This is a genomic window from Zobellella iuensis (assembly GCF_016746085.1).
GTDB lineage: Bacteria > Pseudomonadota > Gammaproteobacteria > Enterobacterales > Aeromonadaceae > Oceanimonas > Oceanimonas iuensis.
In genome coordinates this window covers 1-56,778 of the sequence record NZ_JAERTZ010000025.1, presented here as the reverse complement: position 1 = coordinate 56,778, position 56,778 = coordinate 1, and the positions used below count along the sequence as shown (strand labels likewise).

48 protein-coding genes and 1 tRNA gene (1 of these 49 only partly in view) are annotated in these 56,778 nt (G+C 65.0%); 24 read left to right on the top strand and 25 right to left on the bottom strand.

The features are described from left to right. The 3 genes in view from JKV55_RS11095 to nagB are tightly spaced (at most 6 nt apart) and all read right to left on the bottom strand, a layout consistent with a single transcriptional unit that may run on beyond the window. A protein-coding gene (locus JKV55_RS11095) for an ROK family transcriptional regulator (protein WP_202085240.1) crosses the window boundary here: on the bottom strand, positions 1 to 78 show its 5' portion. 1,137 nt of this gene lie to the left of the window's left edge; the window shows 78 of its 1,215 coding nt (coding positions 1-78); its start codon is at positions 76 to 78; its stop codon lies beyond the left edge, outside the window. Beyond that, a complete protein-coding gene (nagA, locus tag JKV55_RS11090) occupies positions 75 to 1,220 on the bottom strand; it encodes an N-acetylglucosamine-6-phosphate deacetylase (protein ID WP_202085238.1) in 1,146 nt (381 codons plus the stop codon). The genes JKV55_RS11095 and nagA overlap by 4 nt, the downstream gene beginning before the upstream one ends. 6 nt (positions 1,221 to 1,226) lie before the next feature. Then, positions 1,227 to 2,030 (bottom strand): glucosamine-6-phosphate deaminase, encoded by an 804-nt coding sequence (nagB, locus tag JKV55_RS11085; RefSeq protein WP_202085236.1) that lies wholly within the window; start codon positions 2,028 to 2,030, stop codon positions 1,227 to 1,229. A 224-nt stretch (positions 2,031 to 2,254) separates the two neighbouring features. Between nagB and nagE the strand changes: the two genes are divergently transcribed. Next, positions 2,255 to 3,754: an N-acetylglucosamine-specific PTS transporter subunit IIBC gene (gene nagE, locus JKV55_RS11080; protein ID WP_202085234.1), complete on the top strand. Its 1,500-nt coding sequence runs from the start codon at positions 2,255 to 2,257 to the stop codon at positions 3,752 to 3,754. A gap of 682 nt (positions 3,755 to 4,436) precedes the next feature. Here nagE and JKV55_RS11075 read toward each other — a convergent pair. Next, positions 4,437 to 4,512, bottom strand: a tRNA-Asn gene (locus JKV55_RS11075). 154 nt (positions 4,513 to 4,666) lie between these two features. Here JKV55_RS11075 and uvrB point away from each other — a divergent pair. After that, entirely contained in the window at positions 4,667 to 6,667 is a 2,001-nt protein-coding gene (gene uvrB, locus JKV55_RS11070; protein ID WP_202085231.1) for an excinuclease ABC subunit UvrB, read from the top strand. A gap of 99 nt (positions 6,668 to 6,766) precedes the next feature. Here uvrB and JKV55_RS11065 read toward each other — a convergent pair whose 3' ends face one another. Beyond that, entirely contained in the window at positions 6,767 to 7,228 is a 462-nt protein-coding gene (locus JKV55_RS11065) for a CreA family protein (RefSeq protein ID WP_202085228.1), read from the bottom strand. A gap of 209 nt (positions 7,229 to 7,437) precedes the next feature. On the opposite strand from JKV55_RS11065, the gene nrdG reads away from it, so the two are divergent. Together nrdG and nrdD are read left to right on the top strand one after the other, a co-directional pair. Beyond that, on the top strand, positions 7,438 to 7,893 hold the full coding sequence (nrdG, locus tag JKV55_RS11060) for an anaerobic ribonucleoside-triphosphate reductase activating protein (RefSeq protein ID WP_202085226.1): 456 nt from the start codon (positions 7,438 to 7,440) through the stop codon (positions 7,891 to 7,893). After that, complete coding sequence (nrdD, locus tag JKV55_RS11055; protein WP_202085223.1) at positions 7,890 to 9,728, top strand: anaerobic ribonucleoside-triphosphate reductase; 1,839 nt, start codon at positions 7,890 to 7,892, stop codon at positions 9,726 to 9,728. Before nrdG ends, nrdD begins: the two co-directional genes overlap by 4 nt. Here nrdD and corA read toward each other — a convergent pair. Then, positions 9,698 to 10,645: a magnesium/cobalt transporter CorA gene (gene corA, locus JKV55_RS11050; RefSeq protein ID WP_202085220.1), complete on the bottom strand. Its 948-nt coding sequence runs from the start codon at positions 10,643 to 10,645 to the stop codon at positions 9,698 to 9,700. The genes nrdD and corA overlap by 31 nt on opposite strands. A gap of 194 nt (positions 10,646 to 10,839) precedes the next feature. Between corA and JKV55_RS11045 the strand changes: the two genes are divergently transcribed. After that, positions 10,840 to 11,337, top strand: coding sequence for a DUF922 domain-containing protein (locus tag JKV55_RS11045; RefSeq protein ID WP_369409642.1), 498 nt, complete (start codon positions 10,840 to 10,842; stop codon positions 11,335 to 11,337). Between the two features lie 137 nt (positions 11,338 to 11,474). On the opposite strand, the gene mnmC is transcribed toward JKV55_RS11045, so the two are convergent. Beyond that, the gene (gene mnmC, locus JKV55_RS11040) at positions 11,475 to 13,466 is read right to left on the bottom strand and encodes a bifunctional tRNA (5-methylaminomethyl-2-thiouridine)(34)-methyltransferase MnmC2/FAD-dependent 5-carboxymethylaminomethyl-2-thiouridine(34) oxidoreductase MnmC1 (protein WP_202085218.1); all 1,992 of its coding nucleotides are present in this window, start codon (positions 13,464 to 13,466) and stop codon (positions 11,475 to 11,477) included. A gap of 105 nt (positions 13,467 to 13,571) precedes the next feature. Here mnmC and fabB point away from each other — a divergent pair, with 105 nt between their 5' ends. Continuing rightward, positions 13,572 to 14,786 carry a beta-ketoacyl-ACP synthase I gene (fabB, locus tag JKV55_RS11035; protein WP_202085216.1) on the top strand — a complete coding sequence of 405 codons (1,215 nt, stop codon included), beginning with the start codon at positions 13,572 to 13,574 and terminating at the stop codon, positions 14,784 to 14,786. A gap of 230 nt (positions 14,787 to 15,016) precedes the next feature. On the opposite strand, the gene JKV55_RS11030 is transcribed toward fabB, so the two are convergent. Beyond that, positions 15,017 to 15,751 carry a phosphatase PAP2 family protein gene (locus JKV55_RS11030; RefSeq protein ID WP_202085214.1) on the bottom strand — a complete coding sequence of 245 codons (735 nt, stop codon included), beginning with the start codon at positions 15,749 to 15,751 and terminating at the stop codon, positions 15,017 to 15,019. A gap of 113 nt (positions 15,752 to 15,864) precedes the next feature. On the opposite strand from JKV55_RS11030, the gene JKV55_RS11025 reads away from it, so the two are divergent. The 7 genes from JKV55_RS11025 to solA all read left to right on the top strand — a co-directional run bounded on the left by JKV55_RS11025 (position 15,865) and on the right by solA (position 24,139). Next, positions 15,865 to 16,968 carry a 4-phosphoerythronate dehydrogenase gene (locus JKV55_RS11025; RefSeq protein WP_202085212.1) on the top strand — a complete coding sequence of 368 codons (1,104 nt, stop codon included), beginning with the start codon at positions 15,865 to 15,867 and terminating at the stop codon, positions 16,966 to 16,968. A 143-nt stretch (positions 16,969 to 17,111) separates the two neighbouring features. Continuing rightward, on the top strand, positions 17,112 to 18,914 hold the full coding sequence (locus JKV55_RS11020; protein ID WP_202085211.1) for a FimV/HubP family polar landmark protein: 1,803 nt from the start codon (positions 17,112 to 17,114) through the stop codon (positions 18,912 to 18,914). 92 nt (positions 18,915 to 19,006) lie between these two features. After that, positions 19,007 to 19,804: a tRNA pseudouridine(38-40) synthase TruA gene (gene truA, locus JKV55_RS11015; RefSeq protein ID WP_202085209.1), complete on the top strand. Its 798-nt coding sequence runs from the start codon at positions 19,007 to 19,009 to the stop codon at positions 19,802 to 19,804. A gap of 224 nt (positions 19,805 to 20,028) precedes the next feature. Further along, a complete protein-coding gene (gene accD, locus JKV55_RS11010) occupies positions 20,029 to 20,892 on the top strand; it encodes an acetyl-CoA carboxylase, carboxyltransferase subunit beta (protein WP_202085207.1) in 864 nt (287 codons plus the stop codon). Then, on the top strand, positions 20,892 to 22,151 hold the full coding sequence (gene folC, locus JKV55_RS11005) for a bifunctional tetrahydrofolate synthase/dihydrofolate synthase (protein ID WP_202085205.1): 1,260 nt from the start codon (positions 20,892 to 20,894) through the stop codon (positions 22,149 to 22,151). Before accD ends, folC begins: the two co-directional genes overlap by 1 nt. A 9-nt stretch (positions 22,152 to 22,160) precedes the next feature. After that, complete coding sequence (gene dedD, locus JKV55_RS11000; protein ID WP_202085197.1) at positions 22,161 to 22,913, top strand: cell division protein DedD; 753 nt, start codon at positions 22,161 to 22,163, stop codon at positions 22,911 to 22,913. A 95-nt stretch (positions 22,914 to 23,008) separates the two neighbouring features. Beyond that, positions 23,009 to 24,139 carry an N-methyl-L-tryptophan oxidase gene (gene solA, locus JKV55_RS10995; RefSeq protein WP_202085195.1) on the top strand — a complete coding sequence of 377 codons (1,131 nt, stop codon included), beginning with the start codon at positions 23,009 to 23,011 and terminating at the stop codon, positions 24,137 to 24,139. Between the two features lie 93 nt (positions 24,140 to 24,232). Here solA and JKV55_RS19980 read toward each other — a convergent pair whose 3' ends face one another. Together JKV55_RS19980 and JKV55_RS10985 are read right to left on the bottom strand one after the other, a co-directional pair. After that, positions 24,233 to 26,479, bottom strand: coding sequence for a capsule polysaccharide biogenesis protein (locus tag JKV55_RS19980; protein WP_237332825.1), 2,247 nt, complete (start codon positions 26,477 to 26,479; stop codon positions 24,233 to 24,235). A gap of 271 nt (positions 26,480 to 26,750) precedes the next feature. Further along, entirely contained in the window at positions 26,751 to 27,761 is a 1,011-nt protein-coding gene (locus JKV55_RS10985) for a purine-cytosine permease family protein (RefSeq protein ID WP_202085193.1), read from the bottom strand. A gap of 142 nt (positions 27,762 to 27,903) precedes the next feature. Here JKV55_RS10985 and JKV55_RS10980 point away from each other — a divergent pair, with 142 nt between their 5' ends. Further along, positions 27,904 to 28,221 carry a helix-turn-helix transcriptional regulator gene (locus JKV55_RS10980; protein WP_237332824.1) on the top strand — a complete coding sequence of 106 codons (318 nt, stop codon included), beginning with the start codon at positions 27,904 to 27,906 and terminating at the stop codon, positions 28,219 to 28,221. Here JKV55_RS10980 and JKV55_RS10975 read toward each other — a convergent pair. From JKV55_RS10975 to JKV55_RS10960, 4 genes are all read right to left on the bottom strand, one after another. After that, positions 28,204 to 28,764 (bottom strand): YbhB/YbcL family Raf kinase inhibitor-like protein, encoded by a 561-nt coding sequence (locus JKV55_RS10975; protein ID WP_202085191.1) that lies wholly within the window; start codon positions 28,762 to 28,764, stop codon positions 28,204 to 28,206. The two genes, JKV55_RS10980 and JKV55_RS10975, sit on opposite strands and share 18 nt — an antisense overlap. A gap of 81 nt (positions 28,765 to 28,845) precedes the next feature. After that, positions 28,846 to 29,661: a helix-turn-helix transcriptional regulator gene (locus tag JKV55_RS10970; protein WP_202085189.1), complete on the bottom strand. Its 816-nt coding sequence runs from the start codon at positions 29,659 to 29,661 to the stop codon at positions 28,846 to 28,848. A 1-nt stretch (position 29,662) separates the two neighbouring features. Then, positions 29,663 to 30,688 carry a DUF2157 domain-containing protein gene (locus JKV55_RS10965; RefSeq protein WP_202085187.1) on the bottom strand — a complete coding sequence of 342 codons (1,026 nt, stop codon included), beginning with the start codon at positions 30,686 to 30,688 and terminating at the stop codon, positions 29,663 to 29,665. Positions 30,689 to 30,691: 3 nt separating this feature from the next. Then, positions 30,692 to 31,660: a LysR family transcriptional regulator gene (locus JKV55_RS10960; RefSeq protein WP_202085185.1), complete on the bottom strand. Its 969-nt coding sequence runs from the start codon at positions 31,658 to 31,660 to the stop codon at positions 30,692 to 30,694. A gap of 263 nt (positions 31,661 to 31,923) precedes the next feature. Between JKV55_RS10960 and JKV55_RS10955 the strand changes: the two genes are divergently transcribed. Further along, positions 31,924 to 32,856 (top strand): sodium-dependent bicarbonate transport family permease, encoded by a 933-nt coding sequence (locus JKV55_RS10955; protein ID WP_202085183.1) that lies wholly within the window; start codon positions 31,924 to 31,926, stop codon positions 32,854 to 32,856. A 129-nt stretch (positions 32,857 to 32,985) separates the two neighbouring features. Here the strand turns inward: JKV55_RS10955 and JKV55_RS10950 are convergent, their stop codons facing one another. The 4 genes from JKV55_RS10950 to JKV55_RS10935 all read right to left on the bottom strand — a co-directional run bounded on the left by JKV55_RS10950 (position 32,986) and on the right by JKV55_RS10935 (position 38,305). After that, on the bottom strand, positions 32,986 to 33,627 hold the full coding sequence (locus JKV55_RS10950) for a glutathione S-transferase family protein (RefSeq protein WP_202085181.1): 642 nt from the start codon (positions 33,625 to 33,627) through the stop codon (positions 32,986 to 32,988). 109 nt (positions 33,628 to 33,736) lie between these two features. Beyond that, positions 33,737 to 35,962: a putative bifunctional diguanylate cyclase/phosphodiesterase gene (locus JKV55_RS10945; RefSeq protein ID WP_202085179.1), complete on the bottom strand. Its 2,226-nt coding sequence runs from the start codon at positions 35,960 to 35,962 to the stop codon at positions 33,737 to 33,739. A gap of 15 nt (positions 35,963 to 35,977) precedes the next feature. Continuing rightward, positions 35,978 to 37,489 (bottom strand): sensor histidine kinase, encoded by a 1,512-nt coding sequence (locus JKV55_RS20240; protein WP_202085177.1) that lies wholly within the window; start codon positions 37,487 to 37,489, stop codon positions 35,978 to 35,980. Positions 37,490 to 37,498: 9 nt separating this feature from the next. Then, complete coding sequence (locus JKV55_RS10935) at positions 37,499 to 38,305, bottom strand: substrate-binding periplasmic protein (protein ID WP_202085175.1); 807 nt, start codon at positions 38,303 to 38,305, stop codon at positions 37,499 to 37,501. A 225-nt stretch (positions 38,306 to 38,530) separates the two neighbouring features. Here JKV55_RS10935 and purE point away from each other — a divergent pair, with 225 nt between their 5' ends. The 3 genes from purE (at position 38,531) to JKV55_RS10920 (ending at position 40,856) form a co-directional block, all read left to right on the top strand. After that, positions 38,531 to 39,025: a 5-(carboxyamino)imidazole ribonucleotide mutase gene (gene purE / locus JKV55_RS10930; RefSeq protein WP_202085173.1), complete on the top strand. Its 495-nt coding sequence runs from the start codon at positions 38,531 to 38,533 to the stop codon at positions 39,023 to 39,025. Next, positions 39,022 to 40,089, top strand: a complete 1,068-nt coding sequence (gene purK / locus JKV55_RS10925; RefSeq protein ID WP_202085171.1) for a 5-(carboxyamino)imidazole ribonucleotide synthase — start codon at positions 39,022 to 39,024, stop codon at positions 40,087 to 40,089. The genes purE and purK overlap by 4 nt, the downstream gene beginning before the upstream one ends. A 209-nt stretch (positions 40,090 to 40,298) precedes the next feature. Next, complete coding sequence (locus JKV55_RS10920; RefSeq protein ID WP_202085169.1) at positions 40,299 to 40,856, top strand: NAD(P)H nitroreductase; 558 nt, start codon at positions 40,299 to 40,301, stop codon at positions 40,854 to 40,856. 66 nt (positions 40,857 to 40,922) lie between these two features. On the opposite strand, the gene mobA is transcribed toward JKV55_RS10920, so the two are convergent. After that, positions 40,923 to 41,513, bottom strand: coding sequence for a molybdenum cofactor guanylyltransferase MobA (mobA, locus tag JKV55_RS10915; RefSeq protein ID WP_202085167.1), 591 nt, complete (start codon positions 41,511 to 41,513; stop codon positions 40,923 to 40,925). A gap of 231 nt (positions 41,514 to 41,744) precedes the next feature. On the opposite strand from mobA, the gene JKV55_RS10910 reads away from it, so the two are divergent. The 3 genes from JKV55_RS10910 to JKV55_RS10900 all read left to right on the top strand — a co-directional run bounded on the left by JKV55_RS10910 (position 41,745) and on the right by JKV55_RS10900 (position 44,951). Further along, complete coding sequence (locus JKV55_RS10910; protein WP_202085165.1) at positions 41,745 to 42,953, top strand: CynX/NimT family MFS transporter; 1,209 nt, start codon at positions 41,745 to 41,747, stop codon at positions 42,951 to 42,953. Positions 42,954 to 43,042: 89 nt separating this feature from the next. Next, positions 43,043 to 43,888 (top strand): DNA ligase, encoded by an 846-nt coding sequence (locus JKV55_RS10905; protein ID WP_202085163.1) that lies wholly within the window; start codon positions 43,043 to 43,045, stop codon positions 43,886 to 43,888. 184 nt (positions 43,889 to 44,072) lie between these two features. Further along, positions 44,073 to 44,951: an NRDE family protein gene (locus JKV55_RS10900; protein WP_237332823.1), complete on the top strand. Its 879-nt coding sequence runs from the start codon at positions 44,073 to 44,075 to the stop codon at positions 44,949 to 44,951. An 8-nt stretch (positions 44,952 to 44,959) separates the two neighbouring features. On the opposite strand, the gene JKV55_RS10895 is transcribed toward JKV55_RS10900, so the two are convergent. The 5 genes from JKV55_RS10895 to ppnP form a co-directional block, all read right to left on the bottom strand. After that, positions 44,960 to 48,010 carry an efflux RND transporter permease subunit gene (locus tag JKV55_RS10895; RefSeq protein WP_202085161.1) on the bottom strand — a complete coding sequence of 1,017 codons (3,051 nt, stop codon included), beginning with the start codon at positions 48,008 to 48,010 and terminating at the stop codon, positions 44,960 to 44,962. Then, on the bottom strand, positions 48,007 to 49,104 hold the full coding sequence (locus JKV55_RS10890; RefSeq protein ID WP_202085159.1) for an efflux RND transporter periplasmic adaptor subunit: 1,098 nt from the start codon (positions 49,102 to 49,104) through the stop codon (positions 48,007 to 48,009). Before JKV55_RS10890 ends, JKV55_RS10895 begins: the two co-directional genes overlap by 4 nt. Before the next feature lie 133 nt (positions 49,105 to 49,237). Continuing rightward, positions 49,238 to 49,819, bottom strand: a complete 582-nt coding sequence (locus JKV55_RS10885; protein WP_202085157.1) for a DJ-1/PfpI family protein — start codon at positions 49,817 to 49,819, stop codon at positions 49,238 to 49,240. Between the two features lie 235 nt (positions 49,820 to 50,054). Beyond that, a complete protein-coding gene (locus JKV55_RS10880; RefSeq protein WP_202085156.1) occupies positions 50,055 to 50,276 on the bottom strand; it encodes a hypothetical protein in 222 nt (73 codons plus the stop codon). A 266-nt stretch (positions 50,277 to 50,542) separates the two neighbouring features. Continuing rightward, the gene (gene ppnP, locus JKV55_RS10875; RefSeq protein WP_202085154.1) at positions 50,543 to 50,857 is read right to left on the bottom strand and encodes a pyrimidine/purine nucleoside phosphorylase; all 315 of its coding nucleotides are present in this window, start codon (positions 50,855 to 50,857) and stop codon (positions 50,543 to 50,545) included. A 248-nt stretch (positions 50,858 to 51,105) separates the two neighbouring features. On the opposite strand from ppnP, the gene glk reads away from it, so the two are divergent. Together glk and JKV55_RS10865 are read left to right on the top strand one after the other, a co-directional pair. Beyond that, the gene (gene glk, locus JKV55_RS10870) at positions 51,106 to 52,071 is read left to right on the top strand and encodes a glucokinase (RefSeq protein ID WP_202085152.1); all 966 of its coding nucleotides are present in this window, start codon (positions 51,106 to 51,108) and stop codon (positions 52,069 to 52,071) included. A gap of 115 nt (positions 52,072 to 52,186) precedes the next feature. Continuing rightward, the gene (locus tag JKV55_RS10865) at positions 52,187 to 52,516 is read left to right on the top strand and encodes a PTS transporter subunit EIIB (protein WP_202085150.1); all 330 of its coding nucleotides are present in this window, start codon (positions 52,187 to 52,189) and stop codon (positions 52,514 to 52,516) included. Between the two features lie 35 nt (positions 52,517 to 52,551). Here the strand turns inward: JKV55_RS10865 and JKV55_RS10860 are convergent, their stop codons facing one another. Next, on the bottom strand, positions 52,552 to 53,583 hold the full coding sequence (locus tag JKV55_RS10860) for a LacI family DNA-binding transcriptional regulator (RefSeq protein WP_202085148.1): 1,032 nt from the start codon (positions 53,581 to 53,583) through the stop codon (positions 52,552 to 52,554). Between the two features lie 239 nt (positions 53,584 to 53,822). On the opposite strand from JKV55_RS10860, the gene JKV55_RS10855 reads away from it, so the two are divergent. Beyond that, positions 53,823 to 56,507, top strand: coding sequence for an alpha-amylase family glycosyl hydrolase (locus JKV55_RS10855; protein ID WP_202085146.1), 2,685 nt, complete (start codon positions 53,823 to 53,825; stop codon positions 56,505 to 56,507). Positions 56,508 to 56,778: the final 271 nt, after the last annotated feature.

Here is a 56,778-nt window from a genome sequence, read left to right as displayed (position 1 = left end):
GCTGTCGATCAGCCGGTAGACGGCTGAGCTGTTGACCTGTTTGACCAGGTCAACATTGGCGATTTGTCCGCGGGTCATTGGGTTGTGAAATGTCCGTTTGCCAATGTGGCCCTGACCCGATAATGGGTGTCAAAAGCCACCAGATTAGCCACCTTGCCGACGGCGACGGAGCCCAGCTCCCGGTCCAGGCCCAGTGCCCGGGCCGGATAAAGGCTGGCCATGCGCAGCGCTTCCTCCAGTGGCAGCCCGACCTGTTCAACCAGGTTGCGGACCCCTTCCACCATGGTCAGCGCCGAGCCGCCGAGTGTACCATGCTCATCCACGCATTGCCCATCCCGCACATAGACGGTGGCACCGCAAAAATCGAACCGGGTGAAGTCGGGTCCGGCGCCGGCGGCGGCGGTGGCGTCGGTCACCAGGCACAGCCGCTCGCCCAGCACCTTGTGGGCCAGCCGTACATTGGCATAGTGCACATGATGGCCGTCCACTATGATGCCGGCGCAGACTCCGGGGTGATCGTAGACGGCGCCCACGGCGCCGGGTTCGCGGCCGCTGACGGTGGGGGTCATGGCGTTGTAGAGGTGGGTGGCGAAGCCCACCCCGGCCTCGAAGCCGGCCATGGCTTCGTCGTAGCTGGCGGCGGTATGGCCCATGGACACCAGGATGCCGGCCTCGGCCAGGCGGCGGATGTGCCCGGCGCTGTTGCACTCGGGGGCCAGGGTCAGCTTGGCGATGACGTCAGCGTTTTGGCACAGGAAGGCCAGCATGGGCTCGTCCAGCGCCCGGATCTGCCGTTCGGGATGAATGCCCTTGCGTTTGACGTTGGTGTAGGGGCCTTCCAGGTGCAGACCCGGCACCCGGTGCCGGTAGCGGGCCATGTATTCCCGGGTAACCGCCACCGCCTGCTGCATATCGGCATCGGGGGAAGTGATCAGGGTCGGCAGGAAGCTGGTGGTGCCGGACTTCAGGTTGGCCCTGTGCATGGTATCCAGGGTGTCCAGGCTGATGTCGTCGTTGAACATGACGCCGCCGCAACCGTTGAGTTGCAGGTCGATAAAGCCGGCACTGAGCAGGGCCCCGCCCAGGTCGTGGCGGGGGAGCTCGTCGGCCAGCCCGGCCAGAGGCAGGATGGCGGCAATCTTGTCCTGTTCGATCACGACCGCCTGGTCGTTGTGCAGGCGTTCGCCGTCGAACAGGATGCAGTGGGTCAGGGCAAACATGGGGGCTTACTCCAGGTGTTTGATATTGTCGGCTTCCAACTGCTCGAAGTAGCGTACCGTCTTCACCTTGAGTTCCATGGTGGCGGCGGTGTCGCACACGATCAGGCCGCGCGGATGCAGCTGCAGGGCCGAGACCGTCCACATGTGGTTGACGCCGCCTTCCACCGCCGCCTGCAAGGCCAGGGCCTTATTGTGGCCGGTCACCAGTATCATGATTTCTTCGGCATCCAGCAGCGTGCCCACGCCCACGGTCAGCGCCAGGCGCGGTACCTGCTCGGGGTCGTTGTCGAAGAAGCGGGAGTTGGCCAGCCGGGTATCTTCGGTCAGGGTTTTTATCCGGGTACGAGAGGATAAAGAAGAAGCCGGCTCATTGAAAGCGATATGACCGTCGCTGCCCACCCCGCCCATAAACAGGTGGATCTTGCCGTATTGCCTGATCTTGTCTTCGTAACGGCGGCACTCGGCCTCCAGATCCGGGGCATTGCCATCCAGCAGGTTGATGTTTTCAGGCCGGATGTCCACATGATTGAAGAAATGCTCATGCATGAAATGGTGGTAGCTCTGGGGATGCGTTTGGGGCAGCCCGACATATTCGTCCATATTGAAAGTGACCACATGGCGGAAACTGACATCCCCGGCCTGGTACAGCTTGATCAGCTCCTGGTAGGTGGCCAGGGGAGTACCGCCGGTGGGCAGGCCGAGCACGAAGGGGCGCTCGGCGGTGGGGGCAAAGGCCTTGATCCGGTCGGCGATATGGCAGGCGGCCCAGCGGCTGACCAGGGTAGCGGTGGAGAGGGGGATTAAACGCATGGCGGACACCTTTTAAGTTGAGTATCGAAGGATGATCATATTTTTCATAGTAAAATAAGTTGGGGTTATTGGCCAGCGTGTCGGTCTTTAAATAATCAATTTAAGTGATTCTAATCACAAATAATCAGATCTTAATTTGTTGTGTGAATTATATGCGCATAGACTGGGTGCAAGCCGGTTTGGACAGAACTGGCTCCCTAAAGACATGTATAAGGAGATTGGCCGTGAACGTGCTGGGTTATTTACAGAAATTGGGCAAGGCGCTGATGTTACCCATCGCGACCCTGCCAGTGGCGGCGCTGCTGTTGCGCCTGGGACAACCGGATTTGTTGGGCGTGGCCTTTATCGCCGAGGCGGGCGGGGCCATCTTCAGCCAGCTGCCGCTGCTGTTCGGCCTGGGCATCGCCGTCGGTCTGTCCAAGGATGACGCCGGTGCGGCGGCCCTGGCCGGAGCCGTTGGTTACTTTGTCTTGACCGGCGCGGCCAAGACCATCAACAGCGAAATCGACATGTCGTTTTTCGGCGGCATCATCGCCGGTATCATCGCCGGTCACTGCTATAACCGCTTCCATATGGTCAAGTTGCCCGATTATCTGGCCTTCTTCGGCGGCAAACGGCTGGTGCCGATCATGACCGGCCTGGTGGCCTTGCTGGCCGCTTTTATCGCCGGCTTTGTCTGGCCGGCCATTCAGCACGGCATCGATACCTTCGGCATGGCGGTATCGACCTCCGGCGGTATCGGCCAGTTCTTCTACGGCCTGCTGAACCGGGGCCTGATCCCGGTGGGGCTGCATCATGTGGTGAATTCCATCTTCTGGTTCGGCCTGGGCGAGTGTCTCAAGGTGACTTACGAGGCCGCCGGGGCGATACAAAATATCTGCATGGATCCGGCGCTGGTGCGCACGCTCAGCGTGGGCGGTGCCGTCCCCGGCGTGGATGGGGCCACCATTACCCAGATTGCCGGCGAGGCGACCCGCGGCGACCTGCACCGCTTCTTCGCCGGTGACCCCACCGCCGGGGTGTTCATGGCCGGCTTCTTCCCGGTGATGATGTTCGGCCTGCCGGCGGGCGCTCTGGCCATGGTACTGGCGGCACCCAAGGACAAACGGGCCCAGGTAGGCGGCCTGCTGCTGTCGGTGGCGGTGACCTCCTTCCTGACCGGCATCACAGAGCCGCTGGAGTTTACCTTCATGTTCCTGGCGCCGGTGCTCTATGGTATCCATGCCCTGCTGACCGGCCTGTCGCTGGTGGTGGTCAACCTGTTCGGGGTGCTGCACGGCTTCGGTTTCTCCGCCGGCCTGTTCGACATGGTGCTGAACTGGGGCCTGGCCACCAAGCCCTGGACCCTGGTGGGCATAGGGCTGGTGTTCGGTGCCGTCTACTTCACTACCTTCTACTTCGCCATCAAGGCCTTCAACCTGAAAACACCGGGGCGTGAGGCGGACGAGCCGGTCGCTTCCGGTCGCAGCGTGACCGACAAGTCTGAACTGGCGCGCGAATACCTGGAAGCGCTGGGCGGGCAGGACAACCTGACCAATATCGATGCCTGCATCACCCGCCTGCGCCTCACCATGAAGGATCGCAACCGGGTCGACGAAACCAGGCTGAAGGAGCTGGGGGCCAAGGGGGTGGTCAAGCTGGGTGACCAGAACCTGCAGGTGATACTGGGTCCGCTGGCGGAAATCATGGCGGCGGAGATCAAGGCGTTGACCGACCATCGCTGACCTCGTCACTCGCTTGACATGGCGGTGCCCGAACGCGGTACTCCGACAAGTAGAGGCCGCCAGGCAGCTCTGCCGCAGCTAGATAAGGGGCGGCAGAGCTTGCCAGCAAGAGGATGCAGGGGCGGTCAATAGGGTGGCAACAGGGGCAGTGATGATATCCGTGTTCAAACGGTGCCGACTCGGGTCGGCGCCGTTTTTTATTATTTAAGGGAATAAAGTGCACCAAGGTGGTGAAAGGAGACATTTTAATCCGGTCAAGAGGTCCGGAATGGTGCAGTAAACTGGGCAGGTGGCGGTCATGTTGTTTTTTTCCGTTGGTGATTTTTTCAAGCTGTCAAGCTCACCATCCGGAAGGGGTCAGACTCAAAAGGTTATACACAGCGGGCGCGGCCCTTGTGCCGGCAGGGCTTGGCTCACTTATCCACCATTTCTGTGGATAAGGCTGTGGATTGGATAGACAAAACCGGTGCAAAGCCAGCTGTGGCAGGCCTTTCCAATAAGTCGGCAAAAAATTGACCAAAGTATATTTTTTTAAAAAACAATAAGTTAAAAAAAGATACAAGAAATTTCCGCTCAGTATCTGAACGGCAGTGTCAGGAATAGAGTAAAAACACAAAATGTGGGTTTTTGTGAAAAGTGACAGCTGAAATGGTGGATAAGTCAAGTGGAGCGGAGCAGAATTTGGCTCCCCCTGCTGGACTTGAACCAGCGACATACGGATTAACAGTCCGCCGTTCTACCGACTGAACTAAGGGGGAATCTCGTGAAGAGGCCGCAGATAATACGCAGTGGGGTGGGGAGGGTCAAGGGCTAAATCGGTTTTTTCGGTGGCTCCGCCCCGGGGGCAGTTTTCGCTTAAATTTACCGGCCCGGCAGGGGTAAACTGGATATTGGTGAAAGAGGAGAGCGGCAATGAGTAAAGACTTCCAACTGGTCAGCGACTATCAGGCCAGCGGCGATCAGCCCAACGCGATAGCGCAGCTGCTGGAGGGCATCGATGCCGGCCTGGCACACCAGACCCTGCTGGGGGTGACCGGCTCCGGCAAGACCTTTACCATGGCCAACGTCATCGCCAGGCTGAACCGGCCCACCATGATACTGGCGCCCAACAAGACCCTGGCGGCCCAGCTTTACGGTGAGATGAAGGAGTTCTTTCCCCACAATGCCGTGGAGTACTTCGTCTCCTACTACGACTACTACCAGCCCGAGGCCTATGTGCCGACCACCGACACCTTTATCGAAAAGGACGCCTCCATCAACGATCATATCGAGCAGATGCGGCTGTCGGCCACCAAGGCGCTGATGGAGCGGCGGGACGTGATCATCGTCGCCTCGGTGTCGGCCATCTACGGCCTGGGCGACCCCCAGTCCTACCTGAGCATGATGCTGCACCTGCGCACCGGCGACCGGCTCCACCAGCGCGACATGCTGCGCCGGCTGGCGGAGCTGCAATACAGCCGCAACGACGCCGCCTTTCAGCGCGGCACCTTCCGGGTGCGGGGTGAAGTGATCGACATTTTCCCGGCGGAGTCCGACAGCGAGGCGGTGCGGGTAGAGCTGTTCGACGATGAAATCGAGCGCATCAGCCTGTTCGACCCGCTCACCGGCGCCGTGCAGCAGGGCCTGGCGCGCTTTACCATCTACCCCAAGACCCATTATGTGACCCCGCGCGAGACCCTGCTGGGCGCGATAGAGCAGATCAAGGTGGAGCTGCAGGCACGCAAGGCCCAGTTGCTGGCGGCCAACAAGCTGTTGGAAGAGCAGCGCATCAGCCAGCGCACCCAGTTCGACATCGAGATGATCCAGGAGCTGGGCTACTGTTCGGGTATCGAGAACTACTCCCGTTATCTCTCGGGGCGGGGGGAGGGCGAGCCGCCGCCCACCCTGTTCGATTACCTGCCCGGCGACGGCCTGCTGATTATCGACGAATCCCACGTCACGGTGCCGCAGATCGGCGGCATGTACAAGGGCGACCGCTCGCGCAAGGAAACTCTGGTGGAGTACGGTTTCCGGCTGCCTTCGGCGCTGGACAACAGGCCCCTGCGCTTCGAGGAGTTCGAGGCCCTGATGCCGCAGACGGTGTTCGTGTCCGCCACCCCCGGCCCCTATGAGCTGGATAAGTCCGGCGGCGACGTTGCCGAGCAGGTGGTGCGCCCCACCGGCCTGCTCGATCCCGAGCTGGAGGTACGGCCGGTGGCCACCCAGGTGGACGACGTGCTGTCGGAAGCCCGCGCCCGCGCCGAGCGGGACGAACGGGTGCTGGTCACTACCCTCACCAAGCGTATGGCCGAGGATCTGACCGAATACCTGAACGATCACGGGGTGCGGGTGCGTTACCTGCACTCCGACATCGATACCGTGGAGCGAATGGAGATCATCCGCGATCTGCGCCTGGGCCAGTTCGACGTGCTGGTGGGCATCAACCTGCTGCGCGAGGGGCTGGACATGCCGGAGGTCTCGCTGGTGGCCATTCTGGACGCGGACAAGGAAGGCTTCCTGCGCTCCGAGCGGTCGCTTATCCAGACCATAGGGCGGGCGGCGCGCAACCTGCGCGGCAAGGCCATCCTCTATGCGGATCGCATCACCCGCTCCATGGCCGCCGCCATCGGCGAGACCGAACGCCGCCGGGAATTGCAGCGGCGCTTCAACGAGGAGCACGGCATAGTGCCCAAGGGGCTCAACAAACGCATTACCGATGTGATGGATCTGGACGGTACCAAGCGGGTCGGCTCCAAGCGCGCCAAGGAGAAAACCCCGGTGCCGGCGCACCTGCCCAGCGCCAAGGAGCTGGCGACCCAGATCGCCGAGCTGGAAAAGACCATGCTGGATCACGCCCGCAACCTGGAATTCGAGCAGGCAGCCGCGGCGCGCGATCGCATCCATGCGCTGCGGGAGCAGTTGCTCCGCAGCTGAACCATAGCCGGAAGCTAGAAGCTAGAAGCTAGAAGTGAGAGCCTACCTGGCTTCCGGCTTCCGGCTTCCGGCTTCCGGCTTCCGGCTTCCGGCTTCCGGTCAGGGCTTTGCCTGATACGCCGCGGTATCCCACAGCGGCACCGTCGACAGCGAGTGTTTGAAGCTGCCTTCGGTTTCCTTGGTGCTGTAGGCCACGTACAGCAGGGTCTGGCTGGCCTCGTCGTAGATACGGCGGATCTTCAGGCTCTTCAGGAAGACGCTCTTCGACTTTTTGAACACGATATCCCCACTCCGGGACTTGTCCACCGCCGCTATCATCGCGGGGGTGATCTCGCCGGTCTGGCGGCAGCTGATCGACATGTCGGACGGATCCGCCAAACTCAAATCCGCCACCACATTGGAAATATGGCAGGTAACGCCGGTGACCACCGGATCGGTCAGCACCTCTATCTTGATGTCCTTGGTGGTGAACACCCCGAGCGAGACCTTGCCCACCTCCTTGTTGTCGCAGCCGCTCAGGGTAAGGGCGAGCAGCAGCAGGCCCATGGTCGTTCTCGTCATCTTTTTTCTCCCGGTCTTGGTTCAGGGGCGTTCACTGGGGCCCGAGCAAGCCACAGGCAGCTTGCCATGTAAAGTTGTATCTGTTTTGTCCTTTCGTGCCGTCGGCCTGATCCAGATCAGGGAAAGGCGAGATCGGGAAATCGCCTTGTTCCAATATATGGTGTTTCTATTTAGCATTAAACACAACATGTAGTGTTTGGTGCCGAGTGATGCTTAATGCTTTCGAACCCAGGGTAGTGTTGCAGGAAGTACCCGGCGAGGTCAGCCTGGCCTGGCTGGTCACCGGCTGCCCCCTGGCCTGCCCGGGCTGCCACAGCCGCGACAGCTGGAACCCGCAAGCGGGCAGCCCGCTCACCGGCGAACGGCTGCAGGGCTGGCTGGAGCGTTATCGGGTCCTGCTGACCTGCGTGTTGTTTTTTGGCGGAGAATGGGACCGGGAGGCGCTGCTGGCACTGCTGCGCCAGGTGCGGCGGCAGGGGCTCAAGACCTGCCTCTATACCGGGCGGGAACGGCTGGGCCGGTCGCTGCTGGCCGAGCTCGACTACCTCAAGACGGGCCCCTGGCGGGCCGAGCTCGGCGGTCTCGACTCCAGGGACACTAATCAACGGCTGATTTGCCTGAGCACGGGTGAATCGCTCAATCACATTTTTTGGAGAAGGTCATGATACGTCTGCACCCGGAGCAGTTGAGTGCCAAGGTAGACAGCTTTAATGCTTATATGAAGGCGCCCAACGCGGCGGATGGCTCCAAGATGGATCCCAATGCCAACGTGACCCAGAAGAACATCGCTACCGCCGAGGCGGAGCTGATGAAGGATTTTTTCGTGCAGGTGAACCGGGGCCTGGTGAAGAACAAGATTGCCGAGCTGTTCGGCGCCGAGCTGGCGACGGAATACGAGCGGCAGATAGAACAGCATGAGATCTACGTGCACGATGAAACCAGCCTCAAGCCCTATTGCGTGTCCATCACCATGTACCCTTTCCTGCTCGATGGCTTGACCCGGCTCGGCGGTGAGAGCAAGGCACCCCGTCACCTGGAGTCCTTCTGCGGCGCCTTCGTCAACTTGGTGTTCGCCATCAGCTCCCAGTTTGCCGGCGCCGTGGCCACGGTGGAGTTTTTGACCTACTTCGACTATTTCGCCCGCAAGGACTATGGCGACGACTACCTCACCGAGCATGCCCATGCCATCAACAACCATCTGCAGCATGTGGTCTACGCCATCAACCAGCCGGCGGCGGCCAGGGGCTACCAGAGCGTGTTCTGGAATATCTCCCTGTTCGATCGCGATTACTTCACCACCATGTTCGAGTTTTTCGTCTTCCCCGACGGCAGCCGTCCCCAGGCCGACTCGGTGTTCCGGCTGCAGGCCCACTTCCTCGACTGGTTCAACGAAGAACGACGCAAGGCGGTACTGACCTTCCCGGTGGTGACCGCCGCCATGCTGACCCGGAACGGCGCGCCGGCCGATACCGACTTTGCCGGGCTCTGTGCCGAGCAGATGAGCCGGGGCAACAGCTTCTTTATCTATATGTCGGACAGCGCCGACTCCCTGGCCTCCTGCTGCCGGCTGCGCAACGAGGTGAGCGATCATACTTTTTCCTACACCCTGGGGGCGGGCGGAGTGGCCACCGGATCCATCAACGTCATCACCCTCAACATGAACCGGCTGGAGCAGGATGGGCGCTCCCTGCTGGGCGAAATCCACAAAATCCAGCGCTACCAGGTGGCCTACCGCCAGCTGATGGAAGACTTCCTGGAAAATGGCATCCTCACCGTCTACGATGCCGGCTTTATCAGCCTGGACAAGCAGTTTCTCACCATCGGCATCAACGGCATGGTGGAGGCCGCGGAATACCGGGGCATCAGGGTCGGCAACAATCCCGACTACCAGCGCTTTGTCAGCGAACGGCTGAAGATCATCTACGACGCCAACCGCATGGCGCGGCAGGAATACGGCTACCTGTTCAACACCGAGTTCGTGCCGGCGGAAAACCTGGGGGTGAAAAACGCCAAGTGGGACAGGGCCGACGGCTATGCGGTGTCGCGGGACTGCTACAACTCCTACTTCTATGTGGTGGAAGACGAGGAAGAGACCCAGGTGCTCGACAAGTTCGTGCTGCACGGCAAAGACCTGGTGCAGTACCTGGACGGCGGCTCGGCACTGCACCTCAACCTGGACGAGCACCTGAGCCAGGCCGGTTACCTGCAGCTGTACCGTATCGCCGCCAGCAGCGGCTGCCATTACTTTACCGTGAACGTGCGCGCTACCCTGTGCAATGACTGCGGCCATATCAGCAAGCACACCGACTGGGCGTGCGGGCAGTGCGGCAGCGAAAATATCGACCATGCCACCCGGGTGATCGGCTACCTGAAGCGGGTGTCCGCCTTCAGCGCCGGCCGCCGGGCCGAGCACGGCCGGCGCTTCTACCACCGGTCATATCGGGACTGGGGACTCCCCAGTCCCGGCCCTTACAGCCAGCCCTTGCGTTTGAAGAAGTAGTAGGTGCCGCAGGCGGACATCAGCATCATCACCAGCGACATGATATAGCCGTAGTCGAAGCCCAGCTCCGGCATGATCTCGAAGTTCATGCCGTAAATGCTGGCGATCAGGGTCGGCGGCAGGAACACCACGGCGGCCACCGAGAAGATTTTGATCACCTTGCTCTGCTCCAGGCTGGTAAAGCCCATGGCGGCTTCCAGCTGGAAGTTGATCTTGTCGAACAGGAACTGGGTGTGGGGCAGCAGGGATTCGATGTCGTAGAGCATCTCGTCGATCCATTTACGCTGCTCGTCGCTGGCGCTCTGGCGCAGCGAGCGTTTCAAAAACCGCAGGGCGCGCCGGGTGTCGTACAGCGCCAGCCGGATGTGGCCGTTGCCGTTCTCCTGCAGCATCAGATCCGACAGGGTCCTGTGCAGGTCGTCCACCTGCAGCACTTCCTTGGCGGTGTCTTCCAGGGTCTTGTAACCGTCTTCGATCAGATCGGAAATGTACTCTATCTTGAGCTGGAAAATTTCCAGCAGCAGATCCGGGGCGTCTTCCACCTCCAGCCGGTCCTGGCGCATATAGTGGCGCAGCAGCCGCATCAGCCCCAGATCGTCTTCCCGCAGGCTGATCACCATGTTGTTGCGCAGGGTGAAGAGCACGTTGATGCCGTCGATTTCCTTGCCCAGCCGCTGGGGGAACAGGGAATGGATGTGCAGGCCGTCCTTGTCCCGGTAGAAGCGGGCCGAGGCCTCGATATCGTCCAGTTCGTCCAGCTCCGGTGCTTCCTCGACGAACAGTTGTTTCATCCACTGTTGTTCGAGTTCGTCGGGTTTGAAAATATCCAGCCACAGGGTATCGACGGGCAACGAGTCCTCGGTGGTAAGCGGCTGAATATCGAGGGACTTTCCGTTCAGTGTATAGGCTGTGATCATACAGCTCTCCAACCAATAAACAGTGAGTGGCACTATATAGAGGCCGGCGGCGGATGTCAGGCAATCTGTGACATCGGGGGTGGTTTCGGCGTTAATTTTCGTCCCGGCAGATGTAGACTCAAATGACTTGACACCCCGACGGGCCTATAATGATGCTGATCCTTGTTATAAGGACTGTCCACCGGAGAGCTGTCGTGAAGCGAATATATTGTGCCCTGATGTTGCTGCTGGCGATGCCTGCCGCCGCCGAGATGACGCTGAAAGCCCGGCAGACGGTGGATGTGTACGGCTCCAGCGCACTGGAGCCGAACCTGGCGGACGTGGATTACAGCCTGTCCTGGCAACTGTCGGGACAGGAGGGCGAGCAGGGCTGCCTGCCGGCCCAGGTGCTGGTCTCGCTCACCGCCACCGTGACCGAGCCGCTGGAATGGCCGCAAACGCCGGACTGGCAAAACTACCGGCTGGCCCTCACCGCCTATGAGCGGCTGGTGCGGGAGCGGGCCCTGCTGGCGGCGGAATGGCTGGAGCGCTCCCTGTTCGAGCTAGCTCCCCAGCCGAGCTGCGATCAGCTGCGGCGGGTGGCGGACAACGTGGGCTACCACCAGTTGGAGATCGCCCAGACCCTGCTGCGGGACTTCCAGCAGCAAAACGACTATGGCCGCAACCTGGGGTTGATCCGTCCGGTGCAGTAATCACCTTCGGTGAAGCTGTATGCTTTAAGCTGCCCGGTGTTGAATGCTAAACAAGAGCCGCATTTGCAATAAATGCGGCCTGTGCAGGCACAACACCCAATTCACCGCCCACTCGAAACAACTTACGGCTTACAGCTTCATGTTAGCGGTTTTCCCTTTTGCAGCTTGCGCAGCCAGTGCCGGTTGGGATTGAGCGCGGCCAGCAGTTCCCGCGCCAGCGGATAGGGCTCGTCCAGCAACTGGGCGGCCAAAAGCTCCGCCAGCAACGGCGCCGAGCACATGCCCCTGGAGCCCAGCCCCGACAGCACATAGAGCCCCGGCCAGTCCGCCGCCAGCGGCAGGGCCTGGCAGGGTTTCTGGTGCATGCCGTTGTAGTGCTCCAGCTGGGTTTGCTTGTCCGGCGCGGCCCCGGCCAGGGGCAGGTGATCCCGGCAGGCGGCACGGATGCCCACCCGGCCGGCGCCGGCTGCGGCGGTCAGCCCCTGCAGGCTGGGCAGGGTGCGCACCAGCTTGTCCAGGTTGTCCCGTTCGTCCCCGGCTCTGTAGTCCAGGCCGGTCTGCTGGCGGCCGTAGCTGGCGCCGACGCAGTGCTGCCCCTGCCAGGCCGGGGTGAGGTAGCCTTCGTAGCAGACCACGGTCTTGAGCGGCGCCAGTTGCGGCGTCGTGGGTTGGTGGTTGACCTGGCCCCGCACCGGATACAGTGCCAGCCCTTCGGTCTGGGGCAGGGTGGTCAGCTCGTGGCCGTTGGCCAGCACCACATTGTCGGCATAAAAGTCGCCGCCGCTGGTGTTGAGGTGCCAGTGCCGGCCGTCATGGCTCAGCGCGCTAACCCGGGTATCGAAACGGCAGTCGAGCAGGCCGCTGCGCCCTGCCTCGGCCAGCAAGGCCCGGGTCAGTTCGAAGGGGCAGACCCAGCCGCCCAGCGGGTAGGCGACCCCGGTCTGGTTGGCTTCGATGCCGGTGAGGGTATTGACCTGCTCGGCCGTCAGGGGCTGTACCAGCTCGAGCGGGAAGTGGCTCGCGAGCAGCTTGTCGATTTTAGCGCTGCTTTTTTCATCGTGGGCCAGTTGCACCACGGTGCACCAGTCGTGGGCAAAGGGCTGGCGCCCTGCCAGGGCCGGCAAGGCCCGGCGCCCGTACAGGAAGGCCTGCAGATAAAACCGGCTGAGGCCGTCGTGCTCGCCGTTCAGCAGCGGATAGACGGCGCCCTGGCGGTTGCCCGAGGCGCCGGCGGCGGGTTCGGCGGCCTGTTCCAGCAGGGTCACCCGGTGGCCGCGGCGGGTCAGGGCCTGGGCCAGTGCGGCCCCGGCCACCCCGGCACCGACGATCAGGGTGTGGCCGCCCCGGCCGGGGCGGCGCCAGTACCAGGGCGTGGGGTAGGGCGCGCGGGCCTCCGGGCGGCGGTGCCCGGCCAGCATTTCCCGCTTGCGACCGAAGCCCTTGACCCGGGCCACCTCGAAGCCGGCCTCCCGCAGGCCGCGACGGACGAAGCCGGCGGCGGTAAAGGTGGCCAGGGTGGCGTCGTTCCTGGCCAGGCGGGCCAGTTCCCGGAACAGCTCGGGGGTCCACATCTCGGGGTTCTTGCCGGGAGCGAAGCCGTCCAGGTACCAGGCATCCACCTTGCCCGCCAGCCCGGCCTCCATCTGGGGCAGCAGCTCGGCCACGTCGCCCAGCCACAGATCCAGGCAGACATCCTCCGCCAGCCACAGCCGGTGGCAGCCGCTCACGGCCAGCGGATATTCAGCTAACAAACGTTCGCTTAAAGTGCTAAGCTCTGGCCACTGGCCCAGGGCCTGTTGCAGATCGGCGTGGGAAAGCGGGTATTTTTCCACACTGATAAAGTGCAGGCGCCGGGCGTTACCTTGCGGATATTGCCGACGATAGTCGATAAATGCCTGCCAGGTGGCCAGAAAGTTCAAGCCGGTGCCGAAGCCGGTTTCGGCCACCACGAACAGGGCGCGGTCGTGATCGATAAAGCGTTGCGGCAGGCCGTTCTGGCCCAGGAACACATAGCGGGTCTCGGCCAGGCCGTTGTCGTTGGAAAAATAGACATCGTCGAACGCGGCGGCGACCGGTGTGCCTTGGTCATTCCAGTCCAGGCGCGCGGTTGTAATGAAGTGGGGTGACACTGAACCTCCGGGGCCGTAAAAGCGGCCATTTTATGTGAAAGCAGACCAGTTTGACCATGTTTTGTGGTTAGAATTGGCGCCAAATCAAGACAGTAGGAAAGATAGATGAGAAGAGCAGTCATTACCGGTATCGGTGTGGTGTCCAGCATTGGCAACAATCAGGAAGAGGTTCTTGCCTCCCTCAAGGCGGGCCGCTCCGGTATCAGCTTCTCCCAGCAGTTTGCTGACTATAATCTGCGCAGCCAGGTATGGGGGAACATCAAACTGAACCCGGCCGAGCACATCGACCGCAAGGTCATGCGGTTTATGGGCGATGCCGCCGCCTTTGCCTATCTTTCCATGGAGCAGGCCATCGCCGACGCCGGACTGGACGAGTCCATGGTGTCCAACGAGCGTACCGGCCTGGTGGTGGGCTCCGGCGGCGCTTCTTCCAAGAACCAGATTGAAGCCTGCGACACCCTGCGGGAAAAAGGCGTGCGCCGGGTCGGCCCCTACATGGTGCCGCGCACCATGTCGTCCACCACTTCCGCCTGCCTGGCCACTCCCTTCAAGATCAAGGGTATCAACTACTCCATCAGCTCCGCCTGCGCCACCTCGGCCCACTGCATCGGCCACGCCCTGGAACAGATCCAGATGGGCAAGCAGGACATCGTCTTCGCCGGCGGCGGTGAAGAGGTGGACTGGACCCTGGCACTGCAGTTCGACGCCATGGGCGCCCTGTCCAGCAAGTACAACGAGAGCCCGGAGCTGGCCTCCCGCACCTACGACGCCGGTCGTGACGGCTTCGTCATCTCCGGTGGCGGCGGCATAGTGGTGGTGGAAGAGCTGGAGCACGCCCTCAAGCGCGGCGCCAAGATCTACGCCGAGATCACCGGCTACGGTGCCACCTCCGACGGTTACGACATGGTGGCCCCTTCCGGCGAGGGCGCGGTGCGCTGCATGAAGCAGGCCATGGCCACGGCGCCGGCGCCGGTGCAGTACGTCAACACCCACGGCACCTCCACCCCGGTGGGCGACGTCAAGGAGCTGGAGGCCATCCACAGCCTGTTCGGCACCGAGGCCCCCTACATCTCCGCCACCAAGGCGATGACCGGCCATGCCCTGGGCGCCGCCGGCGTGCACGAGGCGGTGTACTCGCTGCTGATGCTGGAGCACGGCTTTATCGCGCCCAGCATCAACATCACCGAGCTGGACGAGAAGGCCCAGGGCCTGCCCATCGTCACCGAATACCAGGAAGTCGAGCTGGACACCGTGATGTCCAACAGCTTCGGTTTCGGCGGCACCAACGCCAGCCTGGTGTTCAGCAAGTACAAGGGCTGATCGAACCACCCAGGTTGAAATGGACACCCAGGTTGAAATGTAAAAGGGCGCTTCGGCGCCCTTTTTGTTTTCCCTTTGGCACTGTGTTCAATAGTGGCCACCTCCGCGCAGGCGGAGGTCCATGAGAGATTGCACTGGACTCCCGCCTTCGCGGGAGTGACAACAGAGTAATCCGGAGGTTGGTCAGCGGTCTGCAATAGCGACGGCGTTCTTTCCGGCTATCTTCCCGCTCACAACTGCCGTCGATCCCAGCGGATAAAGCCCCAGGCACCGAGGGCGCCGAACAAAAAGCCCAGCAGGCTGCTGGCCAGGATATCGGCGGGCCAGTGCAGGCCCAGTAAAAGGCGGGAATAGCACACCGCCACCGCCCAGCCGGCCAGGGCGCCGACCAGCCAGGGCGAGGCGCGGCGGTAACCCAGCAACAGACAGAAGAACCCGGCGATGGTCATGGCGGCAATGGAATGGCCGGATGGGAAGGAGTAGTTCACTTCTTCCTGCCAGTGCAGCTTGAGCCAGCCGGGGATTTGCTGCTCCGATACCCGGCTCAGGCCTTCGGCCAGCCATTGTTCGCGTACCGACTCCCGTTGGGCATAGAAGCGGTCGCTGTCGATCTTGCCCTGCTCCTCCAGCCAGAGCACATAGGGCCTGGGCTCCTTGAAATACAGCTTGGCCAGGGTCTTGGTGACGAAGGCCCCGCCCAGGGCGGTCATCAGGCAGAGAAAGAACACCAGCAACTGGCCCGGGCGCCGCCGCCAGCGATGCAGGGTAAGGGCGCTCAGCAGCGCGAGCGCGATGGCGATACCGGCCTTGCCGACCGACAGCGTGAGGCCATAGGCCAGCAGTGCCGGCGGCTCGTCCAGATCCAGCAAGGGAAACCAGTGCCAGTGCCAGTGGTAACCCAGGCTGGCGAGCGCCACCGGCACGACCAGTATGGCCAGGACACCGAACAGTAACCGTAATGTCATCAGAGAACGCCGGTAAAGAGAAAGCGGCGAGTCTAGCAAAATGAAGAGGGCGATTACAGCTGAAGCCCGGGGCAACTCGGGGTACAATGTTCCGCCGTTCGAGGAGGTGTCTGATGAAATTGCTGGCCGATGAAAACATGCCGTTTGTGCAGGAATTGTTTGGTGACTGGGCCGAGGTCGAAACCTGCCCCGGCCGGAACATCAGCCCGGAGCAGTTGCAGGATGTGGATGTGCTGCTGGTCCGTTCCATTACCCGGGTGGACGAGACCCTGCTGGCCAAGGCCGGGCGCTTGTCCTTCGTAGGTACCGCCACCATCGGCTGTGACCACATCGATACCGCCCTGCTCGAGCGCAAGGGCATCGGCTTTGCCAGCGCACCGGGCTGCAACAAGGTCGCGGTAGGCGACTACCTGCTGGCGGCCCTGTTGCGGGTGGCGGCACACAAGGGCTGGCAGCTCGAGGGCCGGACCCTGGGCATTATCGGTGCCGGCAATACCGGCAGCGAAGTCGCCGGGCGAGCCCGGTCGCTGGGGATGAGGGTACTGTTGTGCGATCCGCCCAGGGCCGAACGGGATCCGGCGGATTTTGTCAGTTTTGAACAAGCCTTGAGCGCCGATATCGTCAGCTTCCATGTTCCGCTGAGTCGCGACGGTGCCCACCCCAGCTGGCACCTGCTGGATAGTCGAGCGATCGAGGGGCTGTCGTCCGAACAGGTGCTGATCAACGCCTGCCGGGGGGAAGTGTGGGACAACCAGGCCCTGCTGCAGCGGCAGTTGGGGCCGGCGCCGCTGACGCTGGTGATGGATGTGTGGGAGCACGAACCGGAGGTACTGGCCGCCCTGGTGCCCCATGTGCTGCTCGCGACACCCCATATCGCCGGCTACAGCCTGGAGGGCAAGGTGCGGGGCACCTTCGCCCTGTACCGGGCCTTGTGCGAACAGCAGGGCAAGGCGCTGGCCATGAGCCCGGAGCAGTTGTTGCCGGCGGCGCCGGTCAGTAGGGTGACCCTGGCGCAGCGGCCGGATCAGGTGTTGCTCGAGCGCCTGGTCCGCCTGGTTTATGATATCGAACAGGACGACGGCGCCTTTCGCCGGGCGCTGGGGCAACCCGGCTTTTTCGACCGGTTGCGCAAGGACTATCCGCAGCGGCGTGAGCTGGGTTCGCTGCAGCTCAGCGCGGCCGGCACGACGTTCGCGTCATTGGGATTTAAAGCCTGAGCCGCTCCGGCCGATAGAGCAGGTATCGATAAAGCGGATAGATAAGTTCCTATTGGCACTGTTTTTTTCTACACTTGTGCCATGGCGAGCCAAGACTGCCGGATGCTCCGGTGAAGAGTCAGGAAAAGGATACAAGATACGCAATGAGACGACTCAGACCCCACCTTTGTTCCGGTCTGGCCTTGTGGCTGGCCTGCTCCGCACCTTCCTTGGCGCAGGGCGAATTTTATATCGAACTGAGGGGACCCGAATCTTCCGCACCGGCGCAGAGCCCGCCGCCGGCGGCGCCGTCCCCCGTGGCCCAAGCCGTCCCGGCGCAGCCGCCGGCCGGACGTTATGGCCCCATCCGCAGCACCGATACCCTGTGGGCCATCGCCGCCCGCCATACCCAGGCGCCCGTTACCGTCCAGCAGACCATGGTGGCGCTTTATCATCTCAACCCCAATGCCTTTGTACGGGGCAATATCAACTACCTGCAGCGTGGCGCCACTCTGCGCCTGCCCACCCCCTCCCAGGCCCAGCAGCGTTCGCCCCGCGAAGCCGAGGCGGAATTCCGCCGCCTGAGCCAGCAAGGCAACCGCTCCGCGACCCGGGCGGCCACGGCACCGCGGCAAGAAGCGGCGGCCAGGCCAACGGCGGCCTCCGCGCCCCAACCGGCCACGCCCGCAGTGCCCAGGCCGGCCGCCCAGCCGCAGCCTGCCAGGCCCTCGCCGGCGGCGCCGGCCCAGGCCGCCAGCGCAACCGTGTTGAGCGCACCAAAACCGGCGACGGCTCCCGTGGTGGCGGCACCGGTTTCGACCACGGCGACAGCTCCGGGTAAAGCCGAGGCTGTGGCTGCCGCAGCGCCGGCGACCGCCCCGTCGCCGACGCCGGATCAGGCCGAGGAGCTGGCCTTGGCCCGGTTGCAGGCCCGGCTGATGGATGAACTGCGCGAGCAGGTGGCCATGTCCAACGAACAGCTGGCGGCGCTGGCCGACAATAACCAGGTGCTGCGTCAGCGCCTGAGCCAGCTAACGGCGGAAGTGGACGAGCTCAAGGTGGCGCGTGAAGGGGCAAGCCCTGCCACCGCCGCGTCTCCCGGCATCGGCCGCTGGCTCGACGAGCTGCTGAGCAACCCGCTCAACCTGGCCCTGGTGCTGACCCTGCCGGCGCTGCTGCTGCTGGCGCTCTTTACCCTGTGGTGGCGCAACAGGGTCAAGCGGGAGCTGGCCGAGCAGGAGCGGGAGCTGGCCGAGACGGCCATGATCGACGACGAACGCGATGAATTCGAGGAACTGTTCGCAGCGGATCCCGCCCCGGTGGCTGCCCCGTCCGAGCCGGCCACCGACCCCGAACTGTCCGCCGCCGAGCGGGATATTGACGAAGATGCCTTCGCCCGTTTCCTGGAAGAGCAGCAGCTGCAGGAAGAGCAGGAGGCCCTGCGCCAGCAGCCCCCGGCGCCGGAGGTGGTGCCGGAGCCGGAACCGGAACCCGAAGAAGATCTCTCGCAGATGCTGTTTGATGACGAAACCGCAGGGGGAGGGGACGCCAGGAACAAGGTGTCAAACGACGATATCGATGATCTGCTGTTTGATGCCAATCCGGCCGAGGTCGCCGGCGAGCCGGAAGGCGCCGGGCTGCCGGAGCCCGATCTGGCCGATGAGCCTTATGTTTCCGTCGAACAACTGATGGAAGAGGCGGAGCTCAGCGAAGGCCCCGAGCGCGACTACGAGCGCAAGCTGGAGCTGGAGCTGGATGAATATGCCGATGTGCTCGGCCAGGGGCGGGATATCGACATCGATCTGGACGAGGGCGGCATGGGCGCCAAGCTGGATCTGGCCCGGGCTTATATCGAAATCGAAGATATCGACAGCGCCCGGGATCTGCTCAACGAAGCGCTGGAAAAGGGCAACAGCGAGCAGCAGGCCGACGCCCGCAAACTGTTGCAGCGTCTGGCCAAACGATAATCCTGCCCACCCCGGCCTTACTCCGAGGCCGGTTCTTCAATTTGTTGTCGTAACAGGTATAATTGCCGTCCTTTTTGACCTTGGAACTGATTATGCGCATTGCCCTTGGCATCGAGTATGACGGCAGCCGCTATTATGGCTGGCAACGGCAACGGGAAGTTTCCAGCATCCAGGAAGAGGTGGAAAAAGCCCTTTCAAAAATCGCCGATCACCCGGTAGAGGTGCAGTGTGCCGGGCGCACCGATGCGGGCGTACACGGCACCGGCCAGGTGGTGCATTTCGACACCCGGGCCGAGCGCCAGCCCGGGGCCTGGACCCTGGGAATGAATGCCAACCTGCCAGCGGATATCGCGGTGCGCTGGGTCAAGCCGGTGAATGACGACTTCCACGCCCGCTTCAGCGCCACCGCCCGACGCTACCGCTATATTATTTTCAACCATAATATGCGGCCGGCCATTCATGGCCGAGGCGTCAGCCATTATGCCGGCCCGATCGACGCCGAAAAAATGCATGAGGCGGGCCAGTGCCTGCTGGGTGAACGGGATTTCAGCGCCTTTCGGGCGGTACAGTGCCAGTCGCGCAGCCCCTATCGCAACATCATGCACCTGACCGTCAAGCGCTACGGGCATTATGTGGTGCTCGACATCAAGGCCAATGCCTTTCTGCACCATATGGTGCGCAACATCACCGGCTCCCTGCTGGCGGTGGGCATGGGCCAGGCCGAGGCCGGCTGGGTGAAGGAAATACTGGAAGGACGGGATCGCAACCTGGCCGGGGTTACCGCCAAGGCGGGCGGACTCTATCTGGTGGAAGTGGATTACCCCGCCCATTTCGGCTTGCCGAGCCCGGTTCCCGGCCCCTTGTGGTTGCCCGATCACCTGATTGAATAGCGGTAAGACCAGTGTCTGTGGTACCAGTTTTTTATCAACCTGCATGCAGTTATATGGTTTAATGCCAGCCAGCAATGCGGTCGCCTGCCCCGGCAGGCGGCGGTCGGCAATCGGGGCTGTCAGGGGCCGGTCAAGGGTGTCGCCAGGCGGCGCAGGCCGATTGACAGTACCGGTTCAACCTGATCAAACTGCGTGATAACTATGCATTAACGCTAAGGATTTCCATGAGTTGGCTTGAGAAAATTCTCCCCAAGAATAAGAACATCGGTGTTCGTCGTCATAATATTCCGGAAGGGGTCTGGACCAAGTGCTCCAATTGCGAACAGGTGCTGTATCGTGCCGAGCTGGATCGCAATCTGGAAGTCTGCCCCAAGTGCGATCATCATATGCGCATCGGTGCCCGCATGCGTCTGGACAAGTTCCTGGATCAGGACGGCCGGGAAGAGCTGGGCGTCGAGCTGGAGCCCCAGGATGTGCTGAAATTCAAGGACTCCAAAAAATACAAGGACAGGATCAGCGCCGCCCAGAAAGCCAGCAATGAAAAAGATGCCATGGTGGTGATGAAGGGCACCCTGAGAGGACTGCCGGTGGTGGCCTGCGCCTTTGAATTTTCCTTTATGGGCGGCTCCATGGCCTCGGTGGTGGGGGCGCGTTTCGTCAAGGCGGTGGAAGCTTGCCTGGCGGAAAACCGGGCCCTGGTGTGCTTCTCCGCCTCCGGCGGCGCCCGCATGCAGGAAGCCCTGTTCTCCCTGATGCAGATGGCCAAGACCAGTGCCGCCCTCAATCGCCTGTCCCAGGCCGGGTTGCCCTTTATTTCGGTATTGACCGATCCGACCATGGGCGGGGTCTCCGCCAGCCTGGCCATGCTGGGTGACGTCAACGTGGGCGAACCCAAGGCCCTGATCGGCTTTGCCGGCCCCCGGGTCATCGAGCAGACGGTGCGCGAGAAGCTGCCCGAAGGCTTCCAGCGCAGCGAGTTCCTGCTGGAGCACGGCGCCATCGACATGATCATCGATCGTCGCGAAATGCGCGATCGCCTGGCAGGCCTGATCGGCAAGCTGATGAACCAGGAGCCGGCAGAGTTCTGATGAGCGCCGTGCGTGATCCCGTCTCAAACCGGTCCTTTGCGGACTGGCTTGCCTTGCTGGAAGGCCTGAACATCGCCCATATCGAGCTGGGACTCGAGCGGATGACTCTGGTGGCCGGGCGGCTTGGCCTGCTCCGTTTGCCCAGTCATGTCATTACCGTGGGCGGCACCAACGGCAAGGGCACCACCTGTGCGCTGCTGGAGTCCGTGCTGGCGGCCGGCGGCTACAGTGTCGGGGTCTACTCATCCCCGCATCTGCTCGACTACCGCGAGCGGGTAAGGATCCGGGGGACCAGCCCGGAGCCGGCCGATTTCTGTGCCGCCTTCACCGCGGTCGAGGCGGCCCGGGACGGGGTAGCCCTGACCTATTTCGAGTTCACGACCCTGGCCGCCCTCTGGCTGTTCCGGGAGGCGGCCCCCGATGTGGTGTTGCTGGAAGTCGGCCTGGGCGGGCGGCTGGATGCCACCAATGCGGTGGCGTCGGACCAGACCGTGATCACCACCGTTTCCCTGGATCACACCGACTGGCTGGGCTCGGATCGGGAAGCCATCGGCTATGAAAAGGCCGGTATTTTCCGTAGCGGCAAGCCGGCGGTATGCGGCGATCCGGCGCCGCCCGCCCGTTTGCTCGAACATGCACAGCGGCTGGGTACGCCGCTGGCTTGTACCGGGCGGGATTACCACTGGCAGCAACAGGACGGGCTCTGGTCCTTCCAGGGCCTGGGATGGCGGCTCGATGGCCTGCCGGTGCCGAGCCTGCCGTTGATGAACGCGGCCACCGCGCTGGCGACCCTGGCCCTGTCTCCCTTTAAACCGGGGGCCGAGGCGGTGGCATCCGGTTTGCGCCAGGCCCGGCTTGGCGGGCGCATGCAGCAGCTGGAGCCCCGGCTGTGGGTGGACGTGGCTCACAACCCCGAATCGGCGGCCTATCTCGCCAGCCGCCTGGCGGCGCTGCCGGTGTCCGGCCGGCGCCTGGCGGTGGTCGGCATGCTCAAGGACAAGGACATCGCCGCCAGCCTGGCGCCGCTGCGTCCCCTTATCGATGTCTGGTACCTGGCCGGCCTGGGAGGCCCCCGGGGCGCCAGCGCCGATGAACTGGCCCTGCAACAACCGGGCGGACACTGCTTCGCGTCGGTCGAGGCGGCGCTGCAGGCGGCACAAACAGCGTGTGGTGAACAGGATATCGTCATTGCCTTCGGCTCGTTTTACACTGTAGCCGAGGTATTGGCGAGCAAGACACAACAACCGGCAAGCGCATAAGAGGCTTCTTTGGCAACACAATTTCAGCATCGATTGGCAGGCACCGTGATCCTGGTGGCCCTGGGTATCATTTTTCTGCCCGATTTGTTGGATGGCAAACAACAGGGGACACCAGAAGAGGCGGTGAGCATCCCGCTGCGGCCCGAGCTTGAACCGGCCCGGCCCGCGGTGACGGCTCCGCCGACCACCGAGCTGGCCGTGCAGCCGGCGGCACCGGCCGCCAAGCCGGAAGTCTGGACGCTGGAAGAGGTGAAGGAGGCGCCGCCGGTGGCGCCCCAGCCCCAGGTCGCGGCGGCCCGCCCGGAGCCGGCACCGCAACCCGTTGCCCAGCCGGCACCGCAACCCGTTGCCCAGCCGGCGCCGCAGCCCGTTGCCCAGCCGGCGCCGCAACCCGCACCCCAGGTGGCCGCCCAGCCGACACCCAGACCGGCGCCGATCATCAAGCCGGCACCCATTATCCAGCCGGCGCCCATTATCCAGCCGGCACCGGCGCCGCAATCCGCGCCCGTAAGCCAGCAGGCCCAGCCCCAGGGCGGCAATTATATCGTGCAGTTGGGCGCCTTCCGCAGCGCGGACAACGTCAACGCCCTGGTCGCCAAGCTGCGTGCCGCCGGTTACCGGGCCCAGACCACCCCAGCGGTGCCGCGCCAGGGAGAGCTGAACCGGGTCTGGGTAGGCCCCGACAGTAAGGCCAGTCTGGAGCAACAGCTGGCGGCGCTGGAGCGGCTGACCGGTTTGAAAGGCTCGGTGCGACCTCAGTAAGCGCCGGACTCCAGGGCCCCGTTTGTTCGTGCAGGCGGGGCCCTGTTGTTTTGGAATGGAACAATAACGAGAGCATGGCAAGAAAAGGGATCGGTATGCAGGCAGATATCATGGTGATCGGGGCGGGCTCGGTGGGTCTGGCCGCGGGCTACCAGCTGGCCCGGCGCGGGGCGCGGGTGGTGCTGCTCGACGAGGGGGCGCCGCCCCATGCCCTGGGCTCGCACCACGGCAGCACCCGCCTTGTCCGCTACGCCTATGGCGAGGGTGCCCGCTATGTGCCCCTGCTGCTGCGCGCCCGCCGGCTCTGGCAGGAACTGGAAGCCGAAAGCGGCGAGTCGCTGTTGCTGCCCTGCGGCGTGCTGAACCTGGGCCGGGCCGACAGTCTCTTTATCCATCAGGTGGCGGCCAGTGCCCGGGAGTACGGCCTGGCGCTGGAGCAACTGGAGGGGGATGCCATCGGCCGGCGCTGGCCCGCCTGGCACCTGCCGGAGGGGCAGGGCGGGGCTTTCGAGCCAGAGGCGGGTGTGCTTTATTGCGAGCGGGCGTTGCTGGCCTATCGTCGCCTTGCCGAGCGGGCGGGCGCCCGGCTGCTCGAGCACAGCGCCGTGCGGGCGTTGAGCATGGATAGTGCGGGTGGGGTAACGGCCAGTACCGCACAGGGGGAAGTCCGTGCGGGCAAGGCGCTGATCTGCGCCGGCCAGCATAGCGCCCGCCTGCTCGCCGGGCTGGGGCTGAGCCTGCCGCTGACCCGGGTGCGCAAGACCTTCGCCTGGTACCGGGCCGACGAGGCGAGCATGGGCCCCGGGCGCTTTCCAGGCTTTTCCGCCGACGTGGCACAAGGCATCTACTACGGTTTCCCGACCCTGGATGGTGCCGGTTTCAAGCTCGGCCGCCACGACGGCGGCCAGCTTCTGGCACCGGGCGAGCCGCTGGCGCCTTTTGGCACCCTAGCGGAAGATCGGGAGGAGCTGGATAGCTTCGTGCACCGCTACCTGCCGCAGGTGGGCGACTTTATCGAAGGCAAGGCCTGTCACTATATCCGCACCCCGGACGAGGATTTTATTCTGGATCGGCACCCGGAGCACGAGCAGGTCTTTTTCGCCAGCGCCTGCTCGGGCCATGGCTTCAAATTCGCCAGCGTGCTGGGCGAGCTGTTCGCCCACTGGATGCTGGACGGCGAGCCCGGCTTCGAGCTGGCGCCCTTCCGCCTGGCCCGATTCGGGTAGGGTCTATCGCATACTCGCACCACCAGGGCTGGCAATGGTCGCAGGGTAGGACACCATCGGAGCTGTCCATTGACCCGGCCCTTGCCGGACAGCTCAGCCCCGCAACGCCTCCCACAAAAACCGGGCCTTGTACAGCCGGCGATGGATACCGCGCAACAGGGCGTTGTCCGGCTCCCTGAATCGCTCCCGCTCCCGGTCCAGGCGCCAGGCCATGCGCAGCGGGGTGCTGTACAGTCCGGTGGGATAATCCACATAGCTGGGGTACCAGGCATAGGTGGCGTATACCAGCGCGGCCAGGGGCAGGGGCCGGCCCCGGCGGCCGACCGGGTGCTGATCCCGGGTAAGGCCCCAACCGGCATAAAACGGCTGGCCCCACACGGTGACCGGCCTGCCGCGGATCAGCGCCTCCAGCCCGGTGAGGGACGTCAGGGTATGCACGGCGTCGCATTCGTCCAGGCAGGCCACAATGCCGGCCTGGGTTTCCACCAGATCGGCGCAGCAGGCCAGCACCGCTTCCGGCACCCGGCCCCGGCGATTGCCGCTCACCACATCCGGATGCGGCTTGAATACGATAAAGGCCTGGGGGTGGGCCGCGCGCACCGCCTGTAACAGGGCGGCGTTGCCCTGCACAAAGGGGCTGCCCAGCAGGATGGAGGCGTCGTCATCCACCTGGCCGGGCACCAGGATGATGGCCCGCGCGCCCGCCAGCTTCCGCCAGCCCAGTTCAACCTGGGTGCCGACGTTGTACTTGGTGAGCGCCCGGGCCTTGAAGTGGGCCATCAGCTGCTCGCCCTGGGCCAGCTCTTGCGGGCCGAACTCATGGCTGGCCAGATAATGCTCGATGGCGCTGGGCGTGCGCGGATCGTAATAGATGCCCTGGTTATCGATGACCAGGGAGCCCGGGCGGCGCAGATCAGAACCCAGCCCCACCGAGCGCAAAAAGCCGTCTTCCATCCGCCACACCGGCAGCGGGCAAGCGGCCAGCTCCCGCTCGAACTGGCGGCCCCACACCAGCACCGCCCCGGCAGGTCTCACCGCAGGATCCACCGCAGGGTCCACTTCAGTGGACCGTCCCGCCAACGGCGCGGTGGTTCGGTCGAATGAATTCGACCCTACGATGGTTGCACCGGTGTCCGCCGCAGGGTCCACTTCGGTGGACCTGTGTCGGTCGAATAAATCCGACCCGACGATGGTTGCACCGCTGTCCGCCGTAGGGTCCACTTCGGTGGAGCTGTGTCGGTCGAATAAATTCGGCCCTGCGGGCGGGCGGTCAACAAATTTCACCTGGCGCGCATAACGGCTTAAAAACCTCGGCGCAAAACGCCGTCGCCACAGCGAAAAACCCACCGCATACAGGGTATCCACCGGCGGCAGCGGCGGGCGCTGGGCCACAACCAGGTCCAGCAGCGCTTCCAGCTCGCAGCGCTCGCCTGTAATGGGGTCCACATAACGGCAATAACGCAGATAGGCCGCCGCCAGCAGCTGCGGCACAGTGCGCTTTACGCCGCGGCGCGGCACCGCCACCCGGTCGTCCGTGACCCCCCAGCCCGCATAAAAGGGCGCGCCAAAGCACACCACCGGCTTGCCGGCCAGCAGCGCCTCGAACCCCAGCTGGGAGGTAACGGTATACACCTTGTCCACCGCCGCCATCAGCGCAAAGGGATTGACGGTGTCGGCCAGCAGCAACACATCGTCTCCCGCCGCCCCGGTCAGATAGCCCCGTTTCTTGCCCAGCAGCACATCCGGATGAGTGCGGATGATCAACTGGGCGCCGGGGTTCTCGTCACGGGCGGCGGCCAGCATCTCCATAAAGGATTGCTCGCCCGCCAGCCCCAGGCGCACGGCCTGATCGCCCCGGGTCTGGTCCACCAGCAGCACCCGGGGGCGGGCGGCATCCAGCCGGGCCGCCACCGCCGGCGGCAGCCGATTATCGGGATAGCAGTTGTACTTGGTGATCCCCTGGCGGACCAGCCGCTCCCGCAGCTGCTCCGCCCGTTGCTGCCAGCTTTCATCCCACCATTCCAGCGACAGGAGCAGCAGCTCCAGCTGGCTGGGGCGGGTGGCATCGTAATACACGCCCACTTCGTCCACCATCAGTGAAAGCCGGGTGGCGCCGGATGCCGGGTGGCCGATATAGCCGACAAAGCCGTCTTCCAGCTGCCAGAAAGGCAGGCCCCGCCGTGCCGCCAGCCGGCGGGCACGCTCGGTATTGGGCTTCATGCCCCAGCCCACCACGGCCGAGGCCCCTGCCGCCGCCGGCCAGCCAATGGCGTGCGGAGCCAAAAACGCATTCAGCACCCGGCGCTGGCGCCAGATGCCCAAAGAAGTGGTTAACAGCATAAAAATCAAATAAGAACAGAATCGGGCCAATGTAGCAGAAGCCCAAAACCACGCCGACCCTTTTTTACTGCAGGCGGCCAAGATGGCACTGACAGGGCGAATGCAATGAGCAAAATATCACTCCACATAAACAGGGTAATCATGGGGGTATGTTACTGCGCAATGCGGACCGTCCTTGCTATTGGTTGAGCAATAACATGCTCACAGCCTTGCAAGCTAACCCAGCGCGGAGTCCGTGTACTCGGTGTTCAACAAGGCGCCGGGCAGCCATTTAACACAGGGATGTTCTGCGCAGTCTGGTTGCGCCGGCTGCAATTGTCGCTGGGTATCGGGACTGGGCTGGCCTCAGGGCTGTTGTGCGGCAGCCAGGCGGGCCGAGCGCCAGCCCCAGGCCCTTTTCCAGGCCCTTTTCCAGGCAGCTTTGCAGGTTGACCGTGGCCAGGTAGAAGTTGGCGGTATTGATCCGGGTCTGGCTCACCCAGACGAAGGCCAGGCCCCAGAACCCCATCAGCTTGAGCAGCGCCAGCGCCACCGACACCTCGGTCACCGGCCCCTCGGTGGGAATGCTGGCGGCGAGGAAAATGCCGGCCACGCCGTTGAGCACAAAGGTGAACACGTAGAAGGGCAGCCCGAAGTTGATGCGGGCATGGTCGTCGGCATCCTCCTGCCGGCCCAGGCGCGCATAGTCCCAGGTGTACATCATCAGAATCCACACCCCCATGAAGTAGCTGAAACAGCGCCACCAGCCGTCCGCCGGCGCCTCGCCTTGTGGCCCCAGCTCGAGCCAGGCGTGGCTGTAGCCATGGCTGTTGAGGGTCATCAGCACCGCCGCCAGGCCAAGGAGATAGAAGGGCAGCAGCACGCCGTTGAGCTTGTCCAGCCAGCGCTGCACGCTGCCCAGCACCAGGGGCACGCTGTAGAGCACCACCAGCAGGTAGGCCTGGTTCAGGCTGAGGGCGGGAAAGTAGCCCTGGATGGCCACGGCGATCACCGAGCCTTCGAACACCCCGTAATAGAGGGCGGTGGCGAAAAAGATCAGCGTGGCCAGGGCCGCCCCCGAGCGCCCCAGCAGGGTCTGGGAAAAGAGCCCCACCGACAGCCCGGTGCGGATGGCGTGGCGGCTGAGCACGGCGTTGATCAGGGCATAGCACAGGGTCGACAGGCCGAGCCCTATCAGGGTATTGAGGGTGCCGTAGTGGATGGCCAGGGTGGCAGCCACCACCAGCCAGAACATGGCGCTGCACACCGACCACCAGGCCATGGTGAGGCCGAAGCGGGACATGCGGGCCTAACCCCTGTTAAGCCCTTGTTAACCAAGGCAGCGTAAGGCAAGCCGGGGACGGAAAATTGCATCCGGGCGCACTCACCCTTGTCTTTCAGGGAAATGGACAGGACCTGGATGTGCGCCTGCAGACCCGGCGGCGTTGTCAGAACTCGTGCCCCCTGCCCTGGATACCCGCCTTCGCGAGCATGACGGTGTTGAAGTCACTCCCGTGTTCCCTTCCGTCACTCCCGGCATTTCCACCCGCTATTTGCACAAGCTGTTCCAGGGCCAGGAATTCAGCGTCGGCCAGTGGATCCGCGAACTCCGCCTGCAGGGCGCCGAGGCCGACATCCGCCGCGGCGGCCCCGGCCGTACCCTGGCCGATATCGCCTATAAATGGGGCTTCAACGACCAGGCCCACTTCTGCCGCAGCTTCAAGACCCGGTGCGGGCGTGTTGGGTCAGTCGCGCCGGTATAAGGCCTCTATGGTGCTGGAGCCCAGCGAGTGCGCCTTCACCATATAACCCACCAGGGCCCCGGAGGGATTGTCGGGCAAGTCCAGCGTTTGCGACAGGGCATGCAGGGTAAACTGGTAGCGATGGGTGCCATGCCCCTGGGGCGGGCAGGCGCCGCCGAAGCCCGGGCTGCCGTAGTCGTTGGCAGTCTGGAGGCTGCCGGCGGGGGCCAGCTGCTTGCCCGGGTCGCCGGCGCCAGCCGGGAGGGAGCGCACGTCCACGGGGATATTCACCAGTTGCCAGTGCCACCAGCCGCTGCCGGTCGGGGCGTCCGGATCATAGGCCAGGATGGCGAAGGCCCGGGTGCCTGGCGGGGTGCCGGACCAGGAAAGCTGGGGCGACAGGTTGCCGCCCGCGCAGCCGAAGCCCTGGAATTCCTGGGCGCTGGCCATAAACTCACCGGGCGCGATGTCGGTGCTGGTCAGCGTGAATTCCTCGGCCAGGGCCGGGCCGCAAGCCAGTGCGGCCAGCACCGCCAGGGAACATTTTTTTGCGTGAGTGAACATAAGAGCCTCCTGAAAACACCTTGGTGTGAGAGGCCGATCATAGGGGGGCATCCGGGCCCGGGTTAGCACCCAATCCTTCATTCATTCGCCCGTTTCAGTCATTCTGGTTTTTCTGAGCTCGGTCGGCGTAATGCCGAACAGCGACTTGAACTTGTCGGTAAAGCGAGACTGGGAATGATAGCCGCATTGCTCGGCAATCAGCCCGATGGGGCTGGCGGTGGTCTGCACCAAATGCAGCCCGTGGCCCAGTTTCACCCTGTCCTTGATGGCCTGCAGGCTGGTTCCCTCATGGGCCAGCTTCCTGCGCAGGGTGGACTCACTCATCGCCAGTGCAGCAGACACAAACGGCATGCCCACCTCTTCCGCCATCCGGCTGCCGATAAGGCACTGGACCCGGTACCCGAGGCTGGGCGGCGCGGCCAGGGCGGCCACTTCACGGTGGCCCAGGTGGTGAAGGGTGTGCAGGATTTCCCGGCGCCTCAGCCCCCACAGCGCGGGCGGGGCATAGGCCGACCATTCGATCAACTGCCTGAGCGCATCTGTCAGCAATGGCTGGAGGGGGCCCTGGAGATGCGTCCGGGCGCTGGCCCGGCGGCCGGTGAAGCCATCGAAGTCTTCCTGCTCAAATTCCAGCAGCAGGGCGAAATATTCCGCTCCGGCCGGAATGTTGCGCATGTCGATGCCGGGGCGGTTGGATAAAAAGACAAAGCTGCCCGCCGGGCAATGGGTCGTGCCCTGGCTGCCCAGCTGCTTGTGGCCGTTGAGCACACAAACCAGCAAGGGTTTGTTCACCGGCACATTGAGGATGTGCTGCTCCTGGCCGGACGAATACACCGAAAAGGGCAACGTAGAGTGCGCCTTTACGATGCGCTTTGCCGACCTGATCAATGCCTGCATACTACTCCCTCCTCGCCAGCAGTGCGCGCAGCGCAGCGGGCAGCTGCCGTTGCAGGCGTTCGGTCAGTTGCTGCTGGTGGCGCTGCCAGAGGATGCCGAGGCCCATCACGGCCAGGCCGATGGCGGTGAGGGCGAGGGGAAACAGCAGGCTGTCCGCGAACACCTCCCAGGCCAGCCAGCCCAGGTACCAGGCCAGGCCCAGGCCGCCCAGGGCGACGAATACCCGCCGGGCCAGCAGGGTGCCGGTGGCTATCATCAACAGGTTGACCAGCAAAAACAGCAGCCGCTCGCCGCCGCCGTTGTCGGTCAGCAGGCAGAGCCCGCCCCAGAAGGTAATGGCGCCGAACAGGTAAAGCCAGAAGGCGAAGTCCCGCCGGCTCTGGTTGCGGATGTCCACCCAAAAGGCCAGCAGCACCATCAATAACCCGAACCAGAGCGACACCCACTGGCGGAATTCCCAGTTGGCGACATCCCGGCCACCCAGCCACAGGCTCAGGTCCATGCTCATATACCAGAGGGTGGCGGCCAGGGGCAGCAGCAGAAAGGGCTGGCGATAGCGCCACAGCATCAGGGCGCCCACCGCCAGGGTGGCCAGCTCCAGGCTCAGCCAGCGGCCGTGGATGAGGCGGTGGTACTGACGGTAGTCCAGATCCGGATCCCACCAGCCCAGGGCAACTTGCAGGCCGTACACGGTGAGGGGTGTCAGGCAGATCACCAAGGCGGCGAGAATGCCGCTCGGCACCCACAGCCGCCGGCGCTGGAGCCCTTCGGCCAGCGCCAGGGCGGGCAGGGCATAGAGCAGGCCCAGCCCCACCAGGGCCCAGCCGCCGTACTGCTGCCAGCCCAGGGTCATAAAGAGGGTCATGGCGCCGATGGCGATAAGGCCGCCCAGGTAATAGAGGACATGGGCGAAGCGAAAGCCGGCGGGGGCCCCCTGCTCCAGAAACTGCCACAGGGGCGCCACCTGCTCCGCGTGCAGCAGGCCCCGGCGGGCCGCCTGCTCCAGTTGTTGGCGATCTATCTTCATGGGTCAGGCTCCCTTGCCCGGGGGTTGGAGATGGGCCAGCAGCCTGGCCAGGTCATTGTGGATATAGCGGCTGTCGATGCAGCTTGCCAGGTTGTCGTTGATAAAGCGGACAAAATTCGCCGCCGGGTAGGGCAGGCGGCGGTTGTTGTGGCACACCAGGTACCAGTGGCTGGTGAGCGGGAACTCGGGCAGCGCCGGGCGGCCCAGGCGGTGCTCGCCCTCCGCCAGGGTGTGCTCCGACAGCACCGCCAGGCCCAGGCCCTGCTCCACGCTCATGCGCACCACCTCGTTGCTCTCTATCTGCATCACCCGCTTCAACTGCAGGTTGTGGTTGCGCAGCCACTCCTCGAACACCAGCCGGGTGGCGCTGCCCGGCTCGCGCAGCAGAAAGCGCTCGCCCAGCAGGGCGGAAAAGTCCGCCGGCGGCCGGTGCACCGCCCAGTGGTCCGGCGGGGTGATCAGCACCAGCGGGTTGCGGATAAAGCGGCCGCTCAGGGTGTGCTCGCCGGCGGGCGGATGGCTGAACAGGTACAGGTCGTCCTGCTGGTGGCGGTGGCGATCCAGGATGTAGCCCCGGTTGCCCACGCTGATGGACACCTCCACCTCGGGAAAGCGGCGGTTAAAGGGCCCGAGCAGGCGCGGCAGTATGTATTTGGCGGTGGTCACCACCCCGATGCTGAAGCCGCCGCGGGTGCCCTGGCGGGCGTCCTGCAGAAAGCCGTTGAAGTCGTCGAAACGGGAGAGGGCGTCGAGGGCGGCGTGGTAGAGCTCGCTGCCCACGGCGGTGGGACGGAGGCGCCCTTCCCGGCTGTCGAGCAGGGGCTCGCCCACCGCCTCGGCCAGGCGTTTGAGCTGCTGCGACACGGTCGGCTGGGTCAGGTGCAACTGGGCGGCGGCGCGGGACACCGAGCCCAGCCGCACCACGACCACGTACACCTGCAGCAGGCGAAAGGTAAGGTGGCGTATGTTCATAGATGATTATCTATATTCGCTGTTATTAACATTTATTGGTAACTATATACCTTGATCCGCACAATGTCCGCCGCTGTATTCCTGGAGAGGCAATCAAGTCTGACAGGGCGCCGGAAGGAAACTGCTAAGCCGACCGTGACATGCCAGGGATGGCATGTCCGAGCCCCCATGGATGGGTTTCTGGCGAGTCGGCGTGTAGTTCCTTCCGGCGGCGAGCTCATGGTCTGACTTACTGCCCTGCTCAATTATCATGAGGATTTGTTATGCCGGATATCGTAGTGGCGTTTTTTGCGCTGGGAGTGGCGGCGGGGCTGGCCCGCTCGGATTTGAAGGTGCCCAAGGCGGCCTACGACACCCTCAGCATACTGCTGATGCTCACCATCGGCTTCAAGGGCGGGCTGGCGCTGCACGGCAACCTGCACTGGCGGCTGCTGCCCGAGCTGCTGGCGGTGGCCGCCCTGGGCGTGTTTATCCCGCTGCTGTGCTACCCGGTGGCGCGCAAGCTGCTCAGGCTCAACAGTGCCAACAGCGCCAGCATCGCCGCCCACTACGGCTCGGTCAGTGCCGGTACCTTCGCGGTGGCCCTGGCCTACGCCCAGAGCCTGCAACTGGAGATAGCCCCGCAAACCACCCTCTACCTGGTGTTGCTGGAGTTGCCGGCCATCATCGTCGCCATTTACCTGTACAAGACCCTGTCGGGGCAGGATACCGGCAGCAAGGCGGCGGTGTGGCACGAGGCGCTCACCAGCCGGGGCGTGGTGCTGCTCACCGGCGGGGTATTGATCGGCTACTTCTACGGCCCGGAGCAGGCGGCGCCGGTGAGCGATCTCTTTATCTCTGCCTTCAAGGGCCTGCTGGCGCTGTTCCTGCTGGAGATGGGACTGTGCACCGCCCAGGCGCTCACCCCGGTGCCCTGGCGGCGCTGGCCGGTGATGCTGTTCGCGCTGCTCGCCCCCCTGGTGCTGGCCGGCATCGGCATGGGAGCGGCCTGGCTGCTGGGGCTGCCGGCGGGTTCGGCACTGATTTTGGTGACCCTGGTGGCCAGCGCCTCCTACATCGCGGCCCCGGCCGCCATCGGCGCCGCCATCAAGGAGGCGGACATCGGCCTGGCCATGCTGGCGGCGCTGGCGGTGACCTTTCCCTTCAACGTGGTGGTGGGCATACCGCTCTATGCCCGCCTGCTGGCGGTGGGCTGAGCAGGAGTGGCCCTGTCCGGTGCGCTCGCCAGGACCGTGGGGGCGGATGGCGGCCCGGCGCACCCTGCGTCGGCCGCTATGCCCGGCGCCCCGGGCGGAGTCTGCCGCCGCTCCGGGCGGGAGAAGGAGTTACTTGGCGTTCAACACCTGCTGCCCGGAAGGCCGCGCCCGCATCCGTTCCAGATAGTGTTTCAGGGCGCCTGAGCCGATCAGCTCGCTGCCGATGGGCAGCTTGGCGACATAGTCCAGAATGGGGGTCAGCAGCGCGTCCGCCAGCGTGTAGTGCGGGCCGCAGATAAAGGGGGAATCCCCCAGCAGCGCGCCCAGTCGCCGCAGGGCCGCCCGCGCCGCCGGCAGCTTTTCCTCGACCAGATCCCGCCTCACCTTGCCGTCGGGGCCCTTGGGAAAGGCAAACTCCAGCACGATGTCCCGCAGCAGCGCCTGGTTGATGTAGAGTGCGATTTCTCCGCAGCGCTCGTCCACCCGTGCCCGCGCCATGGGATCGGCGGGTTGCAGGGCAGGTCCGGCGAAGCGGGCATCGAGATAGCGGCAGATGGTGTTGGTTTCAAACAGCGTCTGGCCTTCGTGAAACAGCACGGGCACCTTGCCATAGGGATGGAGCGCCAGGTGCTCGGGGCTCTTGAAGCCGATCTCCGTGCCCTGGGGGGCCATGCCGCAGCGGTAGGCAATGCCCTTCTCCTCGCAGCAGAGCATGATCGAGCGGGCAAAACTGCTGAACGTCGGCGCGAAAATGTAGACGTGGTTTTCCATAAGCGTGCTCCATGGGGTGATGAGACAGGCGCAGTCTGCGGCCTGGCCGCAGGTTTATCGGCTTGGCGTTACCCGGCTGACCGTCCCCGCTCAGGCGGTGGCCCGGGGGCTACCCCTGCTCCCGCAGCAGCAGGGCGATATGCTCGGGGTGGGTGGGTTTCTGGTAGAGGTAGCCCTGGGCTTCGTCGCAGCCCAGCTGCCTGAGCAGGTCGTTTTCCCGGGGTTGCTCCACCCCCTCGGCAATCACCCCGAGGCGGAGCAACTGGCCCATCTTCACCATCAGCTCCACCAGCCCCAGATCCTGCTCGCTCTCGGTCATGCGGCCGATGAAGCTGCGGTCTATCTTCAGCCGGTCTATCGGCAGCTCCTGCAGGTACTTCATGGAGGAATAGCCGGTGCCGAAGTCGTCCATGGCCACCTGCACGCCCCGGGCGCGCACGGCCTGCAGGGTGGCAATCAGGGCCTGGTGGTCCTCCATCATCATGGACTCGGTGATCTCCAGCTCCAGCAGCCCCGGCGTCATGCCGGTCTGGCCGATGACCCGGTCGAGGCTGTCGATAAAGCCCGGATCCTTGAGCTGGCGCACCGACACGTTCACCGCCACGCGCAGGGCCTGGCCGGTGTCCCGCTGCCAGGCCCGCTGCTGGCGGCAGGCCTGCTCCAGCACCCAGGCGCCGATGGGCACTATGCTGCCGGTGCTTTCCGCCACCGGGATAAAGGTGTCGGGCGGTATCAGGCGATCCTCGTTGTGCCAGCGCAGCAGCGCCTCGGCGCCGATGATGCGCCCGCTGCTCAGGCAAATCTGGGGCTGGTAGCTCAGGCTCAGCTCGTTGCGCTCCAGGGCGTGGCGCAGCCGGGTGGCGATCTGCAGCCGCTGGTGCAGGGCCTGCTCCAGGGTTTCGCCGAAGATGGCCAGGGCCCCGCGGTGATCGGCCTTGCACTTCTTGAGGGCGATGCCGGCATTTTGCAGCAGGGTCTTGGCGCTGCTGCCATGCTGCGGGTACATGGCCGCTCCCAGGGTCAGGGAAGCGGGAATGTCGTAGCCCTGCAGCCTGAAACCCTGCCGGAGGGAGTCGTTCAGGCGCTGGCTGATGGCCGTCATCTCCTCGGGCCGGCTCGCCGGCAGTATCAGGCCGAAGGTGTCGGAAGAGAGCCGGCCCAGGGAGCAGCGGCTGCCGAAGATGGTTTCCAGGTGGCGGGCCATGCGGATCAGGGTCAGGTCGCCCACCTGGTGGCCCAGGCCGTCGTTGACCGCCTGGAAGTTGTCGATGTCGGCCAGCAGCACCACAAAATCCTGCCCCAGGGTGATCTGCTTGCCCAGGGCATACATAAAGCCGGTGCGGTTAAGCACGCCGGTCAGGTGATCATTGAACGCCAGCTCCTCGATTTTTTCGAACAGGCTGGCATTGTCGTACCCCACCGATACATAAAGCCCGAACAGCTGCAGCAGGTGGCGCAGGGCGTCGCCGGGTTCGGTGGCGGTGGGCACCGCAAACACCAGCTCATCGCCCTGGGGGGTGTGGATATAGAGGGCGGCGAGGCGGGGGGAAAACTGCGCCTGGCGCCGGGCAAAGGCCTGCTCCACCTGCTCGCGCAGTGGCGCATCGTCCAGGGCGTCCAGGGCTTGCCCGCTGTGCCGGGCCCAGGCGCCCGCCGCCACCTCTATCATCAGGCGGCTCGGCTCGTCCTCCGCCCGCCGGCACAGCAACCCCTGGGCCTCGCTGTGCAGCAGCCGGCCGAGCTGGCGCAATACGCTGGCCGAAAACCGCCCCGTCTGCCGGGCGCCGAACAGCTCGGCCGCCCCCTGGACGATGTGCTCCAGCCCCTGGCGGTGGGCTTCGAGCTGTTCCTGCTGGTGGTAGCCGCGTAGGGCGGTGGTGACGGCGGTGATCAGGTGGGTGCTGGTCAGTTCGTTCTTTTGCTTGTAGTCGTTGATGTCGTAATCGCGCACGACTTTCAGCTCGGGAGCGTAACCGGGCTGGCCGGTGCGCAGTATGATGCGGCTGCCATGTTCGCCGAGCTCTTCCCGGATAAAGCCGATAAGCTCGAGCCCGGCCTGCTCCGACTCCATCACCACGTCCAGCAGGATGCAGGCGAAGCGGGGCTGCTGTTGCAGTATGTCGCGGGCTTGCCGGGCCGAGTAGGCGCTGGTGAAGGCCAGTGGCCGGCCCAGCAGTTCAACCCCCGAGAGGGCAAAGCGGGTGGCGGCATGCACCTGCTGCTCGTCGTCGACGATCAAAATGCGCCAGGGCGCCGGCAAAGGAGCAGGCCCGGCGCCGGTATCCAGCTCTTCCGGTGCGAATTCAAAGACGTCGTGATCCGATCCTGATGGCATCCTGGTCTTGTCCCGTTAATGTTCCTGCTGCAGATGCTGTGGAATGGTCAGGCGCAGCGTGGTTCCGGCCTTTGAAGCGCTTTCCACGATGACCGAGCCCTTGAGCACATTTTTCACCAAGTTAAACACTATATGCAGGCCGAGGCCAGAGCCCCCCTGTCCCATCTTGGTGGTATAGAAGGGGTCGAATGCCTTGCCGAGGCTCACCGGGTCCATGCCCTGGCCGTCATCGGTCACCGAAATGGCGATCTGGCCGCCTTCCTGCCGGGCGCTGATCCGGATGTAGCCGCTGTCCCGGCCCTCAAAACCATGCACCAAGGCATTGCTGATGGCGTTAACGATGATCTGGCCGATGGGGCCGGGGTAGCTGGTCATGGTGATATCGGGGGGCACCGCCACCTCAATATGATAGCCGGACTTTTTGGTTCTGGGCCTGAAGGTGTACACCACTTCATCGATCACTTCTTTCAAATCGAAGCGGCGGTGCTGCATGCTGGTCTGATCCACCGCCACCTGCTTGAAACTGCCGATCTGGCGTATCGCCATGGCCAGGCTGGACTCGGCGATGTGCAGCCCTTCCTGCAGCTCGGCCATAAAGCCGTCCAGGGTCGAGCGCTTCAGGCTGCCGGCGGCAATGGCGGCGGCCATTTCCTGCTGCTTCAGGGCCAGGGCACTGAGCACCGTCAGGCTGTTGCCGATGGGGGTGTTGATCTCGTGGGCAATGCCGGCCACCAGGCTGCCGAGGGCGGCCAGTTTTTCCGACTGGATCAATAAATTCTGGGCATCCTTGAGGTTGGCCAGCGCCTGCTCGGCTTCGTCCTTGGCCTCCGACAGGGCCTGCTCGGTGCGGACTTGCAGGGCACTGGTCCTGTTGTATTCATCGATAAGCAGGCCCAGCTCGTCGTTGGACGACCAGTCGACCGGCACGCGCTGCCCGCTTGACTGGTATTGGCGCAAAGACTCGGACACCTGGTGCAGCGGGCGCAGTATGGTCCAGCGGAAGATCAGGGTGGTGGCCACCACCAGGCTGGCGAACAGCAGCACCAGCAGCACCAGCAGGCCCTGGGCACTGTCGAGCAGGGTGCGTTTCAGGCTGCGGTCGGTATCCAGCTGGTACAGCGACACCTCGGCGATATGCCGCATCCCCTGGGGGGAGGCGTAAACAACCGGGCTGCTGAAGCGGGTATAGCCGTCGGCGGCGTTGTCGCACTTGCCGAGCCGGACCGGAGGGGTCTGTACCACCACGCCGGAGCTGTGGATCAGCTCCACGCAGTGGATATCCGTTTCGTCGAGGGAAGCGCGCAGGATGTTTTCGGTGACCGAGTGGGAAAGCTGCCACACCGGCTCGGCCAGCAGCCGGGCCAGGTTGTCGGTGCGGTGCCGGGTGAAGGTCTGCTCACGCTCTTTTTCCTGACTTAGCTCATGCCAGGAAAAAAGCGCCGTCACCGCCAGCGTGACCATAAGCAGCACCGGGATCACCCGCAGCAGGAAGGCGTGGGTCAGCGAACGGTAGCGATGGGGCGCCACGGGCTTGTCCTAACGCGCCGACTGCCGCTGCCATTCGGCGGCGGCCCGTTCCAGGTGCTGTGCCATTTTTCCTGCCTGGGCCAACTGCTCCAGGGCGGCCGACAGCCTGGCTTTCAGCGCCGCGCTGTTGCAGGCCGAGGCCTTGGAAAAGGTCAGGTACAGGGGCTGGTGGGTCACGCCCCGGGGCAGGGGGCTTAGGTTGTCGACGCCCAGCATCTCGGCATAGGCCTTGCCCGGATTATCCTCGTAGATCAGATAGTCGGCCCGCCGCTGGGAGACCATCATCATGCCCTGCTCCAGGCTGCCGACCTGCTCGATGTTCAGGTGCTCCCGGGCGAAGAGATCAAACTCCTGGCCGAAGCTGTTGTAGATGACCGTCACCCCCGCATGGGGGATCAAATCGTGCCATTGGTTGAACTCGAAGCCGTTGTCCTTGTGGGTCCAGATGGCGGTGCGGGTATGCACCAGGGCGGGATGCAGATAATCCATCCATTCGCTGCGGGCCCGGGTAAGAAAGGCGCCGGCAATCATGTCCACCTGGCCGGCGGCTACTTCCTCCTGGGTGCGGCCCCAGGGGCCGCTGTCGAGCAGGCGGATCTCGACGCCGGTCAGTCCGGCCAGATCCTCCAGCAAATAGCTGACCGCACCGGTGAGGTGTCCGGGGTTGTTTGAATCTCTCCAGAGATAGGGCGGATATTCCGCGTTGCCGCTGGCGCCGAGGCGGCGGCATTCTCCCGCATGCAGGGGGCTCGCCAGGCCGGCGGCCAGCATCAGGCCGGCGATCAGGGTGCCGATGACCCGCTGTTTCCTGCTCATCTTGTGGTTTGTCTCCGTATCGTGCCGGGGATGCCGTGCTCTGCTCCGTAAGCCTAAGGGATCGGGCGGCGCAAGACAGTGATAAAACTCACGGGAGCCTGCTGTTTGCCGACTTTTTGCTCAGTTTCGGCCGTCGTTATAAGGCTGCAGCGGCCCGGTTTGGTGTTATAATCCGCGCTCCCCCGGATCCACCCCAATGCAGAACGTTGTTGAACAGGAGTAGTCATGCAAGCAAAAGTTGCCGTCATCATGGGCTCTAAGAGTGACTGGCCCACCATGCAGGGCGCTGCGGAAATCATGGATAAGCTGCAGGTCGCCTATACCGTGGAAGTGGTGTCGGCCCACCGTACCCCCGACAAGCTGATGGAATTCGGCGAGCAGGCCGTGGCCCGCGGCTATGAGGTGATCATCGCCGGTGCCGGCGGCGCCGCCCACCTGCCGGGCATGGTGGCGGCCAAGACCCGCCTGCCGGTGCTGGGTGTGCCGGTGCAGAGCAAGGCCCTGAGCGGGCTCGACAGCCTGTTGTCCATAGTACAGATGCCCAAGGGCATCGCCGTGGGTACCCTGGCCATCGGCGCCGCCGGTGCCTTCAACGCCGGCCTGATGGCCTGCCAGATCCTGGCCAACAACGACGCCGCCCTGGCCGCACGGCTGGAGGCTTTCCGCACCGAGCAGACCGAGGCGGTGCTGAGCCAGCCGGATCCGCGGGAGGAAGCATGAGCCGTATCTGGGTTCTGGGCGCCGGCCAGCTCGGCCAGATGCTGAAACATGCGGGCATGCCGCTCGACCTCGAGGTGTGCCCGGTGGACATAGAGTCGGAAGAGACCTTTCCGCTGAAGCCCCACGAACAGGTGACCGCCGAGCGCGAACAGTGGCCGGAAACCGCCGCCACCCGCCAGTTGGCGAGCCACCCGGGCTTCGTCAACCTGCAGACCTTCCCCATACTGGCGGATCGCTTCACCCAGAAGTCGCTTATCGACAAGCTGGAGCTGGCCACCGCGCCCTGGCGCTTGGTGGAAGCGGACACCACCGCCGAAGGGCTGCACCAGGCCCTGGGCGAGCGGGTGCTGCTCAAGCGCCGCACCGGCGGCTACGACGGCCGCGGCCAGCACTGGCTGCGCGAGCCGGGACGGGATGCCATTCCCGATGACTGGCACACCCTGGCCATCGCCGAGCAGGCCATCGACTTCGACGAGGAAGTGTCCATCGTCGGCATGCGCGGCGACGACGGCCAGTGCCATTTCTATCCGCTCACCCTCAACCTGCATGTCAACGGCATCCTGCTGGGCTCGGTGTCGCCCCTGGCGCGGCTGGCCCATCTGCAGGCCGAAGCCGAGGGCATGCTGGGCAAGCTGATGAACGATCTGGACTACGTGGGCGTGATGGCCATGGAGTGCTTCCGGGTGGGCGATCACCTGCTGATCAACGAGCTCGCGCCCCGGGTGCACAACAGCGGCCACTGGACCCAGGCCGGCGCCAGCGTCAGCCAGTTCGAGGCGCACCTGCGCGCCGTTGCCGGCCTGCCCCTGGTCAAGCCGCGGGTGAAGAACCTGAGCGTCATGGTCAACCTGGTGGGCACCGAGCGGGACAACGGCTGGCTGGCGGTGGACGGCGCCGAGCTGTACTGGTACGGCAAGGAAGTGCGCCCCGGCCGCAAGGTGGGGCACATCAACTTCTGCCTCGACAGCCAGGCCGAGACCCGTTCGGCCCTGGACCGGCTGGAGCCCCTGCTGCCCGCCAATTACGGCCCGGTGCTGGACTGGCTGCGCAGCCAGCTCGACTGAGCCCAAAGCCCCGCTCCGGCGGGGCTTTTTCGTATGGCGATCCTGGCAATGGAGCTACGGCCGCTCCCGGTGTCACTCGGCAGCCCAAGGGGCGGATGTCTTCGACCGAACCCCCGCGCCGGAGGCGGCCATTTGAGAATGCCTCTTTTTTGCTTTGCTCCGTTCCGGCCGGCTGCTAAGGTAGCGCCATCGCAATCTGGAGTGAAATGATGGACGCACTGGAACTGTTACTGAACCGCCATTCCTGCCCCCGCCTGGCCGAGCCGGCCCCGGCGGGCGAGCAACTGGACACCATTTTCAAGGCCGGGCTGCGTGCCCCGGATCATGCGGCGCTGACGCCCTGGGAGTTTATCGTCTTTACCGGTGAGCAGCGCGACCGGCTGGGAGACATTCTCGCCTCGGCCGCCGAGGCCAGGGGCGAGGCACCCGAGGCGGTGGACAAGGCCCGCAACGCTCCCCTGCGCGCGCCCATGGTGATTGCCGTGGCCGCCAAGGTACAACCCCACGACAAGGTGCCCGAACTGGAGCAGCAACTGTCCGCCGGCTGCGCCCTGATGGCGATGCAGATGGCGGCCCAGGCCCAGGGCTTCAACGGCATCTGGCGCTCCGGCTGGTTTATCTTCGATCGTTCCGTTCACAGCCGGCTCGGCCTGGGCGGGCAGGATCAACTGGTGGGCTTTTTGTACCTGGGCACCCCCCTGGTGGAAGTGCGCAAGCTGCCGGAGCGGGATCCGGCCCGGTTCGTGCGCCATTTCGGCCAGCAGTAAGGGGCAGGGGCGACTCAGCCCCGACCGCCGTCTTGCCCGCGAAGGCGGGCATCCAGGGCAGAGGGCTCAGCCCCTTCCTTTTTGCTCCAGCAGGGCCAGCGCCTCGCTGGTATTGAGGTTGAAAAAGGCCTCGGCCTCGTCGCTGAAGTCCACCGGCACCAGCTGGTGGCGTTCATACCACAGTTGCAGCTTGCGGTCGCCGCCATCCAGGTAGTTGCACAGGGAAGGCAGCAGCGACTGGTGCAGCAGGGCGGTGGCGGCGTGCAGCTGGGTGCCGTCGTCCACCACCGCTATCTGATCGTGGCGCTGCACGGCGCCGCACAGCCGCCTGGCCAGGTCGCGCGGCACCAGGGGGCTGTCGCAGGGCACGAACAGCACCCACTCGCTCGGCGCATGGGTCAGCCCGGCCTCGAACCCGGCCAGGGGGCCCACATAGCCGTAGCCGTCGTCCCGCACCACCGGCGCCAGCTTGCGGTATTCGCCCAGGTTGCGGTTGGCGTTGATCAATACTTCTCCCACCTGGGGCTTGAGCCGTTCCAGCACGTGGATTACCAAGGGCTTGCCCCACAGCGGCAGCAACCCCTTGTCGGCACCGTTCATGCGGCGCCCTTCGCCTCCGGCAAGAATAACGGCGGTAATCTCTTTCGGATCCAGCATACAGTTTCCAACTATGACGGCTTTCTTTATTAATATTAACCGCTTAACCCTGCCAAGAGCAGGGGTTGCGTCAAACAAATGGCATTTTTATGTTGCTTGCCCTTAACGACGCCTGCTCCTAACATGGGGGCCCGACAAAAAGATAACCGGCGAGTCAATGCCGAGGTCCCGGCCCCTGCGGGCCTGGCTGCCTTTGGTTTTCCGGTATCGGCACCTGCTAAGGCCATGATAATGACAATAAAAAATCTGCCCGGCGGCCCCTTCCGCGGTCGTCCCCTCGTTGCCGCCCTCGCCATCGCGGCGCTGATGCTGGCGGCCGCCAACCTGCGCGGCGGCCTGGTGGTGGTGGGCCCCCTGGTGGTGGAAATCCGCGAGGCGCTGGGCATCAGCGCCAGTGCCTTCAGCCTGCTCACCACGCTGCCGCTGATCTGCTTCGGTATCGTGTCCATTTGCGTACCCTGGCTGACCCGGCGCTGGGCACCCCAGCATCTGGCCATTGCCGGCCTGCTGGTGATCAGCGCCGGCGTCGCCTTGCGGCTGCCGGAGCAATTCCCCTTGGTGATCCTCGGCACCCTGCTGCTGGGCTCGGCCATCGCCGTGCTCAACGTGCTGATCCCCGGCCTGGTCAAGTCCTTCTTTCCACACCAGGTGGGGCTGATGACCGGCCTCTACTCGGTGACCCTCAGCCTGGGGGCGGGCCTGGGCGTGTACCTGGCGGTGCCGATGATGGAGCACTTCGGCAGCTGGCGCTATCCGGTGGCGCTGTGGGCGCTGCTGCCCCTGTTCTGCCTGCTGTTCTGGTTGCCCATGCTCCGGGTGCAAGGGGTGGGCCGGCCCAGCAATCCGGTGCGGGTCAGCCTGTGGCGGGACAAAATGGCCTGGGCCATCACCCTCTACATGGGGTTGCAGTCCTTCTACTTCTATTCCATGGCCACCTGGCTGCCCAAGATCCTGCTGGAAAGCGGCCTGGACGCCCACCAGGCCGGCACCGCCACCGCCCTGATCAACCTGGTGAGCATCCCCTTCAACCTGTTCGTGCCCATACTGGCGGCCAAGATGCGCAGCCAGCGCCTGCTGGTGCTGGGGATTTTCGCCGCCTCCTTCACCGGGGTGGCCGGCCTGTGGTGGCAACCGGCGGCGGCCCCCCTGTTGTGGGCCTCGCTTATCGGCATGGGTTGCGGCAGCTCGCTCAGTCTGGCGCTGTCGTTCTTCGTGCTGCGGGCCGCCAACACCGCCCAGGCCACGGCGCTTTCCGCCATGGCCCAGAGCATCGGCTACCTGCTGGCGGCCCTGGGGCCCTTCTCCCTCGGTTTGCTGCGGGATATCAGCGGCGCCTGGCAGTGGGCCCTGGTCACCATGCTGGCGTTGCAATTCTTCCAGGCCTGCTTCGGCTGGGTTGCGGCCCGCCCGGCAACGGTGGTGCCGGACCAGGAGCGTTAGGCTTACTCCCTTGGGGGGATTCTGGCTGCAAAAGGGGCCAAGGGGGCAAGCGCCCGCCTATGCTTGGTTGCAGGCAGGGAGGAACCGCTATGAAACATGCATTGCTGCTGCCCCTGGGGCTGGTGTGGGTCGCCACCGAGGCCCAGGCGCTCACGCCCCCACCGCTGCAACTGGCGGGGCTGTATCAACAACAGGACACGGCCCTCTACCGGGTGAGCGAAAAGCTCGACGGGGTGCGCGCCTACTGGAACGGCCGCGAGCTGCTGTCCCGCGGCGGCCACCGCTTCTCGGCGCCGGACTGGTTCCTGGCCGGCTTTCCCGCCACCCCGCTCGACGGCGAGCTGTGGCTGGGACGGGGCCGCTTCAACGACGTGTCCGCCGCCGTGCGCCGTTTCACGCCCATCGAGGATGAATGGCGCCAGCTGCGCTTTATGGTGTTCGACCTGCCGGCGAGCGAGCTGCCCTTCGAGGCGCGGCTCTCGGCACTGCAGGCCCTGTTCGCCACCCTTTCCTCGGCCCACCTCGAGCTGGTGGAGCAGCGACTGGTGCCGGACCGGGCTGCGCTGGCGGCCTGGCTGGCGGAAGTGGAAGCCGGCGGCGGGGAGGGGCTGATGCTGCGCCACCGCCAAAGCCGTTACCTGCCGGGGCGCAACGAGGATTTGCTCAAGCTCACCCGCCGGCAGGACGCCGAGGCGGTGGTGCTGGCGCACCTGCCCGGCCAGGGCAAATATGCAGGCATGCTGGGGGCGCTGCTGGTGGAAACCCCGGACGGCCGGCGCTTCCGGCTGGGCACCGGCTTCAGCGACGAGCAGCGCCGCCGGCCGCCGGCACCGGGCAGCACCGTCAGCTACCGCCACCGGGGCGAAACCGCCACCGGCCTGCCCCGCTTTGCCAGCTTCCTGCGGGTGAGAAACGATGAGCCCGGGCCGCCTTAGGCTGCCGGCATGGTCGGAGATCCTTGCTGTCACTCCCATGAAGGCGGGAGTCCAGTGCTGGCGGCCATGGACCTCCGCCTGCGCGGAGGTGACGACGATTAAACAGCCATGCCGAAGAGCAAGGTCTGACGTTCTTTGACCGGTCCGTGCCCAAACGTCGACGCGGCCGAACTGGTGTCTCTCCTTGCCCGGGGGTAAGGTAGGGGGCAACGCCACCGAACCGAGGAACCGCACCTTGTGCCTTATCGCCTTTTCCTGGCAGCCGGGAGGCCGACGCCCGCTGCTGCTGCTTGCCAACCGTGACGAATTCTACGACCGACCCACGGCCCCGGCCCAGTGGTGGCCGGATCATCCCCATATCTGGGGCGGGCGGGATCTGCAGGCGGGCGGCAGCTGGCTGGGGCTGACGCGCGGCGGCCGCTTCGCCGCCATCACCAACCACAGGGACGGCCGGGCCGCGCCCCTGGCGGCGGCCCGCTCCCGGGGCGAGCTGGTGGCGGATTTTCTGGCCGGCAGCCTGAGCCCGCAGGACTATATGGCGGGGGTGATGGCCCGGCGCCATGGCTACCAGGGCTTCAACCTGCTGGTGGGGGATCTGATCGGCGGGGAACTCTGGTACGGCGGCAACCGCGAAGGCGCCGACGCCCGCCCGCTGGCGCCCGGGCTTTATGGCCTGTCCAACGCCGTGCTGGACAGCCCCTGGCCCAAGGTGGAGCGGCTGAAGCAGGGCTTGGCGGCCCTTGCCACGGATCATAGCGAAGCCGAGGCCCTGGCCCTGCTGGGCGACAAGGGGAGGGCGGCGGACGAGGCTTTGCCGGACACCGGCATCAGCCGCGAGTGGGAGCGGGCGCTGTCGGCGGTGTTTATCGTGCACCCCGGCTACGGCACCCGGGCCCAGACCCTGGTGAGCCTGGCGGCCGACGGCAGCCTGAGCGTGGTGGAGCTGGGCTTCAACGACGAGCGCCAGGGGCGGGCACTGCAGCCTGACAGGGTGCGCCGGCTGCAATTGTCGCTCCGAAAGAAAGCCGAGCCGGCCTCCGGGCAGGTGGTGGGCTTACCCTAGGGTCCATGTCAAAGGGCCTTTCTGCCCGCGCCCAGCACCAGCATGCATGGGGTGAGCAGCAGGGTCAGCAGGGTGGCGAAGCTCAGGCCGCCGGCGATGGCGCTGGAAAGCTGGGTCCACCACTGGGTCGAAGGCGCGCCTATGCCCAGGCTGGGAGCGAGCAGGTCCACGTTCACCCCCAGCACCATGGGCATCAGCCCCAGCACCGTGGTAACGGCGGTCAGCAGCACCGGACGCAGCCGCAGGCAGCCGGTTTCCAGCGCCGCCTCGAAGGGCGCCAAGCCCTCGCCGCGCAGCTGGTTGTAGGTATCGATCAAGACGATATTGTTGTTCACCACTATGCCGGCCAGGGCGATGATGCCCATGCCCACCATGACGATGCCGAAGGACTGGCCGTTGAGCAGCAGCCCCATCAGCACCCCGGCGGTGGAAAAGACGATGGCCGACAGCACCAGGGCGGTCTGGTACAGGCTGTTGAACTGGGTGACCAGGATCAGCGTCATCAGGAACACCGCCACCAGGAAGGCGGTGGTGAGGAATTGGGCCGCCTCGCGCTGATCCGCGTCCTCCCCCGCCACCACCAGGCCGACCCCGGCCGGCAGCTCGATGCCGCTGCCCGCCAGGGCCGCCAAGCGTTCGTCCAGCCGGAAGCCCTCGGCGATGTCCGCCTGTATGGTGATGGTGCGCCGCCCGTCCACCCGGTGCAGGGTGCCGATTTTGGGCGCCGGGCTCAGGGTCACGAAGTGGCTGAGCGGCACCTGGCCGCGCTGGGTGTTCAGGCTCAGGCGCGAGAACTGGTCGAGGGAGCGCCAGCTCTGGGGCAGCCGCACCCGGATGTCCACCTCGTCGGTGGCGTCCTCGGGGCGATAGCTGGCCAGCTTCAAGCCATTGGTCACCAGTTGTACCGCGTTGCCCACGCTCAGCACGTCGGCGCCCAGGCGGGCGGCGGCCTCCCGGTCGACCCGGATACGCCACTCTATGCCCGGCAGGGCGCGGTTGTCCTCGATGTCGGCAAAGCCGCCCAGGGCCAGCATGGCGGCGCGGATCCGCTCCGTGGCCTCGCTCAGGGCGCGCTCGTCGGTGCCCGATACCCGCAGCTCCACCGGCTTGCCCGCTCCCGGCCCCATCTGCTGCTCGCGAAACTCCAGCACCACGCCGGGAATGTCCCGGGTCAGCCCGGTCATGGTCTCCTTGATGGCGCTGGCCGGGCGGCGCCGGTGCCAGTCGGTGAACTGGAACTGCAGCACCCCGATCACATCGGTGCCCATCTGGCCGTCGGCCATGGCGAAGCTGCGGGCGTAGAGCGCCTTCACCTCGGTCAGCCCCTGCAGGCGCCGCTCCACCTCGCGCAGTATGGCGTCCTTCTCGTATACCGACAGATCGCCCCGGGCGCGCACCTGCAACTGGGCGCTGTCCGGCTCGATATCGGGGAAGAACTCCACCCCGTGGTTGAAGCGGGCGTAGGCGGCGTACATCAGCGCGATGATGGCCAGGGTGCCGGCCAGGGTCAGCCCGGGCCGGCGCAGCAGCCGGCTCAGCACGGCCCGGTACAGTTCGAGCCCGGGCACGGTTACCGGCCGGGTATAGCGGGGCCTGTGCCGGCTCACGCCGCCCATGGTGGGCAGGAACACCAGCGCCATGGCCAGGGAGGCCAGCAGGCAGATGATAACGGTGGCGGGCAGGTACTTCATGAATTCCCCCACCACCCCGGGCCAGAACAGCAGCGGCACGAACACCGCCAGGGTGGTGGCGGTGGAAGCGATCACCGGCCAGCTCATGCGGTGGGCGGCGTTCACCCAGGCATCCGCCGGGGGCTGGCCGTCATGCAGGTTGCGGTCGGCCAGCTCCGACACCACGATGGCGCCGTCCACCAGCATGCCGGCCACCAGGATCAGCGAGAACAGCACTATGATGTTCATGGTGAAGCCGATGGCCCAGATCACCAGGATGCCGGCGAGAAAGGCGCCGGGAATGGTCAGGCCCACCATCACCGCCGAGCGCAGGCCCATGGTGGCGACGATCAGGATAAGCACCAGCACCACGGCGGTGAGCACGTTGTTGAGCAGGTCCGACAGCATGGTTTCTATCTGGATCGACTGATCCATGATGTAGTGGACTTCCACCCCCTCCGGCAGCAGCGGGCCCGCCTGCTCCAGCAGCGCCTTGACCTGGGCGATGGTGTTGATGATGTTGGCCCCGGCGCGCTTGCTCACCTCCAGCACCACCCCGGGCTCGCCGTTGATGCGGGCGAAGCCGGCGGGATCCTTGAAGTCGCGGCGGATAACGGCCACGTCGCCGAAGGTGACCACCCGGTCGCCCTCCACCTTGATGGGCAGGCCGAGCACGTCGTCCAGGTCCTCTATCACCCCCGGTACCTTCACCGCCAGCCGGCCGGCGCCGGTGTCCAGGCTGCCGGCGGCCACCAGCCGGTTGTTGCGCGACACCAGGTTGAACAGCTGGCTGTAGTCGATGCCGTAGCTGTCGAGCACCTGGGGATCGACCAGGATTTCCAGCACGTCTTCCCGGTCGCCGCCGATGTCCACCTCCAGCACCTCGGGAATGCCTTCTATCTCCTCCTTCAGGCGGCGGGCGAGGATCACCAGCTCCGCCTCGGACAAAGGCCCCGACAGCGCCACCGACAGCACCGGGAACAGCGCCACGTTGATCTCGTGCACCACCGGCTCGTCCGCCTCGTCCGGCAGCTTGCTGCGCGCCGAATCCACCTTTTCGCGCACCTCCTGCAGTGCCTGTTTGGGATCGAAGCCGGCGTCGAACTCCAGCATCACGGAGGCGTGGCCCTCGCCGGCGGTGGAGCTCATCTTCTTGATGCCCACCAGGGTACGCAGCTCCTGCTCCATGGGCCGCACCAGCAGCCGCTCGGCGTCTTCCGGGCTGATGCCTTCGAGCCCCATGGACACGTACATCATGGGAATGGTCACGTCCGGGTTGGCTTCCTTGGGGATAGCCTGGTAGGCGCCGTAGCCGCCGAGCAGCAGGAAGACAAACGCCATCAGGGTGGCGCGGCTGCGCTCCACCGCCGCCTGGATCAGCGCCCTCATGCCGCCGGCTCCCGCTCGGCTACCCTTACCTCGTCCCCTTCCACCGCAAACCCGGCGCCCCGGCTGATGAGGCGCACCCGCGCCGGCAGGCCCTCCACCCAGGCCTGCTCCGGGGTGATGGCGAGCAGGGTCACCGGCATAAAGCGTACCCGGTTGTGATCGTCCAGCGCCCGGATGCCGGGCCGGCCCCGTTCATCCAGGGCCAGCAGGGCCGGCGACAGCCGATGGCCGGGCCGGGCCGGCAGCGCTATCCGCAGGCCGGCGCTGGCCCCGGCTACCCGCCACTGTTGCGGGTTGCCGAGCCGGGCCTCCAGGGCGTAGCTGCGGGTTTGGGAATCGGCACTGCGGGCCACAAAGGTAAGCTCGCCCTCGAGCTCCCGGCCATCGAGCAGCACCGCCGTCACCGGCAGGCCGGGCCGCAGCTGTGCCACCTGTTGCTGGGGCACCTGAGCCGTCAGCTTGAGTGAGGCAACGTCCACCAGGGTCAGCAGCGGATCTCCCGCCTGCACGAAGTCGCCCAGCTCCACCGGCAGGGCGTCGACGCTGCCGGCAAAGGGCGCCGTGACGCGGGTGTGATCCAGCGCCAGCCGGGCCGCCTCCAGGCCGGCGCGGGCGGCGGCGGCGGCGGCCTTCAGGCCCAGGTAGTCGGTTTCGGACACCAGATTGTTGCGGCGCAGGCGCTCGGCCGCCGCCACTTCCGCCTGGCGCAGCGCCAGCTCGGCCTGGGCCCTGGCCAGGTTGGCGCGGCGCTCGTCCTCGCTCAGGGCGAGCAGGGTGTCGCCCTCCGCCACCGCCTGCCCCAGTTGCGGCAGGGTGGTGACGGCGGCACCGAGCCGGGCGCGCAGCACCACCTGGCGGTGGGGCAGCAACTGGCCCTGGAGCAGGATATGGGGCTGGTAGGGCTCGGCCTCGAGCCAGGTCACCTCGACGCTGGGCCCGGCAACCGCAACGGGCGCCTGTGGTTGTGGCGCCTCGGCCCTGGCCCGGTACAGCTCGCCCCGCCACAGCCAGAACAAGGCCAGGGCCAGCACCAGCAGCCACCAACCCCATTTTTTATGCCGTTCACACCACTGGCCGATATTGCCTGCCGTCATCTTGCCGATTTCCGTGCCGAATAGAGTGGATACTCAGCATAACAACTTCGCCAAGGGGACAACAGCGGGCAGGATCAAAGATGGGAGCGTCGTCCCGCACGCATGGCATTCGAAACGACGCAAGAGGATGGGATCAGAGGCTGATACGGGTGCCCAGCACCTGGAGGAAGGCCGCCAGCCAGGCGGGATGGGCGGGCCAGGCCGGGGCCGTGACCAGGTTGCCGTCCACATGGGCCTGATCCACCGGGATGTCCACCCAGTCGCCGCCGGCCAGGGCGATGTCCGGCCCCACCGCCGGATAGGCGGAGCAGCCCTTGCCCTTGACCACGCCGGCGGCCACCAGCAACTGGGCGCCGTGGCAGATGGCGGCGATGGGCTTGCCGGCATCCCCGAAGTGGCGCACCATCTCCAGCACCCGCGGGTTGAGGCGGATGTATTCCGGCGCCCGGCCGCCCGGCACCACCAGGGCATCGTAATCCGCTTCGTTGATGTCGGCGAAACTGGCGTTGAGGGTGAAGTTGTGGCCCGGCTTCTCGCTGTAGGTCTGAGCGCCCTCGAAGTCGTGAATGGCGGTACGGATCTGCTCGCCCGCCTGCTTGTCGGGGCAGACCGCGTCCACCCGGTGGCCCACCATCAGCAGCGCCTGGAAGGGTACCATCACCTCGTAGTCTTCCACATAGTCGCCCACCAGCATCAGAATGTTCTTCGCGCTCATCGTGCTCTCCTTGAAGAATCAAAAAAACCTTCTAAAGACTAGCAGAGCCGGCAGGGAGCAAGATGAAGAGTGGGTGACAAATCAGGCGGGAGTGTATTGGCCGCATACATTCGGCCCAACGGGCGCCGGGGTTCGGCCGCCGGCTACGCTGGGTCTACCGTAGGTCCGTTTCAATGGACCATCCCACCCACGGTGCCGGGGTTCGGTCGAATAAATTCGACCCTACGGTCGCCGGCTACGCCATGCCCGGTTGGCCGGCCAGCTTTTGCACCTGGCGGCGGAAGTCGCCGGCGGGCAGTTGCACGGTCAGCCCGCCCGGGGCCTGGAACACCGGCAAGCCGGGGCCGCTGAAGCGGGGCAGGGTAAGGGTTTCCTGGTAGCTGCCCTCGCCCTGCTGCTTTTGCCACACCACGTAGTCGCTCTCGCGGGTGCGGCTCTCTTCCACCGAGTTTTTCACGCCTTCCAGCAGGATGCGGGCGTCCTGGCGGGCGTTATCTGTAAATACGCCGACAGGTTAAGGCCCGGGTGCGATGCGGGGCAAAAGATAAGACACCGTTACCCTGGCTGCACCGGGGCGAAGGGAGGATAAAGAGGGCTGCTCCTCCGACCCGCTGCGCCGGGGATGGCGCCCTTTGGCAGACAGCTTACACCTTGGTGGAGTCTGATGCTCTGGGTTGTTCCGTAGCAAGGGCGGGTCCCGGGGACAAGGCCCCGGGATCAGGTTTAATCGAAGTAGGAGCAGCAGTAGTCCACCAGGCTGTGGACCTTGAGCTTGAAGATGGCGTTGGCGGGCACGTTGAAGGACTCGCCGCCCTTGATGCTCTGCCAGTCGTCGCTGCCCGGCAGCTGGACGTCCAGCTCGCCGTCGAGGATTTCCATCAGCTCGGCGGCGGCGGTGTCGAAGGTGTACTCGCCCGGCAGCATGATGCCGAGGGTCTTGCGGCTGCCGTCGGCGAATTTAACCACCCGGCTGGTCACCTTGCCGCCGTCGTAGACATTGGCCTTCTTGATCACGGTAACGTTGTCGAATTGAGACATGATACTTCCTGTATGTAATGGGAAAAAACGGCCTCTGGTTATAGCACAAAGGCCGGCGGCATAAACGGAATTTTTATGCCGGGAAGCGTCGCCCGGCCTGGGGGGGACTTCCTCCTTCATCCATAGATAAAATCTATATTGTCGACAATAAAATCAATTTCATTTGTGGCACTACCCTTCTTATGCTGGCCCCAGTCCGCGCGGGCCCGGCCCGCCATGCACTTCCTTAAACCAAGCGAGTAACGACGATGAACCAATATATCCTGGTGGGCGACGTGGGCGGCACCAATGCCCGGTTGGCCCTCTGTGAACGAGAGTCGGGCGCCCTGTCCGCCATCCGCAGCTATCCCACCACCGACTACCCCGGCCTGGAGCCGGTGATCCGGCATTATCTGGCCGAGCAGGGGCAGGCGGTGGCCGAGGCCTGTATCGCCATCGCCTGTCCGGTGCAGGGGGACGAGGTGGTGATGACCAACCACAGCTGGCGCTTTTCCATCGCCGCCATGCAGGCCGGCCTGGGGCTGGCGCGGCTCGAGGTGATCAACGACTTTACCGCCGTGTCCATGGCGATACCGGCGCTGGCGCCGGAAGACCGCTGCCAGTTCGGGGGCGGGGAGGCCCGGCCCGGCCATCCGGTGGCGGTGTACGGCGCCGGCACCGGCCTGGGGGTGGCCCACCTGGTGCCCTGCGGCGATACCTGGCTCAGCCTGCCCGGCGAGGGCGGCCATGTGGACCTGGCCCCGGGCAACGCCGAGGAAGAGGAACTGCTGCGGGTGCTGCGCCGGCGTTGGCCCCATGTGTCGGCGGAGCGATTGCTCTCCGGCAGCGGCCTGGTCAACCTTTACCAGGCCCTGGCCGAGCTGGCGGGCCGGGCGCCCGAGGCGCTGGCGCCCGGGCAGATCACCGAGCGTGCCCTCGGCGGCGACTGCGCGCTGTGCCGACGGACCCTGGCCCTGTTCTGCGAGCTGATGGGACGTTTCGGCGGCAACCTGGCGCTGAACCTGGGCACCTTCGGCGGCGTCTATATCGCCGGCGGCATAGTGCCGCGCTTCCTCGACTTTTTCCGCGACTCCGGCTTCCGGGCGGCGTTCGAGGACAAGGGCCGCTTCAGTGACTACCTGGCCGCCATTCCCGTTTTCCTCATTACCCACCCGCACCCGGGGCTGCTGGGAGCGGGGGCCTATCTGCGCCAGCAGCTGGGAATACGGCTCTAACGATAGGGGATATCGCCCGCGCAATCGATGCTTTGTATACCCGGAGTGATGGGGTAATATATACTCAATTTAAAGCGCTTTAATTTTTTGAGTGCCACATTACCGAGGAGTCAACATGAACCAAGCATCCATTGCCGCCGAACTGCTGGACGCCATGGGCGGGCCCGACAACCTGGCCCGGCTCTCTTATTGCGCCACCCGGCTGCGGGCGGATATCTTTGACGAGACCCGCTTCGACAAGGGGCGCATCGAGCGGCTGGCGCCGGTGGTCGCGGTGATCGAAGGCGGCGTGCTCGGGCAGCACAAGGCCTATCAGCTGGTGGTGGGAGCGGGGAAGGCCCAGCCCCTGTACCAGGCCCTGGTAGAGGCCGGCCGGCTCGAGCAGCGCGAAAAGAGCGGTTTGCTGAAAGGGCTGGGCCGGCGCCTGTTCGGCAGCCGGGGCTGAGCCCGGCCGGCGCGCTTGCCGCGCCGGTGCCGGACTCAGGCGCGGGGGCTGGGCCCGCAGGAGCGGCGTACGATCAGTTCCACCGGTACCACTGTCTGCAGGGACTGGGGAGCGGCACCGTCGAGCAGCGCCACTATCATCTCGGCCAGGGGCTGGCAGGCGTCCATAAAGGGCGAGCGGGTCACCGTGAGCGGCGGATCGAAATGGTCGGTGCGCAGGAAGGACACCACGTCGTCGTGGGCGATCACCGACAGTTCCCTGCCGATGGCGATACCCAGTTCCCCGGCGGCCCGGTAGACGCCCAGTGCCTGGGTGGCCGAGGCGCAGATAATGGCGCTCGGCGCGGGCTGCGCCGGCTCCCCCAGCCAGCTCAGGGCCTGCAAATAGCCGGCCTCGTCGGAGGTGTCGGTATTGACGCTCCAGGCATCGGGCGGCGTCAGGCCCTGCTGTTGCAGGCGGTCGTGAAAGGCGCGGGCCCGCTCGGCGGTAAAGGCCAGCCGGGCCGGGCCGTTGAGCAGGGCGATACGCCGGTGTCCCAGGGCGAGCAGCAGCTCGGTGGCCTGGTTGATGGCGTCGTAGTTGTCGATATCGTAGTAGGGATAGTCGACCTGGCCGGCCGAACGCCCGTGCATCACGAAGGGAAAGCCCTGTTCCTGCAGGAAGGCGACCCGTTCGTCTTCGAGCTCCGGGCTGTTGAGGATCAGGCCGTCCACTGCCCGGCCGGCCACGAAGCGCTTGAACGAGTCCAGCGCGTTGCCCTCTCGGGCCGAGTTGATCAGCAGATCGTAGCCCGCGTCGCCCAGGTGGCGGCTGATTTCGGCGATCATCTGCACGTATTCCGGGGCGTTCACCAGTTCGTCGCAGGACCTGAGCACTATGCCCACCATGCCGGACTTGCCGGTGGCCAGCTTGCGGGCGCCCAGGTTGGGCAGGTAGTTGAGCTGCTTGGATGCCTCGAGCACCCGGCGCCGGGTCTTTTCGTTGACCTCGGGATAGCCGTTCAGGGCCCGGCTCACCGTCGCCTGCGACAGTCCCAGATGTTCGGCCAGATCCTTTAACGTCACCACCGTCCTCTCCTCATGCTGTAAGCGCTTCAATTAAGTATGCCGTTACCGGCCGGTAACAACAGCACAATATCACCATTTTAACGGGATAGATCAACCAAAAGGCGGAGTAGGTCACAGATTTTGCATCGAGCAACGCGGCTGCCTTGCATTGATGATTTAAAGCGCTTTAATTTTGTGCCGGGTATCACCCCTTCTTCGGCCCCCGGGCCGCCACTTCCATCATCCATAGGGACTCGCAGATGAATCGTACCTTACTGGCCATGGCCCTGGGCGCCATCCTGGCCACGCCCGCCCTGGCGGACACCCAGCCCCGCACCCTGTTCGACAGCCCGCGCCACGACATCGAGGACGAGGTGTTCTACTTCGTGCTGCCGGACCGTTTCCATGACGGCAACCCGGACAACAACCAGGGCGACCCCAACGACCCCCATGCCTTCGGCGGCTATGATCCCACCGACAAGGGCATGTTCCACGGCGGCGACATCGCCGGCCTGCAGCAGAAGCTCGACTACCTGGAAGGGCTGGGGATCACCGCCATCTGGCTGACGCCCATCCTCAAGAACAAGGCGGTACAGGGCGACTCGGCCGGTTACCACGGCTACTGGACCCTGGACTTCACCCGCCTGGATCCCCATTTCGGCAACAACGAGGAAATGAAGGCCTTTATCGCCGCCGCCCATGAACGCGGCATCAAGGTATTCTTCGACATCATCGTCAACCACACCGCCGACGTGATCAAATACCGCGAATGCCACCAGGAAAACGGCGCCTACCTGCCCGGACTGAGCCGGTGCGACTACCGCGCCCGGGAGCGGGTGGCGGCCGGGGAGGGCTACACGCCCTTTATCCCGGCGGGAGAGGAAAACGCCAAGGTGCCGGCCTGGCTCAATGATCCCCGTTTTTACCACAACCAGGGCGACTCCAGTTTTTCCGGCGAGGACAGCCTCTACGGCGACTTCTTCGGGCTGGACGATCTGGATACCGGCAACCCCGAGGTGGTGGCCGGGCTGATCGACATCTTCACCGGGCTTATCGACGAGTGGCGGCCCGACGGCTTCCGCCTCGATACCGTCAAGCACGTGCATGCCGACTTCTGGCGGGCCTTCGCCCCGGCCGTGCTGAACCATGCCCGCGACAGCGCCGGTATCGCCCATTTCACCATGTTCGGCGAGGTGTTCAGCAGCGATCCGCGCGAGCTCAGCTTTTACACCCGCAGCGCCGGCCTTCCCACCGTGCTCGACTTCGGCTTCCAGGCCGCCGCCGCCGGGGCCCTGGTAGGCCAGGGCGGCGCCTCGGCCCTGACGGCCCTGTTCGAGCAGGATGACCGCTACAGCCATGCCGGCGGCTCCGCCAACCAGTTGCTGAACTTCCTTGGCAACCACGATATCGGCCGCTTCGGCCACTTCCTGCAGGCGAGCGGCGAGCAGGACGACGACCGGCTGCTGGCCCGCTACCGCCTGGCCAACGCCCTGCTGTTCTTCAGCCGGGGCGTGCCGGTGATCTACTACGGGGACGAGCAGGGCTTTACCGGCGAGGGCGGCGACAAGGATGCCCGCCAGAACATGTTCCCCTCCCGGGTGGCCAGCTACAATGCCGACCGGCTGATCGGCACCAGCGCCACCACCGCCGACGACAACTTCGATCCCACCCATCCCCTGTACCGGGATATCGCCGGCCTGAGCGCCCTGTACCGGGAGCATCCGGTGCTGCGCCGCGGCATCCAGCTGGCCCGCCCCAACAGCGATGACAGCAACAGGGTGCTGACCTTCTCGCGGGTGGATCTGGCCGAGGGGGTGGAGTACCTGCTGGCCTTCAACCTGGCCGACGAGGCCCTGAGCCTGACCCTGCCGGCGGCCGGCCACTACCGGCCGATAACGGGCGAGGCTGCGCCCCGGGAGCACCAGGGCGAACTGCAGCTGACCCTGGCGCCGTTGCAGTTCGCCATCCTCAAGGCCGAGGGCATAGCCCCTTCGCCGGTGGCGGAACCGGTGCTGAGCGGGGTGGCGCCGGGGGCCCGTACCTCGGGTCTGCTGGAGCTGGAGGTCACGGCCGAGGCCCTGGCCGGGCAGGCGCTGCCCCAGTACCAGGTGCGCTTCGAGGCCAGCCTCGACGGTGGCGACTTCGAGACCCTGGCGGTGGACCATAACGCCCCTTATCGCCTCTACTGGGATACCGGTGCACTGGCCGAGGGCACCGAGGTGACCCTGCGCGCCAGCCTGAGCAACCTGGTGGCGCCGCCGCGCCAGGCCGAGGTGTCCTTCATCCTGGACGGCCGTTCGCCCCGGCTCGAGCTGAGCTATGCCAATCCCCATGATCTGCCCGAGCTGCTGCTCTACGACGAGGCCGGCGGCATGACCCTGTTGCGGGACGCCGATGCCGCCACCCCCGGCTTCCAGGCCGCCTTCGACTGGGGTGAGGCCGCCCGCCGCACCCTGGTGTTCGCCCGCCTGGATCGGGAAGGGGGCGCCACCGTGCTGGAGCAGCCGCTGCTGCTGGAGCGGGAACGGGTGATGGCGGCGAGCCGGGAAGACGACGCGGGTGAACTGGTGGCGACGCTCCGGCTGGAGGACGAGTCCAGGCCCCTGCTCGAGCGGGTGGCGGAGCCCTTGGCCGCCGAGCTGCACTTCCGGGGCGGCGCCAACGACTGGGGACTGAGCCCGCTGGCGGCGGTGGCCCCGGGCAGCTATGCCGGCACAATCCGGGCCCGGGCCGGGGTGAGCGAGTTCAAGTTCGCCGACGCCAGCTGGGGCCTGCTCAACCTGGGCGCGCCGCTCACCGCCACCGGCCTGAACGCGGGCAGCAACCCGGGCAACCTGCGTTACCACTTCGCGCAAGACGGCGACTACCGGGTGACCCTGTGGCGGGCCCGGGATCCGGACGGGCGAGAATATTACCTGCCGCTGCTGGAGCCGGCGGCAGACTAACCAGAAAAAGGGCGCTTCGGCGCCCTTTTTCAATGGCGCCGAGGCTGCCGGGTTTGGTCGATACGGGCGGCGGGTTACACCAGGCCTGCCAAGGGTCCGTTTCAACGGACCAATCCCGCCACCGGCGCCGGGGTTCGGTCGAATAAATTCGACCCCTACAAATGGACGCCGGGTTGGCCGTAGATACTCTGTTTAAAATCAAGATTTCATGTGCTCTTCACTGAACAGCAAAGCGGAATCGAACGCCGTTTCAGTCTGCATGCAGGCCCAT

Bases quoted from the DNA above. Each gene is read 5' to 3' on its own strand.
- nagA (WP_202085238.1), bottom strand. From the start codon at position 1,220: ATGTTTGCCCTGACCCACTGCATCCTGTTCGACGGCGAACGCCTGCAC.
- nagB (WP_202085236.1), bottom strand. From the start codon at position 2,030: ATGCGTTTAATCCCCCTCTCCACCGCTACCCTGGTCAGCCGCTGGGCC.
- uvrB (WP_202085231.1), top strand. From the start codon at position 4,667: ATGAGTAAAGACTTCCAACTGGTCAGCGACTATCAGGCCAGCGGCGAT.
- JKV55_RS11065 (WP_202085228.1), bottom strand. From the start codon at position 7,228: ATGACGAGAACGACCATGGGCCTGCTGCTGCTCGCCCTTACCCTGAGC.
- nrdG (WP_202085226.1), top strand. From the start codon at position 7,438: ATGCTTAATGCTTTCGAACCCAGGGTAGTGTTGCAGGAAGTACCCGGC.
- nrdD (WP_202085223.1), top strand. From the start codon at position 7,890: ATGATACGTCTGCACCCGGAGCAGTTGAGTGCCAAGGTAGACAGCTTT.
- corA (WP_202085220.1), bottom strand. From the start codon at position 10,645: ATGATCACAGCCTATACACTGAACGGAAAGTCCCTCGATATTCAGCCG.
- fabB (WP_202085216.1), top strand. From the start codon at position 13,572: ATGAGAAGAGCAGTCATTACCGGTATCGGTGTGGTGTCCAGCATTGGC.
- JKV55_RS11030 (WP_202085214.1), bottom strand. From the start codon at position 15,751: ATGACATTACGGTTACTGTTCGGTGTCCTGGCCATACTGGTCGTGCCG.
- JKV55_RS11025 (WP_202085212.1), top strand. From the start codon at position 15,865: ATGAAATTGCTGGCCGATGAAAACATGCCGTTTGTGCAGGAATTGTTT.
- JKV55_RS11020 (WP_202085211.1), top strand. From the start codon at position 17,112: ATGAGACGACTCAGACCCCACCTTTGTTCCGGTCTGGCCTTGTGGCTG.
- truA (WP_202085209.1), top strand. From the start codon at position 19,007: ATGCGCATTGCCCTTGGCATCGAGTATGACGGCAGCCGCTATTATGGC.
- accD (WP_202085207.1), top strand. From the start codon at position 20,029: ATGAGTTGGCTTGAGAAAATTCTCCCCAAGAATAAGAACATCGGTGTT.
- folC (WP_202085205.1), top strand. From the start codon at position 20,892: ATGAGCGCCGTGCGTGATCCCGTCTCAAACCGGTCCTTTGCGGACTGG.
- solA (WP_202085195.1), top strand. From the start codon at position 23,009: ATGCAGGCAGATATCATGGTGATCGGGGCGGGCTCGGTGGGTCTGGCC.
- JKV55_RS19980 (WP_237332825.1), bottom strand. From the start codon at position 26,479: ATGCTGTTAACCACTTCTTTGGGCATCTGGCGCCAGCGCCGGGTGCTG.
- JKV55_RS10985 (WP_202085193.1), bottom strand. From the start codon at position 27,761: ATGTCCCGCTTCGGCCTCACCATGGCCTGGTGGTCGGTGTGCAGCGCC.
- JKV55_RS10975 (WP_202085191.1), bottom strand. From the start codon at position 28,764: ATGTTCACTCACGCAAAAAAATGTTCCCTGGCGGTGCTGGCCGCACTG.
- JKV55_RS10970 (WP_202085189.1), bottom strand. From the start codon at position 29,661: ATGCAGGCATTGATCAGGTCGGCAAAGCGCATCGTAAAGGCGCACTCT.
- JKV55_RS10965 (WP_202085187.1), bottom strand. From the start codon at position 30,688: ATGAAGATAGATCGCCAACAACTGGAGCAGGCGGCCCGCCGGGGCCTG.
- JKV55_RS10960 (WP_202085185.1), bottom strand. From the start codon at position 31,660: ATGAACATACGCCACCTTACCTTTCGCCTGCTGCAGGTGTACGTGGTC.
- JKV55_RS10955 (WP_202085183.1), top strand. From the start codon at position 31,924: ATGCCGGATATCGTAGTGGCGTTTTTTGCGCTGGGAGTGGCGGCGGGG.
- JKV55_RS10950 (WP_202085181.1), bottom strand. From the start codon at position 33,627: ATGGAAAACCACGTCTACATTTTCGCGCCGACGTTCAGCAGTTTTGCC.
- JKV55_RS10945 (WP_202085179.1), bottom strand. From the start codon at position 35,962: ATGCCATCAGGATCGGATCACGACGTCTTTGAATTCGCACCGGAAGAG.
- JKV55_RS10935 (WP_202085175.1), bottom strand. From the start codon at position 38,305: ATGAGCAGGAAACAGCGGGTCATCGGCACCCTGATCGCCGGCCTGATG.
- purE (WP_202085173.1), top strand. From the start codon at position 38,531: ATGCAAGCAAAAGTTGCCGTCATCATGGGCTCTAAGAGTGACTGGCCC.
- purK (WP_202085171.1), top strand. From the start codon at position 39,022: ATGAGCCGTATCTGGGTTCTGGGCGCCGGCCAGCTCGGCCAGATGCTG.
- JKV55_RS10920 (WP_202085169.1), top strand. From the start codon at position 40,299: ATGGACGCACTGGAACTGTTACTGAACCGCCATTCCTGCCCCCGCCTG.
- mobA (WP_202085167.1), bottom strand. From the start codon at position 41,513: ATGCTGGATCCGAAAGAGATTACCGCCGTTATTCTTGCCGGAGGCGAA.
- JKV55_RS10910 (WP_202085165.1), top strand. From the start codon at position 41,745: ATGACAATAAAAAATCTGCCCGGCGGCCCCTTCCGCGGTCGTCCCCTC.
- JKV55_RS10905 (WP_202085163.1), top strand. From the start codon at position 43,043: ATGAAACATGCATTGCTGCTGCCCCTGGGGCTGGTGTGGGTCGCCACC.
- JKV55_RS10895 (WP_202085161.1), bottom strand. From the start codon at position 48,010: ATGAGGGCGCTGATCCAGGCGGCGGTGGAGCGCAGCCGCGCCACCCTG.
- JKV55_RS10890 (WP_202085159.1), bottom strand. From the start codon at position 49,104: ATGACGGCAGGCAATATCGGCCAGTGGTGTGAACGGCATAAAAAATGG.
- JKV55_RS10885 (WP_202085157.1), bottom strand. From the start codon at position 49,819: ATGAGCGCGAAGAACATTCTGATGCTGGTGGGCGACTATGTGGAAGAC.
- ppnP (WP_202085154.1), bottom strand. From the start codon at position 50,857: ATGTCTCAATTCGACAACGTTACCGTGATCAAGAAGGCCAATGTCTAC.
- glk (WP_202085152.1), top strand. From the start codon at position 51,106: ATGAACCAATATATCCTGGTGGGCGACGTGGGCGGCACCAATGCCCGG.
- JKV55_RS10865 (WP_202085150.1), top strand. From the start codon at position 52,187: ATGAACCAAGCATCCATTGCCGCCGAACTGCTGGACGCCATGGGCGGG.
- JKV55_RS10855 (WP_202085146.1), top strand. From the start codon at position 53,823: ATGAATCGTACCTTACTGGCCATGGCCCTGGGCGCCATCCTGGCCACG.